The sequence below is a fragment of the Sorangium sp. So ce296 genome (genome assembly GCF_051529605.1).
Lineage (GTDB): Bacteria > Myxococcota_A > Polyangia > Polyangiales > Polyangiaceae > Sorangium > Sorangium cellulosum_D.
On the sequence record NZ_CP150325.1, the window covers coordinates 633,291 to 690,961 of the forward strand.

General features: G+C 74.2%; 37 protein-coding genes (2 of these 37 cut by a window edge). 15 read left to right on the plus strand and 22 right to left on the minus strand.

Annotated elements, in window-relative coordinates; translation table 11 throughout:
- Positions 1-482, plus strand: the 3' end of a protein-coding gene (locus WME98_RS02490) for a phosphatase domain-containing protein (protein ID WP_437949786.1). 559 nt of this gene lie to the left of the window's left edge; the window shows 482 of its 1,041 coding nt (coding positions 560-1,041); the start codon falls outside the window, past its left edge; it ends in the stop codon at positions 480-482.
- Between the two features lie 31 nt (positions 483-513).
- Here WME98_RS02490 and WME98_RS02495 read toward each other — a convergent pair whose 3' ends face one another.
- The 9 genes from WME98_RS02495 to WME98_RS02535 all read right to left on the minus strand — a co-directional run bounded on the left by WME98_RS02495 (position 514) and on the right by WME98_RS02535 (position 18,390).
- The gene (locus WME98_RS02495) at positions 514-1,344 is read right to left on the minus strand and encodes a glutathione S-transferase family protein (protein WP_437949787.1); all 831 of its coding nucleotides are present in this window, start codon (positions 1,342-1,344) and stop codon (positions 514-516) included.
- A gap of 38 nt (positions 1,345-1,382) precedes the next feature.
- Complete coding sequence (locus WME98_RS02500) at positions 1,383-2,852, minus strand: alpha-amylase family glycosyl hydrolase (protein WP_437949788.1); 1,470 nt, start codon at positions 2,850-2,852, stop codon at positions 1,383-1,385.
- A gap of 267 nt (positions 2,853-3,119) precedes the next feature.
- Positions 3,120-4,064 carry a hypothetical protein gene (locus tag WME98_RS02505; protein WP_437949789.1) on the minus strand — a complete coding sequence of 315 codons (945 nt, stop codon included), beginning with the start codon at positions 4,062-4,064 and terminating at the stop codon, positions 3,120-3,122.
- 143 nt (positions 4,065-4,207) lie between these two features.
- Positions 4,208-4,813: a hypothetical protein gene (locus WME98_RS02510; protein ID WP_437313360.1), complete on the minus strand. Its 606-nt coding sequence runs from the start codon at positions 4,811-4,813 to the stop codon at positions 4,208-4,210.
- A 57-nt stretch (positions 4,814-4,870) separates the two neighbouring features.
- The gene (locus WME98_RS02515) at positions 4,871-8,083 is read right to left on the minus strand and encodes a hypothetical protein (RefSeq protein WP_437949790.1); all 3,213 of its coding nucleotides are present in this window, start codon (positions 8,081-8,083) and stop codon (positions 4,871-4,873) included.
- A gap of 434 nt (positions 8,084-8,517) precedes the next feature.
- Positions 8,518-10,704 (minus strand): metallophosphoesterase family protein, encoded by a 2,187-nt coding sequence (locus WME98_RS02520; protein WP_437949791.1) that lies wholly within the window; start codon positions 10,702-10,704, stop codon positions 8,518-8,520.
- A complete protein-coding gene (locus WME98_RS02525) occupies positions 10,705-11,967 on the minus strand; it encodes an ATP-binding protein (protein ID WP_437949792.1) in 1,263 nt (420 codons plus the stop codon).
- Positions 11,968-12,085: 118 nt separating this feature from the next.
- Positions 12,086-15,166, minus strand: a complete 3,081-nt coding sequence (locus tag WME98_RS02530) for a hypothetical protein (RefSeq protein ID WP_437949793.1) — start codon at positions 15,164-15,166, stop codon at positions 12,086-12,088.
- A complete protein-coding gene (locus tag WME98_RS02535; protein ID WP_437949794.1) occupies positions 15,163-18,390 on the minus strand; it encodes a hypothetical protein in 3,228 nt (1,075 codons plus the stop codon). Before WME98_RS02535 ends, WME98_RS02530 begins: the two co-directional genes overlap by 4 nt.
- A gap of 193 nt (positions 18,391-18,583) precedes the next feature.
- On the opposite strand from WME98_RS02535, the gene mug reads away from it, so the two are divergent.
- Positions 18,584-19,096: a G/U mismatch-specific DNA glycosylase gene (gene mug, locus WME98_RS02540; RefSeq protein ID WP_437953951.1), complete on the plus strand. Its 513-nt coding sequence runs from the start codon at positions 18,584-18,586 to the stop codon at positions 19,094-19,096.
- Between the two features lie 172 nt (positions 19,097-19,268).
- Here the strand turns inward: mug and WME98_RS02545 are convergent, their stop codons facing one another.
- The gene (locus WME98_RS02545) at positions 19,269-19,769 is read right to left on the minus strand and encodes a hypothetical protein (RefSeq protein ID WP_437949795.1); all 501 of its coding nucleotides are present in this window, start codon (positions 19,767-19,769) and stop codon (positions 19,269-19,271) included.
- Positions 19,770-20,110: 341 nt separating this feature from the next.
- On the opposite strand from WME98_RS02545, the gene WME98_RS02550 reads away from it, so the two are divergent.
- The 4 genes from WME98_RS02550 to WME98_RS02565 all read left to right on the plus strand — a co-directional run bounded on the left by WME98_RS02550 (position 20,111) and on the right by WME98_RS02565 (position 24,922).
- Positions 20,111-22,621 (plus strand): PAS domain S-box protein, encoded by a 2,511-nt coding sequence (locus WME98_RS02550; protein ID WP_437949796.1) that lies wholly within the window; start codon positions 20,111-20,113, stop codon positions 22,619-22,621.
- Positions 22,622-22,845: 224 nt separating this feature from the next.
- The gene (locus WME98_RS02555; protein WP_437949797.1) at positions 22,846-23,418 is read left to right on the plus strand and encodes an OmpA family protein; all 573 of its coding nucleotides are present in this window, start codon (positions 22,846-22,848) and stop codon (positions 23,416-23,418) included.
- Between the two features lie 453 nt (positions 23,419-23,871).
- The gene (locus tag WME98_RS02560) at positions 23,872-24,363 is read left to right on the plus strand and encodes a YtxH domain-containing protein (RefSeq protein WP_437949798.1); all 492 of its coding nucleotides are present in this window, start codon (positions 23,872-23,874) and stop codon (positions 24,361-24,363) included.
- A gap of 10 nt (positions 24,364-24,373) precedes the next feature.
- Positions 24,374-24,922 (plus strand): hypothetical protein, encoded by a 549-nt coding sequence (locus tag WME98_RS02565; RefSeq protein WP_020738099.1) that lies wholly within the window; start codon positions 24,374-24,376, stop codon positions 24,920-24,922.
- 327 nt (positions 24,923-25,249) lie between these two features.
- On the opposite strand, the gene WME98_RS02570 is transcribed toward WME98_RS02565, so the two are convergent.
- Both WME98_RS02570 and WME98_RS02575 read right to left on the minus strand, forming a co-directional pair.
- Entirely contained in the window at positions 25,250-26,371 is a 1,122-nt protein-coding gene (locus WME98_RS02570; protein WP_437949799.1) for a CBS domain-containing protein, read from the minus strand.
- 406 nt (positions 26,372-26,777) lie between these two features.
- On the minus strand, positions 26,778-27,959 hold the full coding sequence (locus WME98_RS02575) for a mechanosensitive ion channel family protein (RefSeq protein WP_437949800.1): 1,182 nt from the start codon (positions 27,957-27,959) through the stop codon (positions 26,778-26,780).
- 398 nt (positions 27,960-28,357) lie between these two features.
- On the opposite strand from WME98_RS02575, the gene WME98_RS02580 reads away from it, so the two are divergent.
- From WME98_RS02580 to WME98_RS02595, 4 genes are all read left to right on the plus strand, one after another.
- Complete coding sequence (locus WME98_RS02580; RefSeq protein WP_437949801.1) at positions 28,358-29,050, plus strand: hypothetical protein; 693 nt, start codon at positions 28,358-28,360, stop codon at positions 29,048-29,050.
- 621 nt (positions 29,051-29,671) lie between these two features.
- Positions 29,672-35,524, plus strand: a complete 5,853-nt coding sequence (locus WME98_RS02585) for a HAMP domain-containing protein (RefSeq protein WP_437949802.1) — start codon at positions 29,672-29,674, stop codon at positions 35,522-35,524.
- Between the two features lie 323 nt (positions 35,525-35,847).
- Positions 35,848-36,288 carry a hypothetical protein gene (locus WME98_RS02590; protein WP_437949803.1) on the plus strand — a complete coding sequence of 147 codons (441 nt, stop codon included), beginning with the start codon at positions 35,848-35,850 and terminating at the stop codon, positions 36,286-36,288.
- 212 nt (positions 36,289-36,500) lie between these two features.
- Positions 36,501-38,360 (plus strand): serine/threonine-protein kinase, encoded by a 1,860-nt coding sequence (locus tag WME98_RS02595; protein ID WP_437949804.1) that lies wholly within the window; start codon positions 36,501-36,503, stop codon positions 38,358-38,360.
- Between the two features lie 489 nt (positions 38,361-38,849).
- On the opposite strand, the gene WME98_RS02600 is transcribed toward WME98_RS02595, so the two are convergent.
- The gene (locus WME98_RS02600) at positions 38,850-40,079 is read right to left on the minus strand and encodes a phospholipase D-like domain-containing protein (protein WP_437949805.1); all 1,230 of its coding nucleotides are present in this window, start codon (positions 40,077-40,079) and stop codon (positions 38,850-38,852) included.
- 275 nt (positions 40,080-40,354) lie between these two features.
- Here WME98_RS02600 and WME98_RS02605 point away from each other — a divergent pair, with 275 nt between their 5' ends.
- Together WME98_RS02605 and WME98_RS02610 are read left to right on the plus strand one after the other, a co-directional pair.
- Entirely contained in the window at positions 40,355-40,915 is a 561-nt protein-coding gene (locus WME98_RS02605; RefSeq protein WP_437949806.1) for a hypothetical protein, read from the plus strand.
- Between the two features lie 5 nt (positions 40,916-40,920).
- Complete coding sequence (locus WME98_RS02610; protein WP_437949807.1) at positions 40,921-41,406, plus strand: DUF421 domain-containing protein; 486 nt, start codon at positions 40,921-40,923, stop codon at positions 41,404-41,406.
- A 7-nt stretch (positions 41,407-41,413) separates the two neighbouring features.
- On the opposite strand, the gene WME98_RS02615 is transcribed toward WME98_RS02610, so the two are convergent.
- From WME98_RS02615 to WME98_RS02635, 5 genes are all read right to left on the minus strand, one after another.
- A complete protein-coding gene (locus tag WME98_RS02615; RefSeq protein ID WP_437949808.1) occupies positions 41,414-42,898 on the minus strand; it encodes a DUF2330 domain-containing protein in 1,485 nt (494 codons plus the stop codon).
- 272 nt (positions 42,899-43,170) lie between these two features.
- Complete coding sequence (trmFO, locus tag WME98_RS02620; protein ID WP_437949809.1) at positions 43,171-44,613, minus strand: methylenetetrahydrofolate--tRNA-(uracil(54)-C(5))-methyltransferase (FADH(2)-oxidizing) TrmFO; 1,443 nt, start codon at positions 44,611-44,613, stop codon at positions 43,171-43,173.
- A gap of 36 nt (positions 44,614-44,649) precedes the next feature.
- On the minus strand, positions 44,650-47,247 hold the full coding sequence (gene topA, locus WME98_RS02625) for a type I DNA topoisomerase (RefSeq protein WP_437949810.1): 2,598 nt from the start codon (positions 47,245-47,247) through the stop codon (positions 44,650-44,652).
- 131 nt (positions 47,248-47,378) lie between these two features.
- Entirely contained in the window at positions 47,379-48,350 is a 972-nt protein-coding gene (locus WME98_RS02630) for a DNA-processing protein DprA (RefSeq protein WP_437949811.1), read from the minus strand.
- 78 nt (positions 48,351-48,428) lie between these two features.
- Entirely contained in the window at positions 48,429-49,361 is a 933-nt protein-coding gene (locus WME98_RS02635) for a hypothetical protein (RefSeq protein ID WP_437949812.1), read from the minus strand.
- A gap of 79 nt (positions 49,362-49,440) precedes the next feature.
- Between WME98_RS02635 and WME98_RS02640 the strand changes: the two genes are divergently transcribed.
- A complete protein-coding gene (locus WME98_RS02640; RefSeq protein WP_437949813.1) occupies positions 49,441-50,445 on the plus strand; it encodes a hypothetical protein in 1,005 nt (334 codons plus the stop codon).
- Positions 50,442-51,245, plus strand: coding sequence for a glycerophosphodiester phosphodiesterase (locus WME98_RS02645; RefSeq protein ID WP_437949814.1), 804 nt, complete (start codon positions 50,442-50,444; stop codon positions 51,243-51,245). Before WME98_RS02640 ends, WME98_RS02645 begins: the two co-directional genes overlap by 4 nt.
- An 84-nt stretch (positions 51,246-51,329) precedes the next feature.
- On the opposite strand, the gene WME98_RS02650 is transcribed toward WME98_RS02645, so the two are convergent.
- From WME98_RS02650 to WME98_RS02660, 3 genes are all read right to left on the minus strand, one after another.
- Positions 51,330-52,826 (minus strand): protein kinase domain-containing protein, encoded by a 1,497-nt coding sequence (locus WME98_RS02650; RefSeq protein ID WP_437949815.1) that lies wholly within the window; start codon positions 52,824-52,826, stop codon positions 51,330-51,332.
- 161 nt (positions 52,827-52,987) lie between these two features.
- On the minus strand, positions 52,988-53,875 hold the full coding sequence (locus WME98_RS02655) for a LolA family protein (protein WP_437949816.1): 888 nt from the start codon (positions 53,873-53,875) through the stop codon (positions 52,988-52,990).
- 118 nt (positions 53,876-53,993) lie between these two features.
- Positions 53,994-55,886: an HTH domain-containing protein gene (locus WME98_RS02660; RefSeq protein WP_437949817.1), complete on the minus strand. Its 1,893-nt coding sequence runs from the start codon at positions 55,884-55,886 to the stop codon at positions 53,994-53,996.
- 765 nt (positions 55,887-56,651) lie between these two features.
- Between WME98_RS02660 and WME98_RS02665 the strand changes: the two genes are divergently transcribed.
- Positions 56,652-57,044 (plus strand): hypothetical protein, encoded by a 393-nt coding sequence (locus tag WME98_RS02665; RefSeq protein ID WP_061623019.1) that lies wholly within the window; start codon positions 56,652-56,654, stop codon positions 57,042-57,044.
- A gap of 199 nt (positions 57,045-57,243) precedes the next feature.
- On the opposite strand, the gene alaS is transcribed toward WME98_RS02665, so the two are convergent.
- Positions 57,244-57,671, minus strand: the 3' portion of a protein-coding gene (alaS, locus tag WME98_RS02670) for an alanine--tRNA ligase (protein ID WP_437332003.1). 2,326 nt of this gene lie beyond the right edge of the window; 428 of the gene's 2,754 nt are visible here — the last part of the coding sequence; its start codon lies off the right edge, out of view; it ends in the stop codon at positions 57,244-57,246.

The window sequence follows — 57,671 nt, forward strand, 5'->3', positions numbered from 1 at the left end:
CGTCCGTGGTCGCGCCGCCGGGCGCCGCGCAGCACCCCGATCCGAGCGACGCCCCCGTCGAGGCGTGGCTCGGCTTCATGGCGCGGCAGGGGATGCGCGAGGTGCTCTGCCTGCTCGACGAGGGGGAGCTGGCGCTCCATCGGGTCCCGCTCCTCGGCCGCTACCAGCGCGAGTTCCTCCGGGTGACGCACGTGCCGCTCGAGGGCGGGGCGATCCCCTCGCCCGACGCCCTGGAGCGCGCGCTCGCCGCGCTGCGGCGCGCGGAGGCCGGCGGCGCGCCCATCGTCGTGCACTGCGCGTCCGGCGCGGGCCGCGCGGCCGTCGTGCTGGCGGCGTGGCTGCGCGCCCGGCACGGCCTCGCCCCGGACGCGGCGATCGGGGCGATCCGGGATCACGCGCGGCACTTCGGCGCGCGCCGCGAGCCGCTGAAGGCAGGGCCGGCGGTGCGGGACCTGCTCGCGAGCGTGCCGGCGCGCGGCTGAGCGCGCGGCGGCCGTCAGCGCGCGCCGAGCGTCACCCGCCGGCGGGGGGGCCGGCCTTCCGGTGCCGCTGCTCGCGGTAGAGGCGCTGGACGAAGGCGCCGGCCGGCTCGGCGCGGAGCGCCTCGATGAGCTCGCGGAGGACGGCCGGCAGCCCGGCGAACGGGAAGGGCACCGGGTGGCGCTCGGGCACGATCAGCGGCGCGGCAAGCGCGGCGAACGTGAGATCGGCGGCCGAGAACCGATCGCCGACGAGGAACGGGCGCCCGTCGCGCAGGCGCTCGTTCACCGCGTCGAAGACCGCGCGGAGCTTGCCCCCCGAGCGCTCGGCGCCGGCGGCGTCGATCCGCATCGCGCGCCTCATGACCGCCCGCGCGACCGGGAAGTAGGCGCGGAAGGCGCCGCGCCCGAACCACGAGGGCGGCGCCGCGCCGGCGCCCTCGAGCGCGCGGAACGCCCCGCTCATCACGGAGAACATCGCCTCCTCGTCGGGCAGGGCGTGGAAGTACGCGACGCGGCGCACGGCGGGGCCGAGCTCGCGATCGAAGCGCGCCTCGAGCGCCTCGATGTCGTCGCGGCGCGCGCCGGGCTCGCCGGAGAAGAGCGCGTGCTCCGACGGGACGAACGCGTCGGCATAGCGCAGGATGTCGGTGGAGTCGGAGACCGCGCCCGCCCGCGTGACGAGCACCGGCACGGTGCGGCGCCCGCCGGCGCGCAGCGACGGGAGCGCGTGGGCGAGCGGGAGGTAGGGGTCCTCGCGGTACGGGACGCCGGCGCGGTCGAGCGCCCACCGCGCCTTCTCGCAGTAGTGGCTGAAGGGGATGGTGACGAGGCGGAAGGGCGCGCCGGCGCCGGTGTTCGACATGGGGACCTCCAGGCGCGGGGCGACCGGGCGCCGGCCGATCAGCGCCGGATCTCGAAGAGGTGGACGCCGTAGGCGGGGAGCTCGACGCCGAGGCCGCGCGACAGATCGACGAGCTCGTCGCCGTCGCGCGGGTGCTCGTTGCCGGTCATGAGGTCGACCAGCAGGACCTTGCGGCCGGCGACGCCCGCGACGTCGAGCGGGATGCGGCAGCCGCCGCGCGACGGGGCGAAGTTGACCACCGCCACGAGCGGCGCCGCGCTGCGGGGCGCGCCGCAGGCCGGGAGCGGCTCCCACCGGTAGGCGACGAACGCGTCGGCGCCCGGGCCGCGCGGGGTGAGCGTGGCGAAGCTGCCGGTGCGCAGGATCGGGCGGCGCACCGCGCCGAGCAGCCGCTCGTGGAAGGCGAGGCACGCCTGGTCGACCGGCTCCTCGGGGGCGCGGGCGAGGTGCAGCGAGGCGCGCACCGTCCGCCCCTCGAGCTGGCCGTGGTGGATGAACCGCATGCCGGGCACCGTCGCCGCGATGAACTCCGCGGCCCGGCGCCGGTCCGGCGGGAGCACGGCCGCGATGCGCGGCTCGTCGTGGTGCTCGATGAAGCGCACGCTCCGGCGCTGGTAGTCGGGCGTGGCCGCGAGGTGGCCGCGGACCGAGGACGCCGAGGCGTGGCTCAGCCGATCGTAAAGGCTCTTGTCGAAGGTGTAGTCGAACCCGAGCATCTGCAGGCGCCACTCGAGGTCCCAGAACGCCTCGCCGATGAAGACGAAGCTCGGGTGGTCGCGGCGCACGGCGTCGATGGCCTCGGCCCAAAACTCGCCCGTGGCCTCGGCCTTTCGCTCCTTGGGCGGCCGCTTGGACCACGTGTGCCGGAAGACGTCGTCGAGCACGAGCATGGCCATGTCGCAGCGGACGCCGTCGCAGCGCGACGCGACGCTGCGGAGCGCCTCGGCGGACGCGGCGCGCGTCGCCGCGAGGCGGTAGTCGAGCTGGGCCGTGTCGGGCCACGGCGGGATGTAGGGGTCGCGCCCGCTGAGCGGGGCGCCGTCGTCGCCCTGGATGAAGCACTCGGGCTTCTCCTTCACCCAGTGGTGGTCGCGCGCGACGTGGTTCGGGACGTAGTCGAGGATGAGCCCGATGCCGCGCGCCGCGAGGCGCCGGCGCAGATCCGCGAGCGCGGCGTCGCCGCCGAACGCGGGGTTCACCTCGTACCGCGCGACGGCGAACGGGGAGCCGACCACGTCGGCGTCGGTCCAGTCCGGCAGCACGCGGTCGTACTCGGCGCGCAGGTCGGGGTGCGCGAGCGAGAGGCGCTGGCCCTCCTGGCCGAGCGTCCAGACGCCCATCAGGTACACGTAGTCGACGCCGAGCGCGGCGAGCCGGTCGAGCGCCGCGTCGGGCACGCTGGCGAGCGTCACCCTGGCCTTGGCGGCGCGCGAGAGCTCATGGAGCCAGACGCGCACGAAGATCGCGTACAGCAGAGGGTGCTGGTGGGCAGGGACTAGGGAGCTCATCGATTGGATTGGGGACGGCGGGCCCGCGAGGGAGTCGCGGGCAATCGGCGTCGGCGGGCGATTGTCGGCGGGCTCGGGTGGTCCCTGCAAGCGCGATCACGCGAGGCGGGCGCCGCGCCGAGGCTGCGCGCGCCGTCCAGCACAGAGGTCGCCTCGAAGAAGACCCGTCCGCCCTGGCTGCGGCGTGGGCGCGAGCGACCGGCGCACGCGCCCGCGCGCCACGCGCGCCACGCCTGATTGCGGCGTGCGCCGGCGCGGCGGGCGGCGCTAGCCGCGGCGCGCGCGACGCGCGCGGTTCCGTCGAGCGACGGCGGCCGCCGCGCCCAGGGCGACGAGCGGCAAGGCGAGGGGCGTCGCGGCCTCCTCGGGGGACAGCCGGCAGCCGCAGCCGCCCTGCTTCGGCTCCACCGGCGGCGGCGCCTCGTCGGGCGGGAGCTCGGCGGCGGAGGGCGCCTCGGCCTCCGTGGGCTCGGACGCGGGCTCGCCCTCGGACCCCTCCGCCTTCTCGGTCTCGCCGCTCTTCTCGGCGTCGGCCTTGTCCGCCGGCTTGTCCTTCTTTTTCTTCTCGCCGGTGAAGACGATCGCGCGGCGATCGATGATCTCGTTCTCGCCCTGCAGGGTGATCTTCTGCTTCTGCCCCATCTGCACGCCGTCGCTCGCGCGCTTGATCACGAGCTCGTACTCGCCGGCCTCGAAGCCGCGATCGCGCCGGAGGACGAAGTCGAACTTGGTGATGGAGAAGACCTTGCCGCTGCCGTCGGAGAAGCCGACGTCCATGCTCTCGTTGATCGACTGCTGGTTCTGGAGCGGGATGCGGTTCAGGATCGGCTTCTCGGGCGACTGGTCGGTGAGCGCGCGCTCGTAGTGCACCGTCGGCGTGAACGAGAACAGCATCGGGATGTGCGAGAGGTGCGGCGTCCCTCCGTAGTTGATCGTCATCTTGAGCTTCCAGCGGCCGTCGTCCTCCTTGGGCGAGCGATCGGCGATGGTGACGGTGCCCGCCGCGTGCGCCGCGGTCGCGGGCAGCCACGCGCCGATCAGGGCGAGCGCGGCGGCGACGACGCGCGCGAGCAGGAGCCGGCGGCCGCCTCCGGCGAGGCGGGACGCCGCTCCGGGGCGCGCGTGGGCAGGGCGAGCGTGAGGACGCTCGGCGCGCTGACGTCGCGCGCCGAGCTGAGACAGGGGACCGGTTCGAGGTCGGGCGGTTCGCATGCGCAGCACGCTACCAGGGATTTCATGGAGACGAGGCGCGGACGAGAGGGCAGGCGGCGCGGGCACGGGGCCTCACGGCGGGCGAGGCGCCGCGCCGACGCGCGGCGTCCGAGGGGGCGCGGCGCCCGCCGGGGAGCGCGGGCTCAGTCCGGGAACCAGAGCAGCGCGTCGGAGGTGGGCTTGTAACAGGCCTGGCGGCCCGCCTCCTCGTTGTCGGTGCAGCTCGCGTTCTCGAGGCAGTCGATGATCTCGTAGCGGCCGGAGGCGTTGTAGATCGTGGTGAACATCGCGCGCTGGGCCGCCTCGAGCTTGGTGAACGCGGCCTGGCAGTCGGGGACCGGGATCTTCTCGCACCGGGACATGCGCGCGCAGCGGGCGTCGATGACGGGCTTCGCCGTGGGCTCGTCCGGGTTGATCTTGACGGCGATCTCGTCGTTGCACTCGAGGATGATCTGACTCCGGTCGGGCGAGCTCTCGGTGGCGGCTTCCATGCGCCGCGAGAAGCAGCTCGTCATGGCGCGGAGATAGGTGGGCGAGGAGGTCGGGTAGGCGGCCTTGCACGCGTTGAGGTGCTCCCAGGACGCGCCGGCGCGCTGGAGCTTGGCGAGCGCGGCGCACCACTCGGCCTGGGCGGCGATGACGCCGTCGCGGTCCGGGAAGTTGGTGGGCCGCTCGGAGCAAGAGGCCAGCTGGCCGAGCATCGACGCAGCCACCGCGATCGGCAGGGCCAAGGATCGAAGGGCGGGCATGGGGCCGACCCTAGCACGTAGGCACCGCGGAGCGCAGTTTCCGGGACGCGCCGATCGTCAGGGCCGGTTTGGCAGGAGCTCGCAGCGGAGCCGCGCGCCCCCGCGGAGCGCCGCGGCCCCGCCGGGGCCGAAGACCGCGCCGAGATCCTGCGCGCCCCGGGCCGCGGCCCGGATCTCGATCGCCTCGACGCACAGCGCGCCGCGGCCGCCGGCGAGCAGCGCGGCCGCGGGGGCGTCCTCGTCGAGGAGCGGCGCGCCGCCCCTCGACGAGAGCCGCAGGGTGATCGGCAGCTCGGCGATGAACCGGTGCGACGGCCGAGCGCCGCCGCAGCCGCCGGCGCCGATCTCGGCGAGGGACGCGAGAGACCCGAGCGGCTCGACGGGGCCGACCTCACCCCGGGCGGCGTCGAGCGGCGCGGCGACGACCTCCCCCGAGGCGACGGCGTAGCCGACGAGCGCGAAGCCCGGGGCGTCGAGCCGCCGGCCGAGGGTGAGCCGGGCGCCGGCGACGTCGGGGACGGGCGCGAGCCCGGCGACGGCGAGGGTGGCCTGCCGCGTGGCCAGGACGAGGCTCCGCTTGCCGGCGTCGAAGGCGAGCAGGTCGCCGCCCGGCAGCTCGGCCGCGGCGGCGATCGCGCCGGCGTGATCGAACGGCAGCAGCGCGGGCGGCGCGGCGCCCGCGGGCACGCGGAGGGCGCGCCGCCCGTGCGGCTCGTCCGCGTCGAGGAGCAGCAAGAGATCCGCGGGCGCCTTGGCGCCAGGCGCGAGCAGCACGGGGACGGCCTCGCCGGTCGCCATGGCGAGCGAGCGGTCGCGGAGGGAGACGCGGCGGGGCGCAGCCGTGCCCGCGAACGGCGGGAGCACGCTGACCATGAAGACGCCGTCGCGGAGCGCGCCCAGGGGGGAGGACGCAGCGGTCCACAGCGAGACGACCGGGGGCGCGCCGCCGAGGAGCCGGGCCGCCGCGGGGGCGCCCGGCGCTGCGAGCGCGATCCGGCCGGCGCGGCCCGCAGGGGGGCGCGGCGCCGGGAGGGCGGCGGGGGGCGGGGGCGTGGGGGGGTCGTCGTCGAGGCGACAGGAGACGAGCGGCGGAGGCGCGGTCCGCGGCGCGGGGCTCGCCGCGGGGGCGTAGGGCGGCGGCGCGCCGCGCGGCGGCGGCGGGGAGCCGCCCCAGCCGAGACGGACGAGGCCGTGCTCGCCCATGGCGCAGCCGATCGGCGAGCAGGCGAAGGGGGCGCCCTCGTCGAGCGGAGGCTCGATCTGGCGAGCGGGCGGGCCCTCCACGGGGCGCCACGAGCGGCCGCCGTCGGTCGACTCGAAGTAGGCCGGCGGGTCGTCGCCCGTGGCGGCGAGCGCGAACCGGCCGCCGGCGACGACGTGCGCGACGGCGGCCGGGAGGGGGTAGACGGTGATGCCGCCGCGCGCGTCGATGCGCAGGCCGGCGAGGCGTCCGCCGCGGCGGGTCGAGAGCAGGCGCGCGGCGGGCGCGTCCACGTCCGGCGGCGCCGCGCGGTCCGGCGAGGCGCCGTCGGCCGGCGAGGTGGCGTCGGCCAGGTGGAGCCAGCCGCGCACGGCGCCGTCGTCGTCCTCCCAGAAGTCGGTGTCGACGAGGCGCGGCGAGGCGGGGTCGGCGAGCGCCGGGAAGACGCCGCCGGCGAGCGCCGGGTCGCGCTCGCGCACGCGGATCACGCGGACGCCCTCGGGCGGTCGCGCGCGCTCGCGCGCGACGGGAGGCGCCTCCAGCACGAGCGCGGTCACGGTCCCGCGCTCGCCGGCGATCCAGCGGTAGAGGTGCGCGGCATCCTCCCCCTCGATCCGGCGCTCGACCCAGCGGCCGCCGCCGGCGCGCACGCAGACGCGCGCGGCGCGGTCCTCGGCGGGCGCGCCGCGCGGGGGGCGCGCCGCCGGGGCGCGCGGCTCGTCCGGCAGCGGCAGCGCGGTAGGCCAGGGCGACCGCTCGCCGTCCGGCGAGGCGGCGCCGTCCGGGCTCTCCTGGAAGTCGTGGAGCCCGGGAGGCGCGCTGCCGCACCGGCCGGCGAAGGCGAGGCGGCCGCGATCGTCGCCGAGGAACGCCCCCCGCGAGGTCGCGATCGGATCGGGGTCGCGGCCGCGGGGCGGAAACGTGGCCTCCAGGCGCGGCGCGGACAGCGTCGTCTCGAGCCGGAGCACGTGGGCGGCGTCGTGCGCGCACGCGAGCAGGACGTCCTCGCCCGCCCGGAACGGCTGGCAGCGCGCGTAGCGCGGGTCGAGGCCCTCGATCTCCGCGTCGGCGATGGGCTGGGCCGTCGCCGCGGCGAGCACGGCGAGGCCGCCGTCGCGGGCGACGAGCAGCCTGCCGCCGGGGAGGAGGGCGCCGGCCGCCGCGGCCAGCGCGAGCGCCTCCGGGGCGAGCCCGCGGCTCGAGGACGCGCCGGGCAGCGGGTCCCGCGCCGGCGGGAGGTGGAGCGAGGGGCTGGGGCCGTCGCGCGGCGGCGCGGGCGCGGCGCGCACGAGGCCGGCGGCGGTCACGCGGAGCGCGGGGCTGCCCGAGGGGCCGAGCAGCGCGACCTCCCCGCGCCCTTCCTGGAGGAGCGTCGTGGCGAGCCCGTGGGCCTCGAGCACGTCGACCCAGGTGACGCCCCCGTCGAGCGTGACCGAGGCGCGGCCGAACAGGTCGAGGCGCGCCGCGCGCCGTGCGTCGACGGCCACCGCGTCGACCACGCCCGCGACGCCGAAGCGCCGGACGGCGAGCGAGGACGGGTCGACCTCGAGGAGGCCGCGGTCGCTGCGCAGGACGATGGCGTCGAGGTACGGCCGCGCGCCGCCGGGGGCGCCGACGTCGGCGATGGGCGCGAGCGCGCCGAGGAAGTCGCTGGCGCGGTAGACGCGGCCCTCGGACCACAGGACGAACCCGCCCCCGAGGCGCGCCGGGATCGACCGGAACCCGCGGAGCGGCTCGGACGCGGGCGCGGCGGCGAGCACGACGCCGCCGTCGAGGCGCACGCGGACCCCTTCGTGGAGCGCCGGCTGCGGGCCGGGCGCGGGCGCGCCATCGCCGGGCGCGGCGGCGTCGAAGAGGACGCCGACGCCCTCGGTGAGCGCGTAGCGCGCCGGAGAGAGCGGCGGCACGTCCGAGGGCGCGGCGGCCTGGGGTTTGGCGGGCGGCGGAGGGCGCTCGGGGGCGGCGCTGCAGGCAGCGGCGAGGGCGAGCCCGAGGAGGACGCCTGCGCGGGAGGGCATCGCGGCGGCGGCGGTCGCGCGGTGCATCGGGTGGGCGGTCGAAACGTACACGGCAGTGGGGTCCTGGTCGAACGGTTCGAGCGCCGTCGGGTGCCGCCCTGCGCTCTCGCGAAGGTCCACCATCGTGCCGAGACCACCGCCCTGCGCTCTCGCGAAGGTCCACCATCGTGCCGAGACCACCGCCCTGCGCTCTCGCGAAGGTCCACCATCGTGCCGAGACCACCGCCCTGCGCTCTCGCGAAGGTCCACCATCGTGCCGAGACCACCGCCCTGCGCTCTCGCGAAGGTCCACCATCGTGCCGAGACCACCGCCCTGCGCTCTCGCGAAGGTCCACCATCGTGCCGAGACCACCGCCCTGCGCTCTCGCGAAGGTCCACCATCGTGCCGAGATCACCGCACGGCGGTCTGGCAAGGCACGACGGTGTTCTCGCGGCCCGAGCGCTTGCCGCCGCCTTGCGCACAGAACGCGGCGCCTCGCCGCAGACTACAACCGGAGCAGCAGCGCCTCGCGCCCGGCGGGCGTCGTCACGTGCTCGATTCGAGGCTCGTCTGCGGAAGGCGCGACGGCGCCGACCAGGACCAACGCGGCGTGGCCAGCACCGGAAAGCCCGACATATGTATCGAGCTCCGCAGCGCTCGCGACGTCTTCGTCGCGGGCAGGATCGTGGACCACGTTCACCTGGACGACGGCGCGCTGTGAACCCGGCTCGCCCATGGTCCCGATCACGAGATGTGAACGCACGTCGGAAAGCGACGAGACGGAGGCTTGACGATAGACCGGACCGTCAAGGATCAACTCCAGAGCGGCACGGATCACCAAGGGTGCGTCTCTCATGAACGCCCCGCGATCGATCTCGAAGTCTTGCTCAAAGCGGCGGAACGCATGAGCCGCACGCAAGAGCGCCTTCTCCATGAACTGAGGATCTGTCCTTTCGATGCGTCGTGCGTCCTTACTCTGCTCTTCGATCACCTCGCGGACCAGCCCGACCCATCGGCCAAGGGCCCACAAGCGCGCGACGTCCGGCGAGAGCGCCACCGCCGCATTGGCAGCCTTCCGCAAGGACTCCGCCGACAAGCGCCCTTCGGGCACAACGATTCCAAGCTCCGCCGCTAGCTCGCGCTGCTCCGCCGGAGGCGCGGACGAAAGGACCATCTCCGCCGCGCGCTCCAGCGGCTTCGCCAGCGCGCTCTTGACGCGCCGCTTCTCCGGCAGTGAAAACGTGTGGCAGTAGCCCTGGTCCGCGTCGTCCGGGAAGACCTTCGGGTCGAGCACCCACGGATCGGCGCCGGACGAGAACGCATAGGGGCGCAGCCGCACGGCGCGACGGCGCGCCCAGATCTCGCCAAGGAAACAGCCGTTCGGCCATTGACTCCCCTGGTAGGCCGCCGGCCCAGCCACCTCTACATAGCCGCCTCGCGGGCTCAGGATCGTGCGCGTCTTGTCCTTGTGCAGGTGACCGCGCAGGACGAGTTCGAACGAGCGCTCGAAGATCCGCTCGATCTCCTCGCGCTCCACCTCGTGCAGGTAGTCGAACGGGTGGTGCAGCAGCGCGATCGCAAAGGAGACGCCCTCGTCCGCGAGCCGCTGTGCCGCACCATGCGCGTTGGGCTCGCCCAGCCAGAGCTTGCCGTGATCGTCATCCCCCTGCGCGAACCACGCCGAGTTGAACGACGCGACGCCGATGCGCGCGCCGCGCACGTCCACGACCTCGACGGCCTCCGCGCCCGCCGCGAGCCCCAGCGGGCGCGAAGCGCCGAGCAGATCGCGGAGTCCTCCGCGGTAGGCGTCGAACTTCTTCTCGTGGAAGCCTCGGCTCGCCGGCTCCTCGAAGAACGCGATCGCCTCGTCGTCTCTGCTCAGGGTCCGGAGCAGCCACCGGCCCACGTCGCGATCCACGTCGTGGTTCCCGGGGATCACGAAGAGCCGCTCCGGCGGCACCCCCGTCACCTCGATCAGCTTGCGCAGGAAGTCCACGACCAGCGCGTACTCTTCCCGCTTGCCCGATTGCGCGAGGTCGCCCGTCAAGAACACCAGATCGAGCGGGAACTCGGCCCGGTCCCGCTCCAGGAACTCGAGGAGACCGCGCAACACGCGATCCTGGTCGTAGCGCTTGACCCGCTGAGGGCGGAGGTGGATGTCCGAGAGGTGCAGGAACCGGATCGGCTCGTCCTGCAGCGCGGGCGCTTCGATGGCCGACGGCGCGACGCCGAGCCGCGCGGCGATCGCCGCCATCTCGCCGGCGGGGGGAACCTCGTAGCTCTGCGCGATCCACGTGAAGAAGTCCGGCGCATGGCTCCGGAGGATCCGCTCCGTGTCGCGCGGCACGAGCAGCACCATGGGGCCGGCGAGCTGGCGCAGGAGCTCGCGCTCGGCGTTCAAGAGGCGCGCGAACGCGGCGCCCGCGAGCGCCCCCCGGGGGTTCGCCGCCAGCACGAAGCCGTCCGCAGGCGCGCGGCGCGTGAGCTCCGCCCAGCGCGCTGGCCCGTCGTTGAACGCGCACTCGCCGAGGTCGGTCACCGTCATCGGCGCCGCGCGCAGGACGTCGAGCAGAAAGCGCCGCGAAGGCTCTAGATCGACCTCGCTGGCAACGGTGGCGAGCAGCAGCGTGGCGGCGCCCCGCGCGAGCGATAGCCGCGCCCTCAGCTCCTCCATGCGCGCCTCGGGCGACACTCAGCAGCGCTCCATCTGGCGAAGGAGCTGCTCCACCGGCTCGGGCAGGCTGTACCACGCCGTGCCGTTCCGGTACTCGACTACCCAGAGCCCGTAGAGGAGCTGCTTGCTCACCTCCCCGCCGCCCTCCAGCTGGCACTCGTCCCGGACCTTCTTCAGCACGGGAAGGAACCGGGGCTCGTAGGCGCGCCGGAACGACTCGCGCTGATCCGCGATGGCCGCCTCGACGTCCTGCGGCTCGACGAAGCTGCCGCGCCGCACGTGCGCCTTCACCACGCTCGACTGCATGAGCCGCGAGAGCTCGCGGATGTTGCCTCCAGAGCCGACGATGGCGCGATCGAGCGCCTCGCTCATCACGATCCCGAGGTCGATCGGGTTGACCCGCGCTTCGACGATCCTCCGCAGGATGCGCTCGCCCTTGCTGGATCTCCGGCGCTCGCGCGTCGTCGGATCGAAATCCCAGAGCCGCACGGCAGGGAGCACGGCGCTGTCGGCGTTGTTGTACCGCTCGCTGAGCACGTTGAACGTCGGCTCGTACACGATGGAGAGCGGGATCGTGAGGATGGCCGACCCCGGCGCCTCGGCCATCGGCTTCCGCTTGTCGTCCAGGAAGGTGTCGCGCGCCTGCGCGGGGGGCAGCTTGTCCAGGCCGTCGAGGATCACGACCGGCCGCCGCTCGGACAGATCCTGAAGGATCAGGGTGAGCAGCTCCAGGGTATGGTCCGCGCCGCCCTGCGCGGCCCGATCGCGCAGCTCTTTGCGGATGCCATCGCTGTCCCGAGCCCTCGCGAGATGGCGCCTCAGGGCGGTCGCGAGCGCGTCGGGCTCGGGAGGCGGTGCCGAGCCCTCCAGCTCCTCGATCCAGCCCCGGCATGCCTCGATTGTGCCGGCCGACGGCACCGCTCCCGTCCCTCTGGCCTGCGAGAGCAGCGCGGCCATCGCGGCGAGGTGCATCTCGACCGCGCCGAGATCCTGCACCGCGGTCTGCGCCTCGAGGTCCACGAACGCGGCGATCCGCCCTTCGCTACGCAGCCACTGGGCCACGCTGAGGAGCAGCGTCGTCTTTCCGCACCCGGGCTGGCCGGCGACCAGGAGCTTCGCGTTGTCGTTGAGGTCGAGCGCCGCCTCGAGCTGCTCGCGGTAACCCTCGTGGGCCTCCCGCACATACGAGGAGCCCGGACCGTCCCCGGCGTCCTGGTAGGGCCGGTAGATCGGATCGAAGACCCGCGTCAGCTCCCGGAACTTCTCTCGCGCATCGATCATGGCGTCCCCGCGACCCGAGGCGCAGGCAACGCACGATACGCCGCGAGGATCGGGCCTGCAAGCGAGCCAAGGCGCTGCTCCGCCGAGCGCCGCGGGCCCGCCTCAGCGCACGATCGCCTCAGCGCCCCGGCACGACCGCCGTGCACCGCACCGGCTGCCGCACCTCCTGGCCGGGCTGGACGAGCACGAGCGTGCCGCCGCCAGCTTCGCGCGCCGGCGCGCCGCGCTCGCCGACGCGGGCCGCGGGCGGCGGCCCCGCGAAGCGCGCGACGAGCTTCTTCACGACGCCGGGCGGCTCGTAGAAGCCGAGGTCGGCCTCGTAGCGCTCGTCCCGCACGTTGAGCTCCAGGGCGTCGAGGCACGCGCGATCGCGCGACCACCGGATCACCGCGACGCCCGCCGTCCCGGCCTCGGCGATCCCCGGCAACGCACCGGGCGCGAGGCCGATCTCCGTGTCGAACGGCAGGACCACGCGCGCCTCCCCGCGGCGCGGGGCGCACGACGGCGCGCTGCCCGCGGCGAGCTCGCCGAGCGGCGCGAGCGCCTCCTCGGGGCCGAGCTCGCCGAGCTCGGGATCGACCGGCGAGAGCACCGCGCCGCCGTCGCCGGCGACCGCCACCACGACCGGCGCGCCGCCGCGCGCGCCCGCGCCGAAGGCGAAGCGCGCCTGCGGCCCCGCCATCGGCGCGGCGCGCTGCACGTAAAGCTCCCGCAGCGCCCCGCTGCCGGACGGCCGCGGGCTCGCCGGCGCGCCGCGCGCCGCCTCCCCGCGCAGGTCGACCGCGCTCACCGCGAGGCCGTCGTACCGGGGGCTCAGGAACACCGCGCGATCGCCGAGATCGACGCCGATCGAGGGCTGGGGGGCGCAGCCGCCGATCGGCCGCGTCACGCGCGCGGCGTCCAGCAGGCCGGCGAGGCACGCCTCCTTCGGGCCGACCGCGACCGGCGCCACGCGGCCGTCGCGATCGATCGCGAGCCCGACCTGCGCCTCGTAGGGCCGGTACGCGAGCCGAGAGAGCTCGGCGCCCGCGACCGGCACGCTCGCGCGGCGGATCTCGGCGCGCAGATCCAGCGGGGCGATCCAGGCGAGCTCCGCGTCGGCGAGGGCCGCCGGCAGCGCGCCGCCGACGGGCGGCAGCGTCAGCACCCCGAGGGTGCCGAGCCGCAGCGGGCTCGCCGTGCGCAGGGGCGGCGCGGCGACCGCGCCGAACCCCTGCGACTCCGGCACGCGCGCGGCCGCGATCGGCCCCGCGAAGCGGCACGCGAGCCGCGCGACGGGCGGCGGCGCCAGCGGCCGCAACGGCCCGTCGCGCTCGCGCCGCGGGGGTAGCTCGGCCGCAAGCGCGTCGGGCGGCGACGCCGCGCGCGCCCTGCCGCCGCGCGCGGCCGACGCCCACCCGATCCGAAGGAACGGGCCGAGGCGGCACCCCACCGCGGAGCAGCCCGAGAGCCGCGCCGCCGCGCCGCCCGGCGGCGGCGCGATCGGCGTCCACCGCCTCCCCCGATCGATCGTCTCGAAGAGCCTGCCGTCCTCCGTCTCGACGAGCGCGAACGGGCCCGACGCCTCGAGCGAGCGCGCGCGCGCCGGCAGCGGGAGGCGGCGCAGCCGGCCGGCGGCGTCGATCGCGATCGGCGCGAGGCCGACCGCGCCCTGCGCGGGGAGCCAGCCCTCGACGGCGCCGTCCGCGTGCGCGACGAGCGCGCGCGAGAGCAGCCCGGGCCGCCCTTCGCCGTACGAGGGCAGGTGGAGCGGCGGCTCGCCGCGCGCGATCCGCACGACGCGCAGCGCGCCGCGCACCTCGACGCGCTCGCGGTCCGGCAGGAACGCGCCGGGGCGCGCGACCAGGGCGACCGCGTCCCCGCCGGCGCGCGGGATCCAGGCGATCACGTCGGTCGCGTCCGCCGGGTCGAGGCGGTGCTCGACCCAGACGCCCGGCCCGCGCCGCACGCAGAGCACCGCGCTCTCGGGCGCCGCGCCGCCGGCGAACGCCGCGCGCGCGATCGCGCTGAGGTCGAGCCGCGGCCTCGGCAGCCCCTCGCACGGCCCGAGGTAACCGAGCGCATCGCCGTCGACGCCGACGAAGCGGCCGCCCTCCCGCTCCGGCTCGGGCCGGAGCTCGAACGCGCGCTCCAGCCGGAGCGCGCCCGCCCCGCGCGCGTCGCTCGCGAGGTCCACGACGCTCGCGCGATCCGGGCCGGCGCAGACGGCGAGCAGCGCGTCGCTCGCGCGGAACGGCGCGCACGCGCCGCTGCCGGGCGGGAGCGGCGCGACCGACGAGGCGCGGCCGGTCGCGAGGTCGATGCGGCCGGCGGCGCCGTCCGCGGCGATCACGGCGCCGCCGTCGTCGAGCGGCAGGCCCGAGGCGACGGCGTCCGCGAGCTTTTCGAAGGGGGCGCCGGGGAGCCACGCGGCGTAGGAGCCGGCGCCGGCCGGCGGCCGCGCGCGCGGGGCGCGGGGCGCGCCGAGGCGCCCTCCCGCGTCGACGGCGCGCTCGAGGCCCCCGCGGAGCGAGGCGACGATCTCCTCGCCGCGGACCTCGAGCGCGATCGCGCCGCCGACCTCCGCGGTGACGTCGCGGTAGGAGGCGCCCGCGTCCACCGTGAGGAGCGCGCGCCCGAAGACGGTCAGGCCGAGCGCGCGGCGGTCGCTGGCCGCCACGGCCGCGACGAGGGACGGCATGCCGAGCGGCCGCAGCGCGCCGGTCGCGCCCTCGACGGCGAAGCTCCCGGCCGACGTGATCAGGCCGACGCCGTCGAGCCACGGGAACACGCCGGCGACGCTGCCCGGCAAGGTCGCGCGCTTCTGGAGCTCCCCGGCGAAGGTGGTCGCCGTGTAGACGTCGCCGCCGCTCCAGAACACGTAGCGCGGCCCGGCCTGCGCCCAGGCCGGGAACGCCGCGCCGCCGGCGAGCTCCGGGCCGCCGGCGCCGAGCGGATCGAGCCGCGCGAGGCCGTGCAGCTCGACGCGCAGGCCGCTCACCACGGCCCTCTCGATCTCCTCGCCGTCGACGACCGCGCGCTCGACGAGCCCCTGCGCCGCCTGCGCGACGTACCGGGCAGGGCCGAGCGCCACGACGGCGGGGGCGCGGCGCGGCGGCTCCGGCGCGCCGGGCGGCGCGGGCGCCGGCTCGGCCGCCCCGCAGGCCGCGAGCGCCGGCGCGGCGAGGAGCGAGAGCCGGCCGAGGGCGCGCGGCGTCACTCGTCGCCCGACCTGGCGCCCGCGGCGCACGAGAGCCGCTGCATCGTCGACGCGGTCCGCAGCACCCCTTCGCCCCCCGCCCCGCCCCCCTGCCCCCGCGGCGCCGTCCACCGCGCGATCAGCGCCGCGTCCGCCGCCGCCTCGCCCCGCCGCCTCGAGTCGGCGACCGCGAGGTGCAGCGCCTCCAGGCACACGCGCTCGCGCCCCCAGCGCACCGCCGCGATGCCCTGGTCGCCGAGCGCGATCGCGGGCAGCGCCCGCCGGTCGAGGCGCAGCGCGCGCTCCGGATCGAGCGCCACGAGCGCGCGCCACGCGCCCCGCATGGCGCGGCAGCGCGCGTCGCTCGCGGCGGTCAGCGTCGACCAGGGCGCCAGCGGGACCACCTCGCCCGCCGTCCCGGCCAGGCGATCGAGCGCCGCGGCCCCCGCGGTCTCGGCCGCGGGGCCGTCGAGCACCAGCACGCCGGCCTCCCCGTCGTCGCGCCGGGCGAGCGCCATCGTCCGGCCCCGCAGCTCCTCGCGATCGAGCCCCACGACGCGCGCGGGCTGCCGGGGCTCCGGCCCGTGCTCCTCGAGGGCCGCGCGGCGCCGGTGCTCGCCGAGCACGAGGGCGCGGCCCGGGCCGAGCAGGAGGCCGGGCGCCCGCCCCGCGGACCCGTCCACGGGGCTCCGGCGCGGCTCGAGCGCGGGGAGCGCCCGCGCGCCCTCGGGGCCGAGCAGCAGCTCGCCCGCCTCGGCGACGACGAGCAGCGCGGCCTCGCCGCCCGGCGCGAGCAGCGGCACCGCGGCGGCCCGCTGCGCGCCGCGCCTGCCGCTCGGCGCGAGCTCGGTCGCGTTCAGCCGCAGCGCCTCGCCGCGCAGATCGAACGGCAGGCGAACCACCACGCTGTGCGTCCGGAGCGCCGCGGCCCTCGGGCCGCCTCGCCCCGGCGCGGCGCCGCCCTTCGCCGGCGCCGCGCCCTCCGGCGGCGCCTCCTCGGACAGCGGCGGCGGCGGCGCGCCGTCGTCCGGCCGCGCGGCGCGCTCCGGCTCCGGCGCGTCGGCGACGATCTCCAGCGTGTCGCCGTACGGCGTCGCCACGGTCCATCGCTCCGACCCCGCCGCGGGCGCCGCGCCCGGCAGCGGCGCCGGCAGGCCGACCGGCGCGCACGACAGCACCGGCAGCCCCGCCGCCTCCTCCGATCGGCCGCCGCCCGGGCACGCCGCCGCGCCCGCCACGCCCGCCTCCGCTCCCCCGCATCCGGGCCCCGGCGCGGCGGCGACGGCCGGCGACGGCTCGCCCGCGCCCCAGCCGAGCCGCACCACGCCGACCAGCGCGCAGCCGAGCGCGGAGCAGGCGCCCTGGAACGACGACGGCGTCACCGGCGAGCGCCCCGCGGCGCGCCACGTCCGGCCGTGATCGAGCGTCTCGTGGAGCTCCGCGCCGCGCGTGACGAGCACGCCGTGATCGCCGGTCACCACCATCCCCGCCGGATCCGGCGGCAACTCGTGCGGCGAGATCGCCCCGTCCGCCGCGATCGTGACGCCGAGGCTCGCCTGCCCCACGGGATCGGGCCACTCGATCGACGACAGCCAGCCGTCGACCCCGCCGTCCTCGCGCGCGCGGAAGCGCCGGTCGACGAGCACCCGCGCCCCGTCGCGCGGAGGCGGCGTCCAGTACCAGCCGGCCGGGCGCGCCCCGAGCTGCACGACCCGCGCGCCCCCCTCGTCGCGCCAGAGCCGCGCGCCGACCGGCGCCGGCAGCGCGCCGCCCTCGCCCTGCAGCAGCGCGACCGCGCTCCCGTCCCGGCGCGGCGCCCAGCCGACCAGCGACTCCGTCTCGCCGAGCTCGATCGCGCGCTCCACCCAGGCGCCCGGGCCGCGCCGCACGCAGATCCGCGGGTGGACCACGACCTCGCCGTAGCGACGATCGCGCTCCTCGTCGCTCACGAGCCGCGGCGACGCCGCGCAGCCGCCGACGTAGCCGACCGCGCCGCCGTCGTCGGCCACGAAGAACCCCTCGTCGCTGAAGGCGCGCTCGACCAGCGGCGCCTCGCCGCGCTCCGAGCGCAGCACGTAGCTGCCGTGGCCCTCGTAGTCGTCCCACGCGCACAGGAAGAGCAGCCCGTCGTCCGCGCGCATGGGCGCGCAGTCCAGCCCGTCCGGGAGCCAGCCGGCGAGCCGCTCGCGCGTCGCGCCCGTGCGCGCGTCGATCCGCGCGACCCCGCCCTCGAACACCCCGAGCGCGGTCCCGTCGGGCAGGAGCGCGCCGGCCGAGACGGCCGCCTCGAGCGGCGCGAGCTGCGCGCGCTCCTCGAGGGCCAGCGCCTCGCGCTCGGCGGCCCGGCCGCCCGCGACGAGCAGCTGGAACGCGCCGGCCGCCGGCGTCGCGCGGAGATCGCCGTCGGGGCGGCCGAGCGAGCCGTCCGGCAGCACGGCCACGCGCCCGAGCGCCGTGGCGAGCCAGAGCGCGTCCGGCGCGGCGCCGAGGCCGCGCGCGCCGAGCCCGATCCGCCGTCCGACGTCGATCCACGTCCGACCGCCGTCCGCGGTCGTCGCCGCGCGGCCGAAGACGTCGAGGCGCACCGCGCGCTCCGCGTCGAGCGCGGCGAGATCGTGGATCGCCGGCGCCTCGAGCGCCCGGCCGCGGTCCTCGCCCGGCGGGAGCGCGCGCGGCCCCTGCTCCGTGAAGATCACGACGCCGCCCAGGCCGTTCCTGGCGCCCCGCACCGCGCGGGCGCCGCCGCCGAGCGCCACCTCCGCGAGCGGCCCCGTGAAGCCGCGCGACCGGAACGCCCTGCGCCGCGTCCAGTGGAGGAAGCCCCCGCCGAGGTGGGGCGCGATCGCGAGCGACCCGACGACCGGATCGCCGGACGCCCACAGATCGGGCTCCCACGCCGCCGCGACCACGCGCCCGCCCTCGCCGAGCTCGAGCCGCGCGCCCGCCGCGACGACGCGATCCACGACGGCCGCGTCCGGCCCGCCGTGCGTCACGCGGAACACGTCCGCGAGCCCGTGGACGTAGCGGACCCCCGCCGGCGCGGCGCCGGCCGCGACCAGGGCGCCCCACGCGCCCGGCGCGCCCGGCACGCGCGACACACCCGCGTCCGCGGCGCGCCCCCCGCGCGCCGACCGAGCGGCCGCCGCGGCGCCGCGCGCGGGGGCCGGCTCGGGCGCGCGCGCGCAGGCGGCCGCGAGCAGCGCCGTGAGCAGACCGAGCGACCGCGCCAGCATCGGGGAACGCACGACGGTATCCGCTGTACCGCCCCCGTCCAGAGCCGATTCACCTCCTCCAGCCGACAGCCGCGCTCTCCCCTCGCGCCGCCGTCGTAAGCTGCGCCCCGCCGCGCCCCGCGCTCGCCCCCGAAAGCCCGTGCCCACCCCTCGCCGACCCCGAAGGCCCACCCGCGAAGAGATCCTCGCCGCCGCCGGCAAGACGGTGCCGGACGTCATCGCCCCCGACCTCCGCGTCCTCTTCTGCGGCATCAACCCGGGCCTCTACACGGCCGCTGTCGGGCACAACTTCGCCCGCCCGGGCAACCGGTTCTGGCCGGCGCTGCACGCCGGCGGGTTCACCGATCGCGTGCTCTCGCCGTTCGAGGAGCGCGAGCTGCTGAAGCTCGGTTACGGGATCACCAACGTGGTCGAGCGGGCGACCGCATCGGCCGATGAGCTCTCCGCCGACGAGCTCGCCGCCGGCGGAGAGCGGCTCGCGGCCAAGGTGCGGCGCTACCGCCCGCGCATCCTCGCCGTGCTCGGGATCGGCGCCTACCGGAGCGCCTTCGGCAGGCCCCACGCCGCGCCCGGCCCGCAGCCGGAGACGCTAGACGCGACGAGGATCTGGGTGCTGCCGAACCCGAGCGGGCTCAACGCCAGCTACCAGCCGGACAAGCTCGCAGCGATGTTCCGCGCCTTGCACGACGCGGTCACGTCTGCCCCCGTCCCGCCGTGAGTCGCCGCGCGCGCCGACTCCGTTCTCCCGAAAGGTGGTGCCCCGTCTGCCGCCGTCGCGCGATATCCGTGCTCCGCCGACTCGGCCCCTCGCGCTCAGGCCAGCTCGGCGCTCGCGGGCGACAGGCGGGCTTCCCGCCGGCGCGCGCTCGCCGCCTCGCGCGCATTCGCGCCTACTCGGGCAGCGCGCTCTCCTCTTCCTGAGGCACCTTCGCGCGGGCGCTGCGGGCCTCTTCCCGCAGGGCCGCGAGGCCGGGCGGCCCCTCGGGCGAGCGCGCGCTGCGGTTGCTCACCGCGGCGAGCCAGGCCATCGGCGAGTCGGGCGTCCTCGGGGTGACGAGGAGGACCCCGCGGGTCGCGTAGCGCGAACAGCCGTCCTCGCACACGGGCAGCACGAGGCGGAGCCCGCCGCCGCCGCCCTGGCTCACGAGCGGCGCGACGCGCACCTCCGCCGGCGGCGGCGCGAAGGCGGCCAGCATCGTTCGCTCGAGCAGCGCCACGAACGTCCCTCGAGACGTCGCGGGCGGCTCCGGCGCCGGCATCGCGGCGCGCGCCGACGCGTCGGGCCGGCTCGGCGGGAGCGCGAAGAGCCCCGCCCCATCGGCCGCGTTCGCCGGCGACGGCGCGCTCGCGAGCGCGAAGGCGAACGAAGCCAGCTTGAGTCCGAATCGCATAGGTGCTCCCTTGGCGAAGCATCCAGCAGGCCCCATGCCAGCCGCGCGCGGCCCGCCGCCGCGGCGCGACGCCCCTCGGCGCTGTCCGCTCCGCTCGCCGCGCGTGACGGATCGCCACAGCGTGGTGAAAGTCGTACAAGGTCCAAGGTACAAGGCACGAGGCCCCCAAGGCGCCCGGTCCCGTGCAGCGCAGCGCCGCGGCGAGTGAGCGCGCGGCGGTGAACCAACGTTCGACCGTCCGCCGCGGCCGTGCGAGCGCCGCTTTCGCTTGCCAGACGGTCCGCGCGCCGTTAACCGTCATCGTTATGCCCGACCGAAGGCCAGGGCTGAGCCCTTACGAGATGAAGGCCCCACACCAGCCTGGCGCCCCCCTTCCCACGACGCCGTCCGAGCCCGTCGCGAGCATTCTGCTCGTCGACGATCACCGCCCCAACCTCCTCGCCCTCGAGGCCGTGCTCGATCCGCTGCGCCAGCGGCTCGTCACCGCGCAATCCGGCGAGGAGGCGCTCGAGCACCTGAGCCGCGAGGAGTTCGCGCTCATCCTCATGGACGTGAAGATGCGCGGTATCGACGGCTTCGAGACGGCCGCACGCGTGAGGGGGCTCGATCGCGCGAGGCACACGCCGATTATCTTCATCTCGGGGCTGCCGGAGGACGAGGACCGACTGTATCGCGGCTACCGCGAGGGCGCGGTCGATTATGTCGTCAAGCCGTTCAATCCCGACATCCTCCGCGCCAAGGTGGCCGTCTTCGTCGAGCTGCACCGCAGGGCCGAGCAGATCAAGCGGCAGGAGGCGGCGCTCCGCGAGCTCGAGCGCCAGGCGAGCGACGAGGTGTTCCGGCGCATCATGGACACCACCATGATGGGCCTGCTCTTCAGCGACTACGAAGGGCGCGTGCTCGAGGCGAACGACTGCTTCCTCTCGATGGTCGGCTACACCCGCGAGGACATCAAGGCGGGCCTGCTCACCTGGCAGCAGCTCTCCCCGCCGGAGTACGAGCACGTGCACCACGACGCGGTGAACGAGCTGAGCCTCCGTGGGGCCACGAAGCAGTTCGAGAAGGAGTACATCCGCAAGGACGGCAAGCGCGTGGCGGTCCTCGTCGGCTCCGCCCGCATCGAGACGCAGAAGCGCAACCTCACCTACGTGCTCGACATCAGCGAGCGCAAGCGCGCCGAGGCCAACGTCAGCCTCCTCGCGGGCGCGGGGGAGATCCTCTCGTCCTCGCTCGATTTCCGCGAGACGCTCGGGCAGCTCGCCCGGCTCGTCGTCCCGCTCCTCGCCGACTGGTGCGCGGTGGACATCCAGGCGCAGGACGGCGCCATCCAGCGCGTCGCCGTCCAGCACACCGACCCCGAGAAGGTGACGCTCGTCCGGCAGATCGAGGAGAAGTACCCCGTCGATCCCGCGGCGAGCCGCGGGGTGCCGAGGGTGCTCCGGACCGGCGAGACCGAGTGGTCCTCCGACATCCCGGACTCGCTGCTCGTCGAGAACGCGCGGGACGAGGAGCACCTCCGGATGGCGCGCGAGCTCGGCCTACGGTCGTACCTGGTCGTGCCGCTCGCGGCGCGCGGGCGCGTCCTCGGCGCGATCACGCTCGCGCACGCGGAGTCGGGCCGGCGGTACACGAAGGCCGACGTGCAGTTCGCCGAGGAGCTCGCCCGGCGCGCCGCCCTCAGCGTCGACAACGCGCTGCTCTTCGAGCGCGAGGTCACGGTGCGCAAGGAGGTCGAGACGCTCGCGGAGGAGCTGAAGCACAGCGAGGCGCAGTTCCGGCTGCTCGCCGAGACGATGCCGCAGCTCGTGTGGACCAACCGCTCGGACGGCCACCACGAGTACTTCAACCAGCGCTGGTACGACTACACCGGGCTGACCGCCGAGGACACGGGGGGCGAGGGCTGGAGCCGGATCATCCACCCCGAGGAGCACGAGCGGGCGATCGAGACGTGGCGGCAGGCGCTGCGCACGGGCGAGCCGTACGAGAGCCAGTGCCGGCTCCGCCGCGCCGACGGGGCCTACCGCTGGTTCATCGGCCGGGCGGTCGCGGCGCGCGACGGGTCGGGCCGCATCGTCCGGTGGTTCGGCACGTACACGGACATCGACGATCAGAAGCGCGCCGAGGAGGAGCGGCAGCGGCTCGTGCAGGCGCTGGAGCGCAGCAACAAGGAGCTCGATCAGTTCGCGTACGTCACGAGCCACGACCTCAAGGCGCCGCTCCGCGGCATCGCCAACCTCTCGCAGTGGATCGAGGAGGACCTGAACGACAAGATGACGGCGGAGAGCCGGAAGCAGCTCGATCTGCTCCGCGGGCGCGTCCACCGGCTCGAGAACCTCATCGACGGCATCCTGAGCTACTCGCGGGCGGGCCGCGTCCGGGAGAAGCCCGAGGCGATCGACGTCGGCAAGCTCCTCCGAGAGATCGTCGAGCTGCTCGCGCCCCCGCCCGAGACGCGGGTGGAGATCGCCCCCGACATGCCCGTCCTGGTCACCGAGCGCGCGCCGCTCCAGCAGACGTTCCTGAACCTCATCAGCAACGCGCTGAAGCACGCGGGGCGCGCCGACCCGGAGGTGCGGATCGGCGCGCGGGACGCCGGCCCGTTCTGGGAGTTCTCGGTCTCGGACAACGGGTCGGGCATCGCGCCCGAGTACCACGACCGGATCTGGGGCATCTTCCAGACGCTGAAGGCGCGCGACAAGGTCGAGGGCACGGGCATCGGCCTGTCGGTCGTGCAGAAGATCGTCCAGAGCAAGGGCGCGCGCGCGTGGGTCGAGTCCGCCGTCGGCGCCGGCGCCACCTTCCGGTTCACCTGGCCGAAGCTCGAGGCCAGGGAGCCCTCCTCGCCCGGCTGATCCGGCCGGGCCCCGCGGCGCGCGCGTGACGCAGCGCCGCGCGCGGCGCTGCGTCACGCGCGCGCCGCGGCTTCCGGCTCGGCACGGAGCTTGAACTACCCACCGCGGTACAACAGGCGGCTCGAGGCGATGCGCGCCGGGGATGGCGGGACGAGGAAGGCACCGCACCTTCTTCGGCGTCGTGTCGGTGTCTCTCGGGCCGCGACCTCGAAAGGAGGGTCCCGATGCCGTCGGTAATCCATCTGCCCAGGCTCTGCCTGGGCGCGCTTGCGATCTCGCTGCTCTCCGCGTGCGCAGCGGCCCCGCCCGTGGAGCAGGCGCGGGCCGAACCCAGGTTGCCCAACCCGGGCCCCGATGGGGTCTACAAGGTCGAGTGGCCCGATCTCCGGGAGGGCGAAGATCGGTTCATCCGGCTCACCCTCGGCGACGACATCGCCGATGTCTGCCGGCTGCCCAAGACGAACTTCGCCTTCGACTCGTCCGAGCCGCTGCCCCAGGACCACCTGGAGCTCCGCGCGATCGTCGACTGCCTGCTCACCTCCAATCTCAAGGACGTCAGGATAGAGCTCGTCGGCCGGGCCGATCCGCGAGGTACGCAGGCCTACAATCAGGATCTCTCGCTTCGCCGCGCCACGCGGGTGAAGGAGATCCTCGTGAAGGAGGGCATCCCTGCGGACCGCGTCTCGGTGCGCGCGACGGGCGCGTCCGAGGCGGTCGGCAACCAGCCGATGTACTCCTACGGCTACGACCGCCGGGTCGACGTCGTGCTCACCGGCCTCACCCACTCCCCCCGTTGAGAGGGGCACGCCCGCTGCGGATACGGGCCCACCTCGACGTTTTCGGTGCTCGGCGTGCTGGAGCACGCCTGTGCGCCGAAAACGCCGATCTGGGCCCGTCTCCTGTGCGGGCGTGCCCCGCTCGGCGGGCGTGGAGCAGGGGGCGCTTCTACCTTCCTGGTCACGTTTCCCGATAGACCATCTTCCGTTTGCGACGGCGCGGCGGGCTGCCTCGGCGGCGCAGCGGCCGGCGCGCGGCCTCGGGGGGTCGCTGGGCGCGCCGTTTGGGGTGGGCATGCGCGCGAGGCGCGGCACGACAGATGTGGCATTTCGTCACGGAGGCGTCACGGTGAGGTGGGTGCGGCCGCGGGGACAAGCGGGCCGTACAGCGCGGTCTGCTGGTTGGTCCGGGGCCTGCAATGCATCCCCTCACGAACCGGCGGACGTCATGTCCGTCACAAGGAGACAAGAGCCATGACGAGACTGAATGACGCGGTGGGGACTGCGAAGGGTGTGTACGAGTCGGCGGCCACCGGGGCGGGCGTCGCGGCGACGACGGCCAAGACGACGGCGTTCGACGTCGCGAAGGCGGTCGCCGGGATCGCCGCGACCATCGGGGCGCTCGGCTTCGACGACGTGCTCGGCTGGGTCGGCCTCGCGCGCAAGCGGAGCCCGCTCACGACGCTCGCGTTCTTCGGCGCCGGCGTCGCGGTGGGCGCGGGCGTGGCCATGCTGCTCTCGCCGACGTCCGGCGAGGCGCTGCGCCGTGACATCCTGAACCGCCTCGACGGCCTGAAGCGCCAGGCGACGCGCGGGGTCGAGCAGGCCGAGCGCACGGTCCACGACAAGGTCGGCGGCGCGGTCGACGCGGTGAAGGGCGCGGTCTCCTCCGAGACCGGGAACTCGCATTACGGCATCGAGGGCGGGCGAGCCCAGGGCGGCGAGAGCGGTCACCACCTGAGCTGAGGCGCCAGCCGTGTGGCTCGAAGCCATCATCACGCGTGAGGATCTCGCCCAGGTCTTGGGCGAGTTCCTCCCTGTGAAAATTCACCTGGACGACGACGACAAGACCGACCGCTGGCTCTACCTCGGCAAGGCGACCGAGATCACCTTGGTCGAGGACATGGGCTTGCGCGTCACCTGTCCCGCGGAGCTGAAGTGGTCCATCGTTGGCGTGAACCCCACCATCAAGCTCGACGAGCTCAGGGTGATGATCACCCCGGAGATCATCGAGAGGAACAAGGGGAACGTCCTCGCGTTCAACGTCGAGCTCGAGGAGGCCGACATCCGCGGCATCCCCTCGATCATCGACCATACCATCATGAGGGCCGTCAACTCAGCGCTTGCGAACAAGAAGCCTGAGTGGAATTTCACGAAGACGCTCACGCACACCGTAGGTCTCCCCTCCAACCTCGAGCCGATCGAGGGGCTGCACATCGGGGTCGCCTGGGGCAAGCGGCGTATCAGTCAGGACGCGCTGGTGCTCGTGGTCTCCTTCAAGCTCAATTTCGTGCGAAACGATTGAGGCTCCGCCTCTCAGGGACAATCCCCGACGCCCCGCCCCCCGTCCCCGGTGGGCGGGGCGTCTTCGTTCGCGTGACTCGGGGCGCGGCCAGCAGCTCAACCCCAGTCCCCTATCCCGATTGACTCCGCGGCTCACCCCCAGGCCCCCGGAGGGGTGATGGTGGGGCGGCCCGGCGCGGGGGATGGGCCGATGTCTGAGCCCTGGATGTTACCCCTCCGGCGCAAGCGCCGGAGGGGTAACATCCAGGGCGAGTCCGGCGGGGCCCCCGCGCCGGGCCGCCCCACCATCACCCCTCCGGGGGCCGTTCCGCCCGGCAAAGCCTCTGGCCTACCCCGCCTGCGCCGCCGCCAGCCGGATCCTCCCGAGCCTCCCCCCGCGCCCCCGCGTGAGCGCCCCCGCGATATCCGAGTGCTTCACGAGCCCCAGGTAGCTCTCCCCGTCGAACACCGCGACCACCGGCGTGTTCTTCTCGACCATCTTCCGCCCCACCTCGTCGAGCGACACGTCCGCCGCCACCCGCGGCACGTCGCAGCGCATGATCCACGCGATGAACGCCCCCTCCTCGCCGGCCGCCAGCGCGCGCATCACGTCCGTGCGCGTCACGATCCCGATCACGCGATCCTCGTACACCACCGGGAAATCGGGCTCATGGCTCGCCAGGATGCGCCGCGCGGCATCGCCCACGAGCTCGCCGGGCCACAGCTGGACCGCCCGACCCTCGAGCCGGCGCGCCTCGGACGACGCGACGGGCGCCCTCACCACCTGCGCCGCGCTCCACTCCCGCCGCGCCCCGAGGAACAGCAGCGCCGACAGCAGCGCGATGAAGAGCTGACCGCCGATCAGGGCGATGAAGAACAGCACGGCCGCCATCGCCTGCCCGAGCGTCGCCGCCAGCGACGTCGCGAGCCAGGTGCCGGTGAGCGGCGACAGCGCCTCGCGCAGCACCCGCCCCCCCTCGAGCGGCAGCGCGGGCAACAGGCCGAGCATCGCGATCCCCAGGTTCGCGCTGGCGATCCACACGACCGCCGTCTCGCGCGACGGCGCCTCGACGGCCTGAAGCACCGACGCCCACCGGAGCTCCCCCGCCCCGTGCTGGGCCCCCGCGGCCAGGAAGACGATCACCGCCAGCGCGAAGTTCGCCGCCAGGCCGAGCGCCCCGCTCTGCGCCCACCCCGCGTCCGGCCGCGAGCGCCTCGCGATCGCCCCGAGCGGCGAGAGCAGCACCTCGCTCACCCGCAGGCCGAGCTGCCGCGCCACGAGCCCGTGGACGAGCGCCTGCAGCGCCACGCACCCGAGCAACGCCGCCCCCAGCGCGCATCCGAAGAGCGCGCCGCTCCCGCCGTGCCGCGCCCCCCACTGGAGCGCCCCGATCGGGATGAGCAGGCCGAACGCCGCGTGCGCGACAACATCGATTCCGCCAACCCGCGTGATCCTGATGACCCATTTCATGGCGCGTTGCTCCTGGACTCCCGCGCAGGCAGCTGCACAGAGCGGGCGGGGCAGTTAGACCTGCCACGCCCCCATTCCCCCCAGGGGTGTGGCGAAACCTCGTCGCGCGGTCGACGGCTGACGGGCCAAGTGCCGGATCTTTCTGTTTTTGCTGCAAAGCACATGCCGTTTTCCTGCGCCTGCCGGCGAGCGGAACGACCCCGGGCACAGCGGTTGGGCCCCGGCGCGCGACGGAGCGCGCGGACAGGCGTGGAGGCCTGTTCCGCGCGTCGAAGGTGTCATCGAGTCGACGGGGGCGAGGCGGGAAGCGCACGCGACGGTGACGCGCCGGAAGAGCGCGCCGACGTCCATCGCCCCAGCCTGGGCGTCGCGGTGTGGCGTTCCGCTACGTAGCGGGCGCGCACCGTCACGACTTCACATCGGCCACCCCGTCGACCGCTCCAGCCCGCCGCGCCCGACCCGAGGCCGGACCACGCCGCTCGATCGCCTCGACGACCGGAGCCGCCCCCGAGAAGCGCTCCTGCGGCAGGTACATCCCCTCCTCGAGCTCCTGGACCCACCGGAGCATCTCCTCGCGAACCCAGCACCGCAGATCGAACAGCTGCCCAGAGTCGCGGGCAGAGACGAGAAAACGCACCTCGATCGTGCGCTCTGTCACGTTCGTGACCTGGACGGCCTTTACCCGCTTGTCCCAGAGCTCGCTGTTCGGGAGGATGGACTCGAAGTGCCGCCGCACGGCGTCCACCGGCGTGCGGTAATCCACGTAGATCTCGACGGTGCCCAGCTTCTCCGATCCGTGCTTCGTCCAGTTCTGGAACGACTGGTCGAGGAGCCGCGCGGTGGGGACGATGAGCCGCCGCTCGTCCCAGATCTTCATGACCACGTGGGTCAGCCGGATCTCCTCGATCGTCCCGAACTCACCGTCCACCACGACCTTGTCGCCGAGATCGATCGGCCGGGTGAACAGGATGTGGAGGCCCGACAGGATCGCGCCCACCGGCTTCTGCGCCGCCAGGCCGAGCACGACGCCCGCGATGCCGGCGGAGGCCAGGAGCGACACGCCGACGTTCCTCACCGTCTCGAAATTCAGGAGCACGAGCGCGCCCGCCACGATCACGATGATCACCCGCGCGACCCGCTCGAGCACGCGGGCCTGCGTGCGCAGCCCGCGGGACGACTCGCTCCCCTCCTCGAGGTGCCGCAGGGCGCGCGCGTCCAGCACCTCGGTGAGGATCCCGACGAGGCGCATGAGCAGCCACGCCACGCCGCCGATGAACAGCGCCGAGAGCAGCGATCGCAGATCGGCCACGAGCTCCTGCCCGAGCCGCGTCATCTTCGCGAGGCCGGCCGTCAGGATGATCCCGAGACAAAGCGTCACGGGGCCAATTGCCGCGTCGAGTGTTTTTTCGTCCCATGGCGTCGCCGTCCGTCGCACGACGATCGAGCCGGCGCGCCGGAACAGGCCCACTGCCAGCCGAGCGAGCGCGAAGCCGACCGGAACGCTCGCCGCGACGATCACCCACTGCCATACGCCGTCCGCCGGGAGCCCCAGCCGGGCGCCGAGCGATTCAAAGTTCGAATTCTGCATGGGTCTGCTCCTTCAACCAGCGCCGCGCGCCGTCAGGCCAGGCCCCCTGGGGCACGGAACACCCCGCCGCGCCCCGCGGGCGCGGCGGCATCAGGCCGTGACGCAGCGAGGCGCGACGGGCTCATCCATCTTGTGCGCGGCGTCGCACGGCACAGCGCATGCCGCCGAGTCCGCTCCCGCATTTCCCGCGGGATGTCCGGCACGCTCCGCGCGAGCCGCCGAGATCGCGATTGCACGGTGGAGGCAGCGTTGCCACGCTGCGACAAATCGCTACACCGCAGCTCTACGCCGCCCTTCGACGTCCGTTCAAGGGACCCGCGCTCGCTCGGCATGCGGTGTGCAGCTGAACTGGCCAGAGAATCGAGATCGGCTGAAGAAACGCGGCAAAGGACTCGTTTATGTCAGAGCGCAGAAGCCAGGTCGATGATTTCGCGCGGCTCACCGAGGAGACGGAGCGGCTCGCGAGGCACGTCGAGGATCTCCGGCTCCGGATCGCGGCGACGACCGCGAAGCGGCGCGCATCGTCCGGCACGCTCCCTGCGCAGAGCGCTGCCACCATCGAGGGGCCTCACGGCTCGCCCTCGGAGCGGCCGCTCCACGGCCCGACCTCGGAGCGGCCGCCCCACGGCTCGCCCTCGGAGCGGCCGCCCCACGGCTCTCTGTCGGAGCGGGTGTATCGATCGATCTCGGACCGGCCGTACGATGCCGCGGAGCGGGCCCACGACGCTGCCGCGGAGCGGGCCTACGACCTCGCTGCCGAGCGGGCCCACGACGCCCCGGAGCGCGCCTATGACGCCCCGGAGCGCGCCTATGACGCGACGGAGCGGCCGCACGACGCCGCGATGGAGCGGCCGCACGGCGCCGCCACGGAGCGGCCGCGGCCCCGTCACTCCCCGTTCCCCGAGCGCACCTCGTGCCTCGCGAACGTGTCCCGATGGCTGCCGCCGCTGAGGCCGGCGCGAGAGATCACGGAATCGGGCATCCACGAGCGGGTGGGAGAGGCAGGACGCTACTGCATCGTCACGCCACGGAAGCAGCCCGGCGGCGCTCTCCTGCCGAGACGCCGGCCCCCCAAGGCCGACGTGGCCTGAGGCAGCCCCTCGACCGACCCCCGCACCGACGCGCGACACCCGCGGCCCGCACCAGCCCACAGGGTCCGCGCCGGCGCACAACAGCCGCGCCCGCGCGCAACGCCCGCGCCCGCGCGAACGCACCTCACCGCCTCGCTCCTCGCCCTGGCCACATCGCCCGCGCCCGACCGCGCGCCCTGCCACGGAATCCCACGAGAAGCGACCCGAGAAGCGCGCGGCCAGCGCGGCGCGATGCTTGCCCGGCTGCGCGCCTGCGTAGTATACGAACCCATGCTCCTGCGCGGTGGGCGCAGGCGCGCATGGCCATCGTTCCTCGAAGCCTGAACCCGATGGGACCCGACGGAATCTGCGCGGTCGGGCAGCGACAACCCCGCTCCCGGGCGGCGCGCGGCGTCCGGCGGAAGCCCGAGGCGGCCGACGATCCCGCGCCCCGGACGAGAGGGCCAGTCCTCCTCTCGCCCTCTCGCCGCCTCGCGGCGGCGCCCCGGCGCCCGAGCGGCGCGCCGGGGCGCCTGATCCCACCGCTCTCGGCGCCCTGGGTTCCCTCCGCGCCCGGGGCGCGCCCTCGTTTCCCTTCACCGATCGGCCCTGACTGCAATGCAGGGCCAGGAGAACAGCGGCATGGAGCAGCGTAGCGACCTCGACAAGGCCCGCAGAGCGAAGGCTGGCAATGGCAAGAGCAAGAAGGGCGCGTCGGGCGGGGGGTCGCACGGCGCCGCGCGCGCGAGGAAGGCCCCCGCGGCGGAGCCCCCCCGCGCCGCGGCGCCCATCGAGAGCGACGGGCTCGACCGGCGGACGCTGCTGACGTCGCTGCTGAGCCTCAAGAAGGGCGATTTCTCGGTGCGGCTACCCGTCGACTGGCTGGGGCTCGACGGGAAGATCGCGGACACCTTCAACGAGGTCGTCGAGCTCAACGAGAAGATGGCGAAGGAGCTCTACCGCCTGAGCCGCGTGGTCGGCAAGGAAGGCCAGCTCTCGCAGCGCGCCTTCATCGGCGAGGTGAACGGCGCGTGGGCCGACGAGGTCGCGTGCATCAACGCCCTGATCGGCGATCTCGTCCACCCCACCGCCGAGACGGCGCGCGTCATCGGCGCCGTCGCCAAGGGCGATCTCTCGCAGACGATGGCCCTCGAGGTCGACGGCAGGCCGCTCGACGGCGAGTTCCTCCGGACGGCCAAGACCGTCAACACGATGGTCGAGCAGCTGGGCTCCTTCGCGTCCGAGGTCACGCGCGTCGCCCGCGAGGTCGGCACCGAGGGAAAGCTCGGCGGGCAGGCCGACGTCCGCGGCGTCGCCGGCACCTGGAAGGACCTCACCGACTCCGTCAACTCGATGGCGTCGAACCTCACGGCCCAGGTGCGCAACATCGCGACCGTCACCACCGCCGTCGCCAACGGCGATCTCTCGAAGAAGATCACCGTCGACGTCAAGGGCGAGATCCTCGAGCTCAAGGACACCATCAACACGATGGTCGATCAGCTCCGCTCGTTCGCGTCCGAGGTCACGCGCGTCGCCCGCGAGGTCGGCACCGAGGGAAAGCTCGGCGGACAGGCCGACGTCCGCGGCGTCGCCGGCACCTGGAAGGACCTCACCGACTCCGTCAACTCGATGGCCGGCAACCTCACCTCCCAGGTGCGCAACATCGCCGCCGTCACCACCGCCGTCGCCAACGGCGATCTCTCGAAGAAGATCACCGTCGACGTCAAGGGCGAGATCCTCGAGCTCAAGAACACCATCAACACGATGGTCGATCAGCTCAACTCCTTCGCCTCCGAGGTCACGCGCGTCGCCCGCGAGGTCGGCACCGAGGGAAAGCTCGGCGGCCAGGCCGACGTCCGCGGCGTCGCCGGCACCTGGAAGGACCTCACCGACTCCGTCAACTCGATGGCCGGCAACCTCACCGCCCAGGTGCGCAACATCGCCGCCGTCACCACCGCCGTCGCGAAGGGGGATCTCTCGAAGAAGATCACCGTCGACGTCAAGGGCGAGATCCTCGAGCTCAAGGACACCATCAACACGATGGTCGATCAGCTGAGCTCCCTCGCGGCCGAGGTGACGCGCGTCGCCCGCGAGGTCGGCACCGAGGGCAAGCTCGGCGGCCAGGCCGACGTCCGCGGCGTCGCCGGCACCTGGAAGGACCTCACCGACTCCGTCAACTCGATGGCCGGCAACCTCACCGCCCAGGTGCGCAACATCGCGACCGTCACCACCGCCGTCGCCAACGGAGATCTCTCCAAGAAGATCACCGTCGACGTCAAGGGCGAGATCCTCGAGCTCAAGAACACCATCAACACGATGGTCGATCAGCTCAACTCCTTCGCCTCCGAGGTCACGCGCGTCGCCCGCGAGGTCGGCACCGAGGGGAAGCTCGGCGGGCAGGCCGACGTCCGCGGCGTCGCCGGCACCTGGAAGGACCTCACCGACTCCGTCAACTCGATGGCAGGCAACCTCACCGCCCAGGTGCGCAACATCGCCGCCGTCACCACCGCCGTCGCCACGGGCGATCTCTCGAAGAAGATCACCGTCGACGTCAAGGGCGAGATCCTCGAGCTCAAGAACACCATCAACACGATGGTCGACCAGCTGAGCGCGTTCGCGGCGCAGGTGACGCGCGTCGCCCGCGAGGTCGGCACCGAGGGCAAGCTCGGCGGGCAGGCCGAGGTGACCGGCGTCGCGGGCACCTGGAAGGACCTCACCGACTCCGTCAACTCGATGGCCGGCAACCTCACCGCCCAGGTGCGCAACATCGCCGCCGTCACCACCGCCGTCGCCAACGGAGATCTCTCCAAGAAGATCACCGTCGACGTCCGCGGCGAGATCCTCGAGCTCAAGGACACCATCAACACGATGGTCGATCAGCTCCGCTCGTTCGCGTCCGAGGTCACGCGCGTCGCCCGCGAGGTCGGCACCGAGGGCAAGCTCGGCGGCCAGGCCGACGTCCGCGGCGTCGCCGGCACCTGGAAGGACCTCACCGACTCCGTCAACTCGATGGCCGGCAACCTCACCTCCCAGGTGCGCAACATCGCCGCCGTCACCACCGCCGTCGCCAACGGCGATCTCTCGAAGAAGATCACCGTCGACGTCAAGGGCGAGATCCTCGAGCTCAAGAACACCATCAACACGATGGTCGATCAGCTCAACTCCTTCGCCTCCGAGGTCACGCGCGTCGCCCGCGAGGTCGGCACCGAGGGAAAGCTCGGCGGCCAGGCCGACGTCCGCGGCGTCGCCGGCACCTGGAAGGACCTCACCGACAACGTGAACTCGATGGCCGGCAACCTGACGAACCAGGTGCGCGGCATCGCGAAGGTCGTGACGGCGGTCGCCAACGGCGATCTCAAGCGCAAGCTGATCGTCGACGCGAAGGGGGAGATCGCCGCGCTCGCGGACACGATCAACGGCATGATCGAGACGCTCGCGACGTTCGCGGATCAGGTGACCACGGTGGCGCGCGAGGTCGGGGTCGAGGGCAAGCTCGGCGGCCAGGCGAGCGTGCCCGGCGCGGCCGGCACGTGGAAGGACCTCACCGACAACGTGAACCAGCTCGCGGCGAACCTCACGACGCAGGTCCGCGCCATCGCCGAGGTGGCCACCGCCGTCACCAAGGGCGACCTCACCCGGTCGATCAAGGTCGAGGCGCAGGGCGAGGTCGCGGCGCTGAAGGACAACATCAATGAGATGATCCGGAACCTCAAGGACACGACGCTGAAGAACAGCGAGCAGGACTGGCTCAAGACCAACCTCGCCAAGTTCTCGCGCATGCTCCAGGGGCAGAAGGATCTCCTCACCGTCGGCCGCCTCATCCTGTCCGAGCTCGCCCCGGTGGTCACGGCGCAGCAGGGCGTCTTCTACATCATGGACTCCTCCCGGGAGGAGCCCGTCCTCAAGCTGCTCGCGAGCTACGCGTTCAAGGAGCGCAAGCACGTCGACAACCAGTTCAAGCTCGGCGAGGGGCTCGTCGGGCAGTGCGCGCTCGAGAAGGAGAAGATCCTCCTCGTCAACGCGCCGCCCGACTACATCACGATCACGAGCGGCCTCGGCGAGGCGCCCCCGGTCAACATCATCGTGATGCCCGTGATCTTCGAGGGGCAGGTGAAGGCCGTCATCGAGCTCGCGTCGCTCGAGCGCTTCAGCCCGACCCACCAGGCGTTCCTCGATCAGCTCACCGAGTCGATCGGCATCGTGCTCAACACGATCGAGGCGAACATGCGCACCGAGGACCTGCTCAAGCAGTCCCAGTCGCTGGCGCGCGAGCTCCAGAGCCAGCAGGAGGAGCTCCAGGAGACGAACGCCGCGCTGGGCGAGAAGGCGCGCCTCCTGGCCGAGCAGAACGTCGAGGTCGAGCGGAAGAACCACGAGGTCGAGCAGGCCCGCCAGGCCCTCGAGGAGAAGGCGCGGCAGCTCGCCCTCACGTCCAAATACAAGTCGGAGTTCATGGCCAACATGTCCCATGAGCTCAGGACCCCGCTGAACAGCCTGCTCATCCTCTCGGACCAGCTCTCCAGGAACAACGACCAGAACCTCACCCCGCGGCAGGTCGAGTTCGCGAAGACGATCCACGCGTCGGGGACCGATCTCCTCGCGCTCATCAACGACATCCTGGACCTCTCGAAGATCGAGTCGGGCACCGTCGTCGTCGACGTCGGCGAGATCGGCTTCAGGGACCTCTCGGACTACGTACAACGTACGTTCCGGCACGTCGCCGAGTCCAAGAAGCTCGACTTCGAGCTCTCGTTCTCGCCGGCGCTGCCGTCCTCGATGCTCACCGACGCGAAGCGGCTCCAGCAGGTGCTCAAGAACCTGCTCTCGAACGCCTTCAAGTTCACCGAGCGCGGCAAGGTGGTCCTGGAGGTGACAGTGGCCCGCGACGGCTGGAACCGTGAGAACGATGTGCTCAGCCGGGCCGACTCGGTGATCGCCCTCTCCGTCCACGACACGGGCATCGGGATCGCGCCGGACAAACAGCAGATCATCTTCGAGGCGTTCCAGCAGGCCGACGGGAGCACGAGCCGCAAGTACGGGGGCACCGGGCTCGGGCTCGCGATCAGCCGGGAGATCGCGCGGATGCTCGGCGGCGACCTCGCGCTGGTGAGCGCGCCGGGCCGCGGCAGCACGTTCACGCTCTACCTGCCGCGCACCTACCGGCCCGTGCGGGCGGCGCGGCGGCAGCCGACGCACGTCCTCGACACGCCGCCCGCCATCGAGGACACCGTCCACAGCAGCCGGCCGTCGGATCGCATGGCCGCGGGCCCGGACACGCAGGTCATCGACGACAGCGAGAGCGTCCGCCCCGGCGACCGCGCGATCGTGATCGTGGAGAACGACACCGTGTTCGCCCGCTTCCTCGTGGACGTCGCGCGCGAGCACGGCTTCAAGGCGGTCGTCGCCGTCCGCGGCGCGACGGGGCTCTCGCTGGTGCGCGAGCTCAAGCCCGCGGCGATCACGCTGGACATCAACCTGCCCGACATCGACGGCTGGCGCGTGCTCGACTGCCTCAAGCGCGATCTGTCGTCGCGGCACGTCCCGGTCCAGGTGATCACGACGGAGACGGACGAGGAGCGGAGCCGCGCGCGGCGGATGGGCGCGGTGGGGCTCCTCAACAAGCCGCTCAGCAGCAGGACGGCGCTCGACGAGGCCTTCGCGCGCCTCGACGGGCTGGTCAGCTCGCCGCGGCGCCGGCTGCTCGTCGTCGAGCCGGACGCGGCGTCGGGCGATCCCGTGGTCGAGCTGCTCCGGGACGAGGGGGTCACGATCGCCAGCGTGGCCACCGGCGAGGCCGCGCTCGCCGCCCTCGAGCGCGAGCCGTACGAGGCGATCGTGCTCGGGCTGCGCCTGCCCGACATGCCCGGCCTCGAGCTCCTCGAGCACCTCGACCGGGCCGGGCGCTTCACCGATCTGTCGGCCATCGTGTATACGCCGGCCGACGTCGCCGGGGACGACGAGGTGCAGCTCGGCCGGCTCGCGCAGCGGCTCCCCGTGAAGCACGTCCAGTCGAGGGAGCGCCTGCTCGACGAGGTCACGCTCGCGCTGCACCGCCGGCTCTCGGATCTGCCGGAGCCGAAGCGGATCGCGATCGAGCAGCTCCACGAGTCGACCGCCGCGCTCTCGGGCAAGTGCGCGCTGATCGTCGACGACGATTTCCGCAACATCTACGCGCTGAAGATCGTCCTCGAGAGCCAGGGGATGACCACGCTCGCCGCCGATACGGGCAAGGCGGCCATCGACCGTTTGGAGAGGACGAGCGGCATCGACGTCGTGCTCATGGACATCATGATGCCGGAGATGGACGGATACGACACGATGCGCGCGATCCGGCAGCGGCCCGCCTTCCAGACGCTCCCGATCATCGCCGTCACGGCCAGGGCGATGAAGGGCGATCGCGAGAAATGCCTCGAGGCCGGCGCGACCGACTACATCTCCAAGCCGGTCGATACGGAGCAGCTGCTCGCGTTGCTCCGCATCTGGCTGCATCGCTGAGCTCGCTCTCCCCCTCGCCGCCGCGCCGCGCGGATGTGCCCGGGCGCACGCGGCGGTTCGTCTTCGCTGCAACGGCGCCTCAGTGTGGCGTCTCTCCGCAGGCTCAGGCGTCTACCGTCCACAGCCGACGGCGCAGGAGAGCGTGCATTTGCGGCATCCTTCGTTGGCACGGCGCCTGCTGTACGGGGTGGGATTCCAGAATACAGCGAGGGTACGCGTCCGGGCGAGGACGTCCTTCGGGAAAGGAGCTGTCGGTGAGGGCAAAGCTGGTGACCGGTCTTGTGAGGACACGGCTCGACGCCGAGAGAGTGGTTGAGCGCGTCATGAGCTGTGGATACAAGCGTGACGCCATCAGCCTTGTCATGAGCGACGCCGCGCCCGGAGAGCGTGTCGAGAGCGGAATCGGCTCGAGGGCGGCGGCGGACGTCGGCGTCGGCGGGGCGGGCTTCGCGGCGTTCGCGACGGCCGGCGCGAGCGTGGCGTTCCCTGGCCTCGAGCTCGCGGTGGCGGGCCCCCTGGAGTCCGCGCTCGCGGGCGCGGGCAGCGCGGCCGGCGGGCTCGTCGGCGCGCTCGCCGGCGCTGGTGTGCCCGAGCACCGCGCGCGCGTGTACGAGAGCGGCTTGCGGCAGGGCGCGGTCCTCGTGGGCGTTCACGCGACCTCGGAGCGAGACGCGGAGATCCTGGCGATGATCCTCGAGGTTTCGGGCGCCGAGAACGTCCGGAGCGAGAGCGCGCAGCGACGTCCTTACGACAGCTTCATCTAGGCAGCGCGCGGGGGTGAGCGCGCTGGCGATGCTGGGGCGCCCGGCGCGTGGCAACTTGCCTCGCTGAGGCGCGCTGCCGCCGACGCGCTCGTCCGGGATTTCAGGCGCTCCCCGAGAGGAGCGCCTGGCACGAGCGATGCTCCAGATTTGAAATCGTGGCGAAGCGTGGCGTCGTGGGCGGCGGATGGCCGGAGCAGGCGGCAGGAGAGCGCATGTCGAGCAACTTGACCCAGGGGTTCGAGCACACCTTAGGGGAGCGCTTCGAGGCTGGCACGGTGGTGGGCGACAAGTACCAGCTCCTCCGCAAGGCGGGAGAGGGGGCGATGGGCTCTGTCTGGGTCGCTGCGAACACGGCGCTCGAGGCCAACGTGGCCATCAAGGTGCTGCGCCCGGAGATGCGCTCTCCCGCGATCGCGGAGCGCCTGCTGCGCGAGGCGCGGGCGGCGGCGAAGCTCAGTCATCCGGGCATCGTGCGCGTCTTCGATCTCGGCAAGACCGCGGGCGGCACGCCGTACATCGTGATGGAGCTCCTGGAGGGCGAGGCCCTCCGGGACGTGCTCTGCCGCGAGCAGCGGCTCTTGCCCGAGGCGGCGATCGCGATCTTGCTTCCGGTCGCGAGCGCGATGCACGCCGCCCACGAGCGCGGCGTCGTCCACCGGGATCTCAAGCCGGACAACGTGATGCTGGCGGAGCAGGGCGACGGGAGGATCCAGCCGAAGGTCGTCGATTTCGGGATCGCGAAGGTGACGTGGACCGAACCGCAGTCCGGCTCGACGGGCGCGGCGGTGATCGGGACGCCGCAGTACATGCCGCCCGAGCAGGCGCTCGGGCAGGGGCAGCTCGATCATCGTGCGGACATCTGGGCGTTCTGCACGATGCTGTACGAGTCGATCGCGGGCGAGACGCCCTATGCCGGCGAGCAGGGGTTCGGGACGCTGCGGGCGGTCATCCAGGATCCGGTGCAGTCGCTCGTCGAGCGGTGCGGCACGGATCCGGCGTTGTGGTCGATCATCGAGCGCGGGTTGCGCAAGGACCCGGCGGATCGCTGGGGGAGCATGCGCGAGCTCGGCGTCGCGCTCGCGACGTGGCTCCTCTCGCGGGGCGTCTCGGAGGACGTGTGCGGCGCGTCGCTCCGCGCGCAGTGGCTGGACGAGCGGACGAGCCAGATCCCCGCGCCGTCGCCGCGGCCGATGGTGGTGAGCGCTGCGCCGACGCTGCACTCGCGGCGCTCCGACGACGCGCTGGAGCTGCAGCTGCCCATGGCGTCCGCGCGGCGGGCGCCTGACGAGACGAGCCGCCGCGCCGCGGTGGTGGTGCGGCGCGGATCGCTGGAGGAGAGCGGCGAGCGGGCGTGGTCCGAGGCGACGGCGATGGTGAATCCGCCGGTGGCGGTGTCCCCGTCTCAGCGCCCCTCGTTGCGGGATCGCTTCCCGTTCCGCCGCGTCGCGGCGGCGGGCTTCGTCCTCATGGCGGGTGCGGCGGCGTGGAGCGTGGCGCCGGTCTCGACGGGCCCAGCGGTCGAGCTGACGCCGACGGCGCCGGCGTCTCTGGCCGCGCCACCGGCGCCGGTCGCAGAGCCGTCGTCGCCGGTGCGCCCTGCGGCCGAGGCGAGCTCCCTGACGGCCAGCATCGCGCGCGGCGTCGTGGCGCCCCCGGCGCCCCCGGCCGAGCCTGTGGCCCCGCGCCCGACGCGGGCTCCGAAGCCGGCTCCCCCTGCGCCTGGGCCCACCGCTGCGGCCGCCAAGTCGCCGGCGCCCACCGCGAGCGCGCCGCTCCCGGATCTGCCCTCGTCCGACGCGGGCGTGGAGGCGCCGCAGCTCCTTGCGCAGGCGCCCACGTCCGGCGCGTCGCCGGAGCCCGGGGCCGCTGCCTGCGCGGGTGGGCAGGAAGGCGCGGGGTCGGCTTGCCCGCCGCCGGTGGCCGACGCATCGGCGCCTGCGGTCGAGGTCCACGAGGATGCGGGGGCGGCCAGTCAGGAGCCCGCCCCTCCCCCGCCAGCGGCCGAGCCGGCCCCGCCGGCTGCCGACGCGGGCGCGGCTGAGGAGCCCCCGAGCGCTCCAGCGGCGCCGTAGCGGATCGGCCTCACGCGTCGGCCGGGGGACCGAGATCGAACCGGGAGCGGTTTTCGCTCGGGTTCGATGCGCGCGTCTTCCGTGCGTCGTTTCTCGTCCCGTCTCTCGTCTCCGTCTCCCGTCTTCCGTCTCTCGTCCCCGTGCACGTCTGCGTGCGCGTGCGCGTGCGCGCTGACTCCGGGGAATCGCGCACGCGCACGCGCACGAAGGACGAACACGGAAGAGGGAAGACGGGAGACGGGAGACGGGAGACGGGAGACGGGAGACGGAAGACGGAAGGCGGGGACGAGAAGCGACGCACGGTATCAGTCGCAGCCGAAAACCGCTCCAGAGCGGCTTTCGCCCCTCTCTGTACACGCGTTCCAGAGCGGCGGTCACCCGCACAGGAGACGGGTCCAGCTCGGCGTTTTCGGCGCGGAAGCGCACTCCAGTGCGCTGAGCACCGAAAACGTCGAGATGGGCCCGTATCCGAAGCGGGTGACCACCGCTCTAGACTCCGATAGCCGGCAGGAACCCACCCTCCCGCTCCGGCTCGGGGAGCGCCCCGCGCCCTCTCCCGGACGCGTACCGCGGCTCCAGCAGATCGAGCCCCAGGCTCCACAGCGCGTTTCGCATCCGCGCGAGCGCCCCCAGCTTGGGAAGGTTGCTGAGGCACACCTCCTCGCTCCGATCGACGTCCCGCTCGAACAGGTTCGCCGCGTCCCTCACGAAGCCAGGCTGCTTGACGATGAGGTTCGCCTCGCTCACCCACCGCAGGCTCGTCGGGTTCACGTTGAAGGTCCCCACGGTCGCCCAGTCGTCGTCGATCACCGCGAACTTCGAGTGCAGCATCGACGGCAGGAACTCGTAGATCTGAAGCCCGTTCTCCAGCCACCACCTGTACCGCGCGAGGCTCGCGTTGCGGATGGCCGGCAGATCGGAGTTGCGCGGGACGATGATCTTCACGTCGATCCCGCGGCGCGCGGCGTCGATGAGCTCGCGCTCCAGCCCGCGGGGCGGGCAGAAATACGCGTTCTCGATCCACACGCGCCGCCGCGCCGAGCGCACCCGCTCCACGTGGCGCTCGTAGATGATCGCCGGCGGCCTGGGCGCGTCGGTGATGAACTCCACGTCCTCGTAGACGCCGCCGGTCCAGTAGTCGAACGAGCGCCCATCGGCCTCGTTGGCGAGCATCCAGCGGCACTCGAACGCCCGCGCCATGTCGCCCACGCAGGGCCCCACCACCCGGCTACAGACCTCGTGCCAGCCGTCACCGCCCTGATCGCGCGGCAGCCACTCGTCGGCCCACGCCGCGCCGCCGACGTACCCGGCGCCGTCGATCACCACGATGCGCGAGTGCTCCCGCGGGAACACGACGCCCCGGCGCAGCACCGTGCCGAGCGGCCGGTACGCGCGCGCGCGGATGCCGCGAGCCCGCATGTCCTCGAAGAACTGCGCCGGCGTCGCGTGGCTGCCGAGCGCGTCGTAGAGCAGCCGCACGTCGACGCCGCGCCGCACCGCGGCCGCGAACGCATCGGCGAAGCGATGACCCATCAGATCGTTGCGGTAGATGTACGTCGAGATCCAGATCCGCTCCCGGGCGCGCGCGATGTCGTCGAGGAGCGACTCGAGCACCACCGTCATCCCGGGCAAGAGGCGCGTCGCGTGGAGCGCGCACCCCCTGTCCGGCACCGCGTGGCTGGTCCTGGAGTTCGCCCTGGAGCCTGGAAAGGTCAGCACCGAGCAGGTCATGTCGAGTCCCGGCGCGGGGCGGCTGCAGCTCGATTGCCGCAGTGGCCCGCACGCCCTCACCACAACGGCTCAAGCAGCCCGTGTGCCACCTCGCGAAGTCGCGATCGCGCAGGGATGCCTGCGGAGGAAGATGCGCGACGTGGCAGCTTGCCACGCGAGGCCACCACGCCACAGCGCCGCCGGGGCAAGCGGTCTCTCCGGCGCAGACCAGGCCCTCCGGCGCGCGCGGACCGCGGCATCGGATTTGAAGGGCGTCGTGCGCGATGGTCCCGTCCCGTCATGAGATCTCCGCTCGTCGGCCCGGCCAGGCGAACGGGCGCGCGCCCGCGGCGCCGCTCGAGACCGCGTCCGAGCCGCCGCCGGCGCCGGACATGCGGCGCCGGCTCAAGCTCAGCCCGAAGCACGCGCTCGGCGCGCTCGCGCTCGCCTGCGTCGCCGCGAGCGCCCTGTTCATGCACGCCCGCGAGACCGGCGAGGCGACCGCGCCCGGGCTCGCGCTGCGCGTGGCGTACCCCGAGCGGATGCGCTTCCGCGACACGGAGCAGCTCACGTTCGACGTGACGCGCACGGCGGACGCCCCCTGCCGGGCCGCCGCGCTCACGATCGACCAGGCCTACCTGGACGGCTTCGAGGAGCGCCGCGCCACGCCCGAGGAGACCGCCATCGGCCGCTTCGAGCTGGGCGGCCTCGCGCCCGGCGAGCAACGCCGGATCGTCGTCGATCTCCGGGGCGAGCGCTCCTGGCTCGCCTCGGGCAACGCAACCCTCTCGTGCGATGGGGAGCGCGGCGCCGTGGCGCCGCTCCGCACGTTCATCTTCCCCTGACCGCCATGGAGACCGTCGCCCGCGTCGCCTTCGTCTATGTGTTCCTCGCCGTCGCGTTCCGCGTGCTCGGCAAGCGCGAGCTCAGCTCGCTGTCCCCCTTCGAGCTCGTCACGCTCATGCTGATCCCGGAGATCGTCTCTCAGGCCCTCGTCCGCGAGGCGTCGCTCGCGAACGCGCTCGCGGGCGTGTCCACCCTCCTCGTGCTCGTGTTCCTGACGTCGATCCTGACGCACCTCTCCCCGCGGGCGTCCAAGGTCATCGACGGCACGCCGACGGTCCTGGTCGCGAACGGCCGCATCCTGGAGGATGCGTGCAATCGCCAGCGCATCCAGCCGGAGGAGATCGTGTCCGAGATGCACAAGAGCGGGCTCGCGCACCTCTCGCAGGTGCGCTGGGCCATCCTGGAGGCGGACGGCGATCTCACCATCATCCCGGAGCAGGGCCAGCCCCTGCCCGTCGCGCGGCCGAGGACGCGGGACGTGGACGCCTGAGCGTCCGTCAGGCCGGGCGGGAGGCGAAGCGGCGCGCGCCGCGACGGGCGATCGCCGCCGCGAGGGCGAGGGCGCCGAGCGTCATGCCCACGAGCGTGCCCTGCCCCCGCGTCCGCGAGGCGCGGTCGCCGTCGACGAGCGGGAGCGCCGCGCCGCAGAGCACCTCGGCGTGGACGCTCAGGCGGGCGCGCATCCAGTTGTCGACCCGCTCCTGCTTCGCGGGGCTCAGGACGAGGTCGGTGTCGAGCGCCGCGCGCGGCAGGTTCGCCTCGAGGCGCGTGAGCCACACGTCCCTCGGGTGCAGGCCGATCATCGCGACCGCGAGGTCGTCGAGCGGCCCGCACGCGAGCTCGCGCGCGTCGATCTGGCCCGCGGCGACCTCGCCGCAGCTCGGGTCGGAGAGCAGGACGCCGGCCGGACACGGGCTCGCCACGGCGCGGCTCTCCGTCGCGATCTCGGCGAAGCGCACGGCGCAGTCGGTGTCCAGGGTCTCGCCGTTCGCGAGCCCCTGCTGGGCGAACGCCGCGGCGATCGTGTCGACCGGGGTGGTCGAGCCGCTCGTCGTGTACTGCACGCCGAACGGCGCCGCGGAGCTCGACACGGGCGAGAACAGCGAGCCCTGCTGCGCGTAGGGCGTGAGGAACGCGCGGCCGCCGTCGTGCGCCGCGAGCGCCTTCTCGCGGAGCTCGCCGTAGTTCGAGTCCTGCGAGGCGAAGTCCCACGCGAGGAGGTCGACGGGGACCGCCGCGGCCGCGAACCCCTCCGGAGCGAGCCGCGCCTCGCTGATGGTGAAGAGGGTGATCGCGACGTTCGCGCCCGTGCCGGCGGCCACCATCCGGAGGGGCAGCGCGGCGTTCGCCCCCGGCATGACGACCCGCACCGGCTTCATCTCCTTCACGTCCTTGCCGGGCTGGAGCCTGAGGGCGATGAAGTCGAATTGCTCCTCGACGTAGGCGTCGATGACCGGCTGCGTCGATTCGTCGACGCCGAAGCCGTTCCTCTCCAGCCACGTGTTCAGCGCGCCGGGCGTGTCGGTCGTGAGCGTCACGGTCTCGTAGGGGCCGACGGTGCCGCGGTGGAGGACGGTGACCTGGTCGTTGCCGAACCCCCCTGCCACGCCGCTCGCCGAGTCGGCCGAGCCCAGCGCACCGCAGCCGCCCCCGCTCGCGGCGCAAAAGGAGTTCGGCGCCGTGATGCGGACCGACGTGGCCGCGTCGAGCGTCTCGAACCAGGCGTCCGAGCCGACCTCGATCGTCGCGCCGGGCTTCACCGGGAGCACCCAGGCGAACTCGCGCGGATCGCCGGAGTACTGGATCTGATCCCAGAGCACCGACTGGACGGGCGACACCGAGAGGACCATCCGGTGCGCGTTGACGACCGTGGTCTCGGTCGGCGGGGCGAAGCACCCGCCGCAGGCGAGCGCCTCGCGCGGCGAGAGGAGCGTCGCGGAAGGAACGGCGAGCGCGAGGAGCGCGAGCAAGCGAAGTTTCATCGGGTACCTCCATGGGCGCGGGTCCGCGCGGGCGGGCTCCCGGAGCGCGCGGTCGGCGCGCGGCGCACCACCTCCAGGCTACCCAAGCCCGCGCGCGGCAGGCAGCCCGCGCACGATTGGCGCGCGGCCCGTGCGCCGCGCGGCCCCCGCGCCGCGCGTCAGCGCTCGCAGGGAGCCGGACCGCCAGAAAGAACCTCAATGTTCTTCCCGACTTACAGCCTTCCCGAGGGCTCGCCTGGCCGCGCGCGAGCGCGGCCCGCCGAGGCCGCCCGTCAGCCCGCGGCCCACCACGCGTCGAGGTCGCGGAGGGCGCGCTCGGCCATCGCCTCGTAGCGGGCGCGCTTGCGCAGCTTGCCGTGGGCGGGATCGAGCGGCGCGATGTGCGCCCAGGTGATGTTCGACGGCTGATACGACGACGGCTGCTTCCGCCCGAGGTGCGTGAGGATGCCGCCGAGCGCCGTCGTGGGCGGCGGCGGCCGGAGCGGCTCGTTCCGCAGCCGCTGCGCGAGGAGGATCGCGCACACGAACCCGGCCGCGGCGCTCTCCACGTAGCCCTCCACGCCCGAGATCTGGCCGGCGAGGTGCACGCCCGGCAGCGCGCGCAGCTCCATCGCCGGGCCGAGGAGCGCCGGCGCGTCCACGAAGGTGTTCCGGTGCACGGAGCCCATGCGGAGGAACTCGGCCTCCTCGAGGCCGGGCACCATCCGGAACACCCGGAGCTGCTCGGCGTACTTCATGCGCGTCTGGAAGCCGACCAGGTTGTACGCCGTCGCCGCCTCGTCCTCCGGGCGCAGCTGGAGCACCGCGTACGGCCGCCTGCCGGTGCGCGGATCGGTGAGCCCGACCGGCTTCATCGGCCCGAACGCGAGCGTCTGCTCCCCGCGCGCGGCCATCACCTCGCACGGCAGGCACCCCTCGAAGTAGCGCACCTCCTCGAAGTCGCGGGCCTCCACCTTCTCCGACGCGACGAGGGCCCGGACGAACGCCTTGTACTGCGCCTCGTCGAAGGGGCAGTTCACGTACGCCTCGTCGCCGGCCTCGGCGTCGTCGCGGCGCTCGGCCGCGTCCTCCGGCGGCGGCGCCGTCGGCTCGGGCCGCGCGGCGCCCTCCGCCGGCGCGGCGCGCTCGCCCCGGACCGCGCCGCCCTTGCCGTAGCGCGACTGCTTCCACACGCGCGACCAGTCGATCGAGTCGGCGCTGACGATCGGCGCGATCGCGTCGTAGTAGGCGAGGTGCTCGGCGCCCACGGCCGCGGCGAGGCTCGCCGCGAGGGCGTCGGACGTGAGCGGACCGGTCGCGAGGATCACCGGGCGCTCGGCCGGGATCTCCGTCACCTCCCGCCGCTCCACGGCGATGCGGGGGTGGGCATCGATCGCCCGCGTCATCGCCTCGGCGAACCGCTCGCGATCGACCGCCAGCGCGCCGCCGGCCGGCACCGAGGTCTCGTCGGCGCACCGCAGGGCGAGCGAGCCCACGCGACGGAGCTCCTCCTTGAGCAGCCCGACCGCGTTGCTCAGCGCCGCGCCGCGCAGCGAGTTCGAGCACACGAGCTCGGCCAGCCGATCGCTCGTCTGCGCGGGCGTGCGCTTGTGCGGCTTCATCTCGACGAGGCGCACGCGCAGCCCGCGCTGGGCGAGCTGGTACGCCGCCTCGCAACCGGCCAGGCCGCCTCCGACGACGACGACCTCGTCGCGCGGGCTCTCCGCTCCGTTCATGTGCAGCTCACCAGGGTGGGAGGTCTCGCGGCCTTCTTAGCTCGCCGTGCGCCGGGCGCGCACGGCCCGCGCGGGCTTTTCGGCTTCACCCTTCGGCGCGCCGGCCCCCTTCGGCGCGGCCTCGGGCCGGTCGGCCGGCGCGGGCTTCGGCGGCTCGGGCCGGTCGGCCGGCACCGCCGCGGCGCTCGCGACGATCGCCGCGGCGTCGAGGGAGGCGGACCCGTCCGCGGCGCCCTCCTCCCCCTCGCCCTCGACGATCTCCTGCTTGAACCCGCAGTCCTTGGTCGCGCAGACGAGCATCGCCTTCTTGCCGGCGGTGCGGGTGACGAACTTCGCGCCGCACTGGGGGCACGGGACCGGCACCGGCTTCTGCCAGAGCTTGAAGTCGCACTTCTGCTCGGCGTTCCAGTTCGAGCAGCCGTAGAAGGTGCGCCCGCCCTTCTTGCGGGGCCGGATCTCGATGAGATCGCCGCCGCAGCTCGGGCACGCGACGCCGAGCGGCACCGGGCGCGTGTTCTTGCAGGCCGGGTACCCGGTGCACGACAGGAAGTCGCCGAAGCGCCCCGTCTTGATGATCATCGGCTTCCCGCACTTGTCGCACGAGATGTCGGTCTCGCGGACGGCGGCGGTCCCGCGCGCGTCGGACAGGTCGCGGGTGGCCTTGCACTTCGGGTAGCGCTCGCAGCTCAAGAACCAGCCGTTCTTGCCCCACTTCTTGAGCATCATCGACCCACACTCGTCGCAGACGATGTCGGTCTTCTCCGCCTCGGGCTTCCACGGCGCGAGCTTCTTCGACTTGTCGAGCTGCTCCCGGAACTTCTTGTAGAAGCGCTTGAGCAGCTGCTCGCGCTTCAGGTTGCCGGCGCCGACCGCGTCGAGCTCCTCCTCCATCTGCGCGGTGAAGTTCGGATCCATGATGTCGAGGTTCGACCGGACGAGGCCGTCGACCACGAACTTGCCGAGCAGCGTCGGCTGGAACGCGCCGCCCTCGCGCTTCTCCACGTACGCGCGCTGCTGCACCTTGCTGATGATCTCGGCGTACGTCGACGGGCGGCCGATGCCGCGCTTCTCCAGCTCGCGCACCAGCGAGCCCTCGTTGTAGCGGGGCGGCGGCTGCGTGAACTTCTGGTCGGTGACGACGCCCGGCGGCGACACCGCGAGCGCCTCGCCCTCCTTCATGTCGGGCAGGAGCGCCTCCGAGTCCTCCTCGGCCGACGGCCCCGGCGCCGCCCGCTCCGCCTCGCCGGCGCTCGCCTCGGCGGGCGCCGCCGCGCCGCCGCCGCCGTCCGCCGCGGCGCCGGCGCTCTCCTCCTCGCCGGCGAACTCCTGCTGGCCCTCCGTGACCTGCAGCCAGCCGGCGAACTTCAGGATCCGCCCGCTCGCCCGGGCGAGGTAGCTCCGGTGCGCGGGCTCGGCCACCGTCGGCGCGACGTCGATCTCGACCGTCGTGCGGTCGTACACCGCCGGGTTCATCTGCGAGGCGACGAAGCGGTTCCAGATGAGCTTGTACAGCTTGTACTGCTCGTCCTTGAGGTGCTTCTTGATCGAGTCCGGGTGGATCTCGACGCTCGTCGGCCGGATCGCCTCGTGCGCGTCCTGCGCGTTCTTCTTCGACTTGAAGACGTTCGGGCGCTCGGGGACGAACTCCTTGCCGTACCGCTTCGCGACCACGCCGCGCACCTCGGCGACCGCGTCGTCGCTCACGCGCGTCGAGTCGGTACGCATGTACGTGATGAGGCCGACCGGGCCGCCGTCGCGCTTGAGGTCGATGCCCTCGTAGAGCGCCTGGGCGATCTGCATCGTCCGCTTGGCGCCGAAGTGCAGGTAGTTCGTCGCGTCCTGCTGGAGCTTCGACGTCGTGTACGGCGCGGGCGGGTTGCGCTTCTGCTCGCGCCGCACGACCTTCGCCACCCGGTAGCGGGCGGTCTCGAGGTCGGCGCGCACCTTCGCGGCGACCTCGCCGTTCGTCACCTCGAGCTTCTTGCCGTCGGCCGAGGCGAGCTTCGCGACGAACGGCGCGCGCTGCGGCGGGCTCGCCGCGGTGAGGCCGACGGCGATGTTCCAGTACTCCTCCGGGACGAACGCCTCGACCTCGCGCTCGCGGTCGACGATGAGCCGCAGCGCGACCGACTGCACCCGCCCGGCCGACAGGCCGAACGCGAGCTTCGACCAGACGAGCGCCGAGACGTCGTAGCCGACGATGCGATCGAGCACGCGCCGCGCCCGCTGGGCGTCGTAGAGGTTCTCGTCGAGCTTGCGGGGGTTGTGGACGCCGTGGTCGACCCCCTTCTTCGTGATCTCGTGGAACTCCACCCGCGCCACCTTGAGCTTCGGGTTCTTGATTTCCTCCGAGATGTGGAACGCGATCGCCTCTCCCTCGCGATCGGGGTCGGTCGCCAGGAGCACCTCGTCCGCCTTCTTCGCGGCGGACTTGAGCTCCTCCAGGACCTTCTCCTTGCCCTCGATGACCTCGTAGGTCTCGGCGAAGTCGTTCTGCACGTCGACGGCGTTCTGCTTCTTGGGCAGATCCTTGACGTGGCCCTTCGAGGCGAACACCTCGTACCCGTTGCCGAGATACTTCTTGATGGTCTTCGCCTTCGCCGGCGACTCCACGATGACGAGCGTCTTGGCCATCACCACCTTCTGAGCAACGCGATCGGGGCTTGTGAGAGGATTGAAGGGCGACCTTCGGTGCGAGGGAGGCCCCCCTCGCGAGGAGGCGGCCACCCGGAACCGCACTGGGCAGGGTGAGCCGGCGCGCCCCTTCAACGAAGAGCCCGCCGAAACAACCCGGCGGGCCCCTCTACTACTACGGCCTGGAGCGTCAACGTCAAGAGTGCCTCCACGGCGCGCCTGGGCGGAAGCCCCGTCCTCTCGCAGACCTCGTCCACGTGCGCCGGGCAGGCGTCCAGGGCGTCGAAAACGGCGCGCTCGACCGCGCTCATCGCCGGGATTTGCGCGGTTTCCTCGGGCGGAGCGCTCGCCGGCGCGGCGACGGCCGGGTCCGGCAGCGGCAGGGTGCCGGCGGCGGGCGGGCTGTTGCGCGGCGACCGCCGCGCCCGCCGGCGGGGCGGCGGCGCCGGCCCGCCGAGGACGTCGATCACGTCGGCCGCGCGCGTCACGGGGCGCGCGCCGGAGACGAGCTCCAGCGCGCAGCCGACGCCGCGCGGGCTCCACGGGGCGTGGGGGACGACGCAGAGGTGGCGCCCGAGGCGGCGCGCCGCGGCGGCGGCGGAGCGGGCGCCGCTCTCGATGCCCGCCTCGACCACGACGGTCGCGAGGGTGAGCGCGGCGAGCACGGCGTTGCGCTGGAGGAACAGCCCCGGCAGCGGCGGCGTGTCGTCGGGGACGCGCGCGAGCAGCGCGCCGCCCGCGGCGAGGATGCGATCGAAGAGCGGCGCGTGCTCCCGCGGGTAGGGGCGCGCATGGCCGCCGCCGCTGACGACCACGGTCGGCGCGCGCGCCGCGAGCGCGCCCTCGTGCGCGGCCGCGTCGACGCCGCGCGCGCCGCCCGACCAGATCGAGTAGCCCGCCTCGCCGAGCGACGCGGCGAGCGCGCGGGTGAACCGGAGCGCGTCGTCGCTCGCGGCGCGCGTGCCGACGATCGCGATGCCGGGGCGCGACGGGAGCGCGCCGCGCAGGTAGAGCGTCGGCGGCGCGGCCTCGGTCTCGGTCACAAGGGCCCAGAGCGGCGCGGGGTAGGAGGGATCTGCGGGCTGGATCTCGATCGACGCCATACGCGGCGTGTCGACCGGCGCCCGGGCCGAGTTGCGCAAAATGCGGAGCGCGCCCGGCGCGCCCGGGCCGCCGCGGCGCTACCGGGGCGGGGCGCGGAGCGACGCGGCGCCTGGCGGCGCGGCGCTGGAGGACGGCGCGGCGCTGGAGGACGGCGCGGCGCTGGAGGACGGCGCGGCGTTCGGCGGCGCGGCGTTCGGCGGCGCGGCGTTCGGCGGCGCGGCGTTCGGCGGCGCGGCGTTCGGCGGCGCGGCGTTCGGCGGCGCGGCGCTCGGCGGCGCGGCGCTCGGCGGCGCCGTGTCGGGCGGGGTCGCGCCGGGCGGCCCGGCGCCGGGGGGAGCGGCCGGGCGCGGGCCGCGGTAGCCCTGCACGAGCACGACGCCCGCGCCGCGCCGCACCTGCGCGTGCAGGCTCCCGGCGAACGGCGCGCCTCCGGGCGAGGTGAAGCACGCGCCCCGGCCGCCGATCACCGCGATCGGCCCGCTGTCCGCGTCCTGTCCGACGATCTCGTGCGACGGCGGCGCGCCCTTCGTGACGAAGAGATCGACCTCGATCACGCCGAGCCCGCCCTGCGCGATGAACACCGCGCACTCCCCCGGCGCCACGCGCACCGGGATCGCGCTGCTCTCCCCCTCCCCGATCGCGAGCGACACGACGTCGCCGAGCGGCGTCATCCCCCTCGCCTCGCCGCGCGCGGTGTTGGCGAGCGCGAGCGCGGTCACGCGCGGCGCCGGCGCGCTCGCCGCGGGCCGCTGCTGCGCCACGCGGCTCAGGAACAGCCGCGCCGCCTCCGGGTCCGGCGCGGGCGCATCGCTCGGCGGCGGCGGGTTCCGCACCTCGCGCGTGGGCGCGGGGGCCGGCGCCGGCGGAGGGCTCGGCTGCAGGACCTCGGCGCGGGGCGCGGAGGCGCCTCCGCAGCCCGACGCGGCGAGCAGCGCGACGAGCGGCGCGGCGGCGAAGCGGCGCGCCGGCCTGAACGGATGCAGTGCGAGGGGAACGAGGGCACGCCGCACGGCGCGGAGCCTATCAGAACCGCCGCGCGACGCTCGGCCCGCGAGCGGCCGGCCGTGAGGCGTGCTACCCCCTCGCCCGATGAAGCCCAGGGACATCGTCGTCGCGACGCACGGCCACTGCTTCGACGGCATGGCGAGCGCGGCGCTGTTCACCCGCTTGATGCAGGCGCTCCGCCCCGGCGAGCCGCTCGCGCTCCGCTACCGCTCCTGCGGGTACGGCCCGGGCATGACGATGATCCCGCCCTCGTGGCTCGACGGCGACGAGAACGCGATCCTCGACTTCCGGTACACGCCGACGAAGAAGCTGACGTGGTACTTCGACCACCACATCACCGGCTTCGGCTCGGACGACGAGCGCGACGCGGCGCTCGCCGGCGCGTCGCGCGGGACGGCCGTGGGCGACGCGCCGCACGTCTTCTACGACGCCGCCTACGGCTCGTGCACGAAGCTCATCGCGGACGTCAGCCGCGATCGCTTCGGCATCGAGATGTCCGGCGTCGATGAGCTCATCCGCTGGGCCGACCTCATCGACACCGCGCGCTTCCCCTCGGCCGAGGCCGCGGTGAGCCGCGAGGAGCCGATCATGCAGCTCGCGTCGGTCGTCGAGCACCACGGCGACGGGCCCTTCCTCGCCTCCGTCGTGCCCCGGCTCGTCGAGCGGCCCGTGAGCGAGGTGGCGCGCGCGCCCGACATCCAGGAGCTCTGGCGGCCGCTCTCCCTCTCGCGGCAGACCTTCGTCGCGCGCATCGAGCGCGGCGCGCGGAAGCTCGGCCGCGTCGTGCTCGTCGATCTCTCCGACGCGCCGCTCGAGGCGGTCGGCAAGTTCATGACGTACGCGATGTACCCGGACTGCGTGTACTCGGTCACGCTCTCCCGGCACAAGCAGCACTACAAGCTCTCGGTCGGCTACAACCCCTGGTGCGGCGTCGCGCGCGATCGCGACATCGCCCCGATCTGCCGCCGCTACGACGGGGGCGGGCACCCGGCCGTCGGCGCGGCGTCCTTCCCGCTCTCCGCGCTCGAGCGCGCGCGCGAGGCGGCCCGCACCATCGCGGAGGAGCTCAACGAGGAGCCCGCGCGGTGACCTGGGCCGAGCAGCGCTTCCGCCGGAGCGCGCGCGCGGCGGGGCGGGCGGCGCCGCGGAGCGAGGCCGGCGCGCTCGGGCCTTGCGCGCCGCTCCTCTTCGGTCACCGGGGCGTGCGCGGCGAGGGCGCCCCCGCCGAGAACACCCTCGCCGCCTTCGAGGCGGCGGCCGCGCAGGGCGCCGACGGGATCGAGCTCGACGTGCGGGTGTGCGGGTCGGGCGAGCTCGTGGCGCTGCACGACCCGGACCTCGAGCGGGTGACCCAGGGCGCGGACCCGCGCGCCGCCGCGGCGCTCCGCTGGGACGAGCTGCGGCAGGTCGACCTCGGCGGCGAGCGGGTGCCGCTCGTCTCCGAGGTGCTCGCGTTCGCGCGCGGGCGGCGGCTCGCGGTCAACATCGAGATGAAGCGGGACGTGCCCGACCGCGCCGCCGTCGTGCTCGCGACCGCGCGCCTCTTGCGCGCCTGGGATCCCCGCCACGCGGTGCTCGTCTCGTCGTTCGATCCGGTCATGCTGGCCTCCTTCGGGGTCATGGCGCCGGCCGTCCCGCGCGCGCTCCTCGTGCACCGGAGCCGCTACCACGACACGGCCGTGCGCCTCGCGCCGGCGCTCGGGGCGCTCGCCGCGCACATCGAGCGGACGATCGCGTCGCCCGAGCGCATCGCGCTGCTGAAGCGGCAGGGGCGCGTGATCAACGTCTGGACCGTGAACGACCCGCGGGAAGCGCGGGACCTCGCCGCGCTCGGCGTCGACGGGCTGATCACCGACGTGCCGCGCCGCATCCGCGAAGCGCTCGCGTGACCGGCGACGCCGCCGAGCGTCCGCGACCGGCGCGCTCGGGCGCGGCCGGCCGCGGGCGCGCGGCGCCTCGGGCGATGGCGGCGGCTACCGTCGCTGCCAGGGGTCGACGATCTCGCGCGCCCGGTGCGGCGCCCGGCGCGGCGCCGAGCGCGCCGGCGGGTCCTTCCGCGCCGCGGACGCCGCTGGCGCCGCCGTGCCCGAGGGCGCCGGCGAGGGCGGCGCCGTGTCCACGGCCGGCGCGCTCTCGGGGACGAGCAGGCGATCCGCCACGGGCGTCGACGCGCGGGCGACCTCCACCGGCGGCGCCGTGATCGCCGGCGCGGGCTCGACAAGCGCGGGCTCGACCGGCGCGACCACGGCGCCAGCGCCCTCCTGGCCGACGGGGCGCAGCGCCGTGAGCGCGGCCGTCCCGCTGAGCACGAAGAGCGCGCCGCACGCCAGCAGCCAGCGCCGCGTCGCGCTCGCGCGCGGCCTGCGGGCGTCGCGGACCTCGCCGGCCGCGGCGGCCGTGAGCGTGCCGGGCTGGGACGGATCGGGCAGCGGCGTGAGCGCGTCCTCCCGCGGGGCCGCGCCCCGATCCTCGGACCCCTCGGACCACGAGAGCGCGCCGACGTCGCCCGGCCCCGAGAGCTCGGCGGCGCCGGCCGGCGACAGCCCGAGCAGCGTCCCCGTGCGCGACGCGGCGGGCGGGGGCCGCGGCACGGAGGGCGCGGGCAGCGGGATGCCGAGGTCGCCCGCGGCGGCCACGAAGGCGTGCGCCATCTCCTGCGCCGACTGGAACCGCTGGGACCTCTCGCGCGAGAGCGCGCGTAGGAAGAACCCGTCGAGCTCGGCGGGCAGATCGCTCGCGAGCTGCGTCGCCAGCGGGATCGGCTCCACGAGGATCCGCGACAGGACCGCGCCGAGCACGTCGCCCTCGAACGGGAGCTTGCCCGTGACCGCGCGGAAGAGGATGACCCCGAGCGACCAGAGATCGCTGCGCGCGTCGAGGTCCTTGTCGCCGCGCGCCTGCTCCGGGCTCATGTAGAACGGCGAGCCCAGGAGCTCGCCGGTCTTCGTGGTCTCGCCGCTGAGGAGCTTGCCCGCGAGCTGCTTGGCGATGCCGAAGTCGAGGACCTTGACGATCTCCTCGTCGTCGTCGACGCGCGCGAGGAACAGATTGCCAGGCTTGAGGTCGCGGTGGACGAGCCCGGACTCGTGCGCGCGGCGCAGCGCCTTGCCGGTCTGGACGGCGATGCGCGCCGCGTCCGCGAGGGGGATGCGGCGGACCCGCCGCAGGCGGCGGCTGAGGTCCTCGCCCCGGAGCAGCTCCATGACGAGGTACGGGACGCTCCCCTGGATCCCGTAGTCCTGCACGCTCACCACGTGCGGGCTCTCGAGGTTCGCCGCGGTGCGCGCCTCGCGGTAGAAGCGCGCGCGGAACTCGGGCGAGGCCGCGTGCTCCGGGTCCATGAACTTGATCGCCACCGGCGCGCCCAGCTGGACGTGCCGCGCCGCCCACACGGAGCCCATCCCCCCGCGCGAGAGCGGCTTCTCCAGGCGGTACTTTTCGCCGACGATCGTTCCCGGCTCGACGTCCATCGCCGACTCCTCCCGCCGAGGCGAGGTGAATTGGGCAGATCTAGACGTTCGAGCGAGCGGCGTCCATGCCGTCTGGCGAGCACAGCAGGCCGGCGGCCGGCGCCCCCGCGAGGTGCGCAGTTGGTTTGTGGCTCCCTCAGGGACCGCCTGAGCGCGCGGACTCAGTCCTGGCAGTCGACATAACGGCGGACGACGCCGCCGGGGATCGGCTGGGTGAACGCCCCGGAGAGGAGAGGCGGATTCCACTTCGCCTCCTTGTATTGAAAGATGACGTCGTCCTCCGTGTTGGGCACCCGCATGCGGATCGAGCGGGGGACCTCGGCCTCGCAGGCGCCGCCGCTCGGCGGGATCGGATCGTCGATCCCCTCCGGGTCGACGCGCGGCGGCGCGGTGCGGATGACCCCGTGATTGCTGAGCTCGGCGTGATAGAGGTCCATCCCCCGCTGCGCGACCCGGACCTGCCGGACGCGCAAGCGCTGCTGGCTCCACGGCAGGCGCCAGTCGTCCGGGCGCGGCTCGAGGTGGATCTCCTCCATCGCGTCGCGGGTGCTCTGGATCAGCACTCGGTAGAAGCCGTCGCCGTCCCAGGCGATCGAGGCGCCGTGTGGCTCGTGGGCGAGCACGGGCGCCTCGCCGCGGAGGAGCGAGACGAGCGCGTGCCCGGGGATGGGCACCTGAGTGAGCCGCGCCAGGTTGCACGCGGTCGCGGGCCCGTGCAAAAGCTGCTTCTCCCCGACATCGAGCATCTGGAACAGGGTGCCATTCGACGTGAGCGTGTAGAGCGTCGCGCCGAAGGGGCTCACCACATCGAAGCGGACCCGATCGGGATTGACCGCCAGGATGTACACGTCACCGCGGATCCTCCCCTGACGCGAGAAGTGGTCGATCTTGGCGGTGCCCTGGACGCCGTTCACGCAGGCATACGTGTCCTTCATCCGGGCGAGCGCCGCGTCGGCGGTCGGGAACCGGGATGGCGGCGGATCCACGGCGGCACAGCCGGTCACGAGCACGGCGAGGGTCGCGGCCCAGGCGATCGCGCGATGGCGCATGGGCGCGGACGCTGACAAGGATCGCGGAGCCCGTCAACCGCGGAAGCGGCGAGGGAGCCGAAGAGGGGCGCCGCGCGCCCGGCCGGAGCGAGCCCCGGCCGGAGACGCGCGGCCGAGATCAGGACGCCCGGAGCGCCTCGAGGAGATCGACGTCGGGGATCGCGACCGGCAGGCGGGCGCGGAGGACGGCGACGTCGTTGTCCTCGCAGACGCGAGCCACCGCCAGCCCGTCGAAGAGGGAGATGGGCGCGGTCCCGGGGATCGCGGCCTCCTCGCGCGCGCCGGAGAGCATCTGGCCGGCGGTCAGGATCCAGCCGGCGGTCGCCGGGCCGTAGTGGTGGAGCGAGCCGCGCAGCTCGGTGACCCGCTCGCGGCCGACCTCGCGGCCGTCCCGCCGGATGACCAGCGCCAGCTTGATCTCGTCGCCCGCCGTGCGGAGCGCCCCGGAGAAGTGGCTCTCGCCGCCCGGCGCCCCGGCGCGGCGCACCGCGCGCAGCTGGCCGAGGCCGATGCGCTCGAGGGCGAGGACACAGATCTCGACGAAGGCGTGGCCCGGGAGCTCCGAGAGCTTGCGCGCGAAGGCGCGCCGCGCGGCGTCGCGGTAGCGCTCCACGGCGGCGAGCGCCTCCTGCTCCAGCCGCGCCAGGTCGCCCGGGAGCAGCCAGTCGGTCAGCGCGATCCGGCCGCCGGCGAAGCGGAAGCGGGGCCGCTGCCCCGCGGCGGTGCGGCGCGCGTTGTCGGCGCGCACGGCGGCCGCGACCTGGGACTGCACGAGCTGCACGTCCCCGGCGAGCCGGCCGCGGCGCTGCGCCGTCTCCGCGATCTGCCGGAGCGACACCGCGCCCGCGTTCCGATCGAAGGTCGAGAGGATGCCCGCGACGGCGTCGGCCAGATCGCGGCCGGCCAGGTCGTCGAGCGCGTGCCCCTCACCGCCCGTGAGCTCGATCACCTGCGGGCCGCGGTAGACCGGCTCGGCGCCGAAGCCCTCGGCGCGCTCGGCGCGCTCGACGCGCTCGACGCGGTCGAAGCGCTCGGTCCGGTCGGAGCGCTCGGTCCGGTCGGAGCGCTCGGTCCGGTCGGAGCGCTCGGTCCGGTCGGAGCGCGGCGGCTCGCGGCCGTTCTCGCGGCGCGCCTCGAACACCGGCGTCGCGACATAAGAAGGCAGCCCACCGGGGCTCGCGCTGGCCTCCGCGGTCCCGCGGCCGCGCCGGCGGCGGCGGCGGCGGCGGCGGCCCTCGCCCTGCTCGCCCGACGAGCCGGGGGTGGCGCGGTCCTCACCGCCGAGGATCGGCTGATCGTCGTCGTCCTCCTCGTCGAAGAGCTCCGCGGCGCCGGCGACGGCCTCCGCCCGCATCGCCTCGTCCGGGCCCGGCGGCTCGGCGTCTTCGAGCTCGCCGTCCTCCTCGTCGAGGTACGCGCCGGCGGCCCGCGGGGACGAGGGCGCCGGCGGCGGCACGGGCTCGCGCGCTGCCGGGATCTCCACCCCGTTCATCGCGGCGGCGGCGGCGGGCGCGGCGACGAGCGCCTCGTCCTCGTCCTCCTCGTCGTCGAGCGCGGGCGCGGCCTGCGCCGCCTCGCCCGCGGCCTCGGTCTCGACGTCGGCCGCCTCGGCCTCCACCTCGGGCTCGGCCGCGAGAGCCCCCGAGTCGCTCTCTTCCACCGCCTCGTCGTCCGCGGCCGTCTCGAACAGGGTCGGCTGCTCCTCGTCCTTGCGCGCCTTGGCCGCCTCGGGCTTCCCGCCGCGCTTCCCCTTCTTCCCGTCGAGCCCGGACTTGATCGTCTTCTCGTCCCACTCGCGCAGCGCGAAGACGCCCGGCTTCACCCGCACCAGGGGGTTGTCCGCCGTGTCCTTCTTCAGCGTCGCCGCCAGGCGGGCGCCCATCGTGACCTCTGGGCTCTTGCCAACGTGGCTAAGGAGGTTCTTCTCGATCGCGATATCGGTGATCTCTTTATAGTGAAGCGGTCTACCGATGAGGCGAAGCACCTCGGCGGCTGCATCCGTGAACGTCATTTTGTTCGCCCTTCGGGGCGCGCCGCCCGGCGGGCGCCCTCGTCGTCCCCATCGCGGCCGCCCCGTCCACAGTGGCTGACGAAGCGCGCGGGATACCCCACCGCAGCCGGGAAACGCACATTCGCTCCCACTCGGCCACGACGCGCGGAACGGCCTGCTCGTAGCATGCTCGAGCGCCGCGGTCAACGGGCCGCGCGATCTGGCTCAAGATAAGCCGCTGGACGACCTCTGGGGCTGGAACCAGGGCGCGGCCGGCGCGAAGCCCGCGCCTACCGCGCGAAAGCGGGCGTGCGGCGGGGGCGAGAGCGCGACCGGCGCGGGGCGCGGGCCGCGCGCGAGCATCGATGTCGCCCGTGATCGGCTGTCGGCCAGTCCGGAGCACGGGATATGGGAGCGGGAGATGGGCTTAGCGCTCATCGCGGGGCGCGGCGGCTCCCGCGCGGCCGCGGCGCGAGCTGCGATGATGGAGAACGCGATTGGACGTGGCGCGCCACGCCGGCCAGCGCGAGAGCAGGAGCGCGCCGAGGACGGGAATGAGGCGCGCCGAGAGCGGGAGAGCCCTCCCGGCCAGGGCGCCGCCGCCGCGCCGCGGCGCGGCGCGGCGCGGCGCGCCCCGGCGACACCGCGCCGCCGGCGCGACCACGACACCGCGCCGCCGGCGCGACCACGACACCGCGCCGCCGGCGCGGCGCGGCGACAACAGAGCGGCGGCAACATCGCTTTTGCGCTTTGCCATCTGCCGGATAAGGGGGTTACGCTGCGTGGGTGGAGCTTTCGCGGCTTCTCGATGAGCTCACCCTGGCGGCCAACCGGGTCGGCATCGCCGTCCGGATGGAAGCGTTCGATCCGCACCTGTCGGACGCGCGCAATCCGCGGGGCGGGCTCTGCACCGTGCTCGGCCGCCGGGTCATCCTGGTCGACGCCAATGCGTCGCTGCCCGATCGCATCGCCACGGTCGCGGCCGCGCTCGCGCGCGTGGACCTGGAGTCCGTGTTCCTGCCGCCGATCGTGCGCGCGACCATCGGCGCCCACGCCCGCGGCGCGCGGCCGCCGGCGCCCGCGCCGGGCGAGCCCGTGCGCCTGCCGACGCGCCACGGCAAGCGCGGGAAAGCCTCAACGCTGCTCCCGCTCGCCCGCACCAAATGGCGTGACTCCTGATCGCGGCGGCGCCCCCCTCCCCCGGGCGCGCCGCCCTCGCCTCCCCCCTCACGAGGGTGATGGCCGGATGTGAACATGAAGGCGGGAAGGCGGGGAAGGAAAGATCAATGATCTTCCTGTTTTCCCGTCTTCATGGGAATCGCTCCGGGGGCCGATTGGGCCACCGCCCCGGCGGGGGCTCCTCGCGCGCCGCCGCGCGCTACGAGGTGAGCGCCCGCTCGACCTCGACGTACGTCGCGGCGATCGCCGCGTCGAGCTGCGCGACGTCGGTCCCGCCGGCCTGCGCCATGTCGGGGCGCCCGCCGCCGGAGCCGCCCACGATGCGGGCGATCGGCTTGATCAGCTCCCCGGCCTTGAGCCGCTCGGTCGCCGGCTTGGAGACCATCACGGCGAGCTGCGCCTTGTCGCCCACCGCCGCGCCGAGCAGCACCGCCGCGCGATCGCCGAGCTTGTCGCGCAGCTTCTCCGCCAAGTCGCGCAGCGCGCCCGGGTTGGTGCCGTCCGGCACCCGGCGCGCGAGCACCTTGATCCCGCCGATCTCCCGCGCGCCCTCCAGCATCGCGTCGATGCCGCCGCCGCCCCCGCCCTGCGCGGGGCCGGCGCCCTCCAGGATCCGCCGCTCGAGGT

Bases quoted from the DNA above. Each gene is read 5' to 3' on its own strand.
- WME98_RS02495 (WP_437949787.1), bottom strand. From the start codon at position 1,344: ATGTCGAACACCGGCGCCGGCGCGCCCTTCCGCCTCGTCACCATCCCC.
- WME98_RS02500 (WP_437949788.1), bottom strand. From the start codon at position 2,852: ATGAGCTCCCTAGTCCCTGCCCACCAGCACCCTCTGCTGTACGCGATC.
- WME98_RS02505 (WP_437949789.1), bottom strand. From the start codon at position 4,064: ATGCGAACCGCCCGACCTCGAACCGGTCCCCTGTCTCAGCTCGGCGCG.
- WME98_RS02510 (WP_437313360.1), bottom strand. From the start codon at position 4,813: ATGCCCGCCCTTCGATCCTTGGCCCTGCCGATCGCGGTGGCTGCGTCG.
- WME98_RS02525 (WP_437949792.1), bottom strand. From the start codon at position 11,967: ATGATCGATGCGCGAGAGAAGTTCCGGGAGCTGACGCGGGTCTTCGAT.
- WME98_RS02545 (WP_437949795.1), bottom strand. From the start codon at position 19,769: ATGCGATTCGGACTCAAGCTGGCTTCGTTCGCCTTCGCGCTCGCGAGC.
- WME98_RS02550 (WP_437949796.1), top strand. From the start codon at position 20,111: ATGAAGGCCCCACACCAGCCTGGCGCCCCCCTTCCCACGACGCCGTCC.
- WME98_RS02555 (WP_437949797.1), top strand. From the start codon at position 22,846: ATGCCGTCGGTAATCCATCTGCCCAGGCTCTGCCTGGGCGCGCTTGCG.
- WME98_RS02560 (WP_437949798.1), top strand. From the start codon at position 23,872: ATGACGAGACTGAATGACGCGGTGGGGACTGCGAAGGGTGTGTACGAG.
- WME98_RS02570 (WP_437949799.1), bottom strand. From the start codon at position 26,371: ATGAAATGGGTCATCAGGATCACGCGGGTTGGCGGAATCGATGTTGTC.
- WME98_RS02575 (WP_437949800.1), bottom strand. From the start codon at position 27,959: ATGCAGAATTCGAACTTTGAATCGCTCGGCGCCCGGCTGGGGCTCCCG.
- WME98_RS02580 (WP_437949801.1), top strand. From the start codon at position 28,358: ATGTCAGAGCGCAGAAGCCAGGTCGATGATTTCGCGCGGCTCACCGAG.
- WME98_RS02585 (WP_437949802.1), top strand. From the start codon at position 29,672: ATGGAGCAGCGTAGCGACCTCGACAAGGCCCGCAGAGCGAAGGCTGGC.
- WME98_RS02590 (WP_437949803.1), top strand. From the start codon at position 35,848: ATGAGCTGTGGATACAAGCGTGACGCCATCAGCCTTGTCATGAGCGAC.
- WME98_RS02595 (WP_437949804.1), top strand. From the start codon at position 36,501: ATGTCGAGCAACTTGACCCAGGGGTTCGAGCACACCTTAGGGGAGCGC.
- WME98_RS02605 (WP_437949806.1), top strand. From the start codon at position 40,355: ATGGTCCCGTCCCGTCATGAGATCTCCGCTCGTCGGCCCGGCCAGGCG.
- WME98_RS02610 (WP_437949807.1), top strand. From the start codon at position 40,921: ATGGAGACCGTCGCCCGCGTCGCCTTCGTCTATGTGTTCCTCGCCGTC.
- WME98_RS02615 (WP_437949808.1), bottom strand. From the start codon at position 42,898: ATGAAACTTCGCTTGCTCGCGCTCCTCGCGCTCGCCGTTCCTTCCGCG.
- trmFO (WP_437949809.1), bottom strand. From the start codon at position 44,613: ATGAACGGAGCGGAGAGCCCGCGCGACGAGGTCGTCGTCGTCGGAGGC.
- topA (WP_437949810.1), bottom strand. From the start codon at position 47,247: ATGGCCAAGACGCTCGTCATCGTGGAGTCGCCGGCGAAGGCGAAGACC.
- WME98_RS02630 (WP_437949811.1), bottom strand. From the start codon at position 48,350: ATGGCGTCGATCGAGATCCAGCCCGCAGATCCCTCCTACCCCGCGCCG.
- WME98_RS02640 (WP_437949813.1), top strand. From the start codon at position 49,441: ATGAAGCCCAGGGACATCGTCGTCGCGACGCACGGCCACTGCTTCGAC.
- WME98_RS02650 (WP_437949815.1), bottom strand. From the start codon at position 52,826: ATGGACGTCGAGCCGGGAACGATCGTCGGCGAAAAGTACCGCCTGGAG.
- WME98_RS02655 (WP_437949816.1), bottom strand. From the start codon at position 53,875: ATGCGCCATCGCGCGATCGCCTGGGCCGCGACCCTCGCCGTGCTCGTG.
- WME98_RS02660 (WP_437949817.1), bottom strand. From the start codon at position 55,886: ATGACGTTCACGGATGCAGCCGCCGAGGTGCTTCGCCTCATCGGTAGA.